At 70.6% G+C, this 46,645-nt stretch carries 52 protein-coding genes and 1 riboswitch; of the genes, 25 read left to right on the forward strand and 27 right to left on the reverse strand.

Translation table 11 applies throughout. The annotated features are described in order from the left end of the window. Positions 1–223 precede the first annotated feature (223 nt). Entirely contained in the window at positions 224–706 is a 483-nt protein-coding gene (locus tag ACZ6TI_RS28680; RefSeq protein WP_465348269.1) for a hypothetical protein, read from the forward strand. Here ACZ6TI_RS28680 and ACZ6TI_RS28685 read toward each other — a convergent pair. Genes ACZ6TI_RS28685 through ACZ6TI_RS28700 form a run of 4 tightly spaced genes read right to left on the reverse strand, consistent with a single transcriptional unit; the run spans position 703 to position 3,850 of the window. Beyond that, positions 703–1,122 carry a nitroreductase family deazaflavin-dependent oxidoreductase gene (locus ACZ6TI_RS28685; protein ID WP_465348270.1) on the reverse strand — a complete coding sequence of 140 codons (420 nt, stop codon included), beginning with the start codon at positions 1,120–1,122 and terminating at the stop codon, positions 703–705. The genes ACZ6TI_RS28680 and ACZ6TI_RS28685 overlap by 4 nt on opposite strands. Further along, complete coding sequence (locus tag ACZ6TI_RS28690; RefSeq protein ID WP_465348271.1) at positions 1,119–2,120, reverse strand: helix-turn-helix transcriptional regulator; 1,002 nt, start codon at positions 2,118–2,120, stop codon at positions 1,119–1,121. Before ACZ6TI_RS28690 ends, ACZ6TI_RS28685 begins: the two co-directional genes overlap by 4 nt. 60 nt (positions 2,121–2,180) lie before the next feature. Next, the gene (locus ACZ6TI_RS28695; RefSeq protein ID WP_465348272.1) at positions 2,181–3,179 is read right to left on the reverse strand and encodes a hypothetical protein; all 999 of its coding nucleotides are present in this window, start codon (positions 3,177–3,179) and stop codon (positions 2,181–2,183) included. Between the two features lie 11 nt (positions 3,180–3,190). Then, positions 3,191–3,850, reverse strand: coding sequence for a hypothetical protein (locus tag ACZ6TI_RS28700; RefSeq protein WP_465348273.1), 660 nt, complete (start codon positions 3,848–3,850; stop codon positions 3,191–3,193). A 319-nt stretch (positions 3,851–4,169) separates the two neighbouring features. Between ACZ6TI_RS28700 and ACZ6TI_RS28705 the strand changes: the two genes are divergently transcribed. From ACZ6TI_RS28705 to ACZ6TI_RS28730, 6 genes are all read left to right on the forward strand, one after another. After that, positions 4,170–6,599 carry a sensor histidine kinase gene (locus tag ACZ6TI_RS28705; protein ID WP_465348274.1) on the forward strand — a complete coding sequence of 810 codons (2,430 nt, stop codon included), beginning with the start codon at positions 4,170–4,172 and terminating at the stop codon, positions 6,597–6,599. Beyond that, complete coding sequence (locus ACZ6TI_RS28710) at positions 6,599–7,018, forward strand: roadblock/LC7 domain-containing protein (RefSeq protein ID WP_465348275.1); 420 nt, start codon at positions 6,599–6,601, stop codon at positions 7,016–7,018. Before ACZ6TI_RS28705 ends, ACZ6TI_RS28710 begins: the two co-directional genes overlap by 1 nt. Further along, positions 7,008–7,394 (forward strand): DUF742 domain-containing protein, encoded by a 387-nt coding sequence (locus tag ACZ6TI_RS28715; RefSeq protein ID WP_465348276.1) that lies wholly within the window; start codon positions 7,008–7,010, stop codon positions 7,392–7,394. The genes ACZ6TI_RS28710 and ACZ6TI_RS28715 overlap by 11 nt, the downstream gene beginning before the upstream one ends. Then, on the forward strand, positions 7,375–7,968 hold the full coding sequence (locus ACZ6TI_RS28720; protein ID WP_465348277.1) for a GTP-binding protein: 594 nt from the start codon (positions 7,375–7,377) through the stop codon (positions 7,966–7,968). Before ACZ6TI_RS28715 ends, ACZ6TI_RS28720 begins: the two co-directional genes overlap by 20 nt. 24 nt (positions 7,969–7,992) lie before the next feature. Beyond that, positions 7,993–9,033, forward strand: coding sequence for a lactonase family protein (locus ACZ6TI_RS28725; protein WP_465348278.1), 1,041 nt, complete (start codon positions 7,993–7,995; stop codon positions 9,031–9,033). A gap of 204 nt (positions 9,034–9,237) precedes the next feature. After that, entirely contained in the window at positions 9,238–10,944 is a 1,707-nt protein-coding gene (locus ACZ6TI_RS28730; RefSeq protein WP_465348279.1) for a VWA domain-containing protein, read from the forward strand. Between the two features lie 13 nt (positions 10,945–10,957). Here the strand turns inward: ACZ6TI_RS28730 and ACZ6TI_RS28735 are convergent, their stop codons facing one another. Further along, positions 10,958–12,085, reverse strand: a complete 1,128-nt coding sequence (locus tag ACZ6TI_RS28735; RefSeq protein WP_465348280.1) for a PP2C family protein-serine/threonine phosphatase — start codon at positions 12,083–12,085, stop codon at positions 10,958–10,960. A gap of 87 nt (positions 12,086–12,172) precedes the next feature. On the opposite strand from ACZ6TI_RS28735, the gene ACZ6TI_RS28740 reads away from it, so the two are divergent. Next, on the forward strand, positions 12,173–12,610 hold the full coding sequence (locus tag ACZ6TI_RS28740; RefSeq protein WP_465348281.1) for a MarR family winged helix-turn-helix transcriptional regulator: 438 nt from the start codon (positions 12,173–12,175) through the stop codon (positions 12,608–12,610). Positions 12,611–12,813: 203 nt separating this feature from the next. Here the strand turns inward: ACZ6TI_RS28740 and ACZ6TI_RS28745 are convergent, their stop codons facing one another. Further along, positions 12,814–13,965 (reverse strand): ROK family protein, encoded by a 1,152-nt coding sequence (locus tag ACZ6TI_RS28745; protein ID WP_465348282.1) that lies wholly within the window; start codon positions 13,963–13,965, stop codon positions 12,814–12,816. 74 nt (positions 13,966–14,039) lie between these two features. On the opposite strand from ACZ6TI_RS28745, the gene xylA reads away from it, so the two are divergent. The 3 genes from xylA to ACZ6TI_RS28760 are packed head-to-tail and all read left to right on the forward strand — an operon-like array spanning position 14,040 to position 18,117. Beyond that, positions 14,040–15,227 carry a xylose isomerase gene (gene xylA / locus ACZ6TI_RS28750; protein ID WP_465348283.1) on the forward strand — a complete coding sequence of 396 codons (1,188 nt, stop codon included), beginning with the start codon at positions 14,040–14,042 and terminating at the stop codon, positions 15,225–15,227. 4 nt (positions 15,228–15,231) lie between these two features. Beyond that, positions 15,232–16,635, forward strand: coding sequence for a xylulokinase (gene xylB / locus ACZ6TI_RS28755; protein WP_465348284.1), 1,404 nt, complete (start codon positions 15,232–15,234; stop codon positions 16,633–16,635). 9 nt (positions 16,636–16,644) lie between these two features. Next, positions 16,645–18,117: an MFS transporter gene (locus tag ACZ6TI_RS28760; RefSeq protein WP_465348285.1), complete on the forward strand. Its 1,473-nt coding sequence runs from the start codon at positions 16,645–16,647 to the stop codon at positions 18,115–18,117. Here the strand turns inward: ACZ6TI_RS28760 and ACZ6TI_RS28765 are convergent. The 7 genes from ACZ6TI_RS28765 to ACZ6TI_RS28795 form a co-directional block, all read right to left on the reverse strand. Then, positions 18,025–19,665: a glycoside hydrolase family 13 protein gene (locus ACZ6TI_RS28765; protein ID WP_465348286.1), complete on the reverse strand. Its 1,641-nt coding sequence runs from the start codon at positions 19,663–19,665 to the stop codon at positions 18,025–18,027. The two genes, ACZ6TI_RS28760 and ACZ6TI_RS28765, sit on opposite strands and share 93 nt — an antisense overlap. 10 nt (positions 19,666–19,675) lie before the next feature. Continuing rightward, entirely contained in the window at positions 19,676–20,395 is a 720-nt protein-coding gene (locus ACZ6TI_RS28770; RefSeq protein WP_465348405.1) for an HD domain-containing protein, read from the reverse strand. A gap of 36 nt (positions 20,396–20,431) precedes the next feature. Next, positions 20,432–21,313: an MHYT domain-containing protein gene (locus tag ACZ6TI_RS28775; RefSeq protein WP_465348287.1), complete on the reverse strand. Its 882-nt coding sequence runs from the start codon at positions 21,311–21,313 to the stop codon at positions 20,432–20,434. Between the two features lie 204 nt (positions 21,314–21,517). Further along, a complete protein-coding gene (locus ACZ6TI_RS28780) occupies positions 21,518–21,661 on the reverse strand; it encodes a GPGG-motif small membrane protein (protein WP_465348288.1) in 144 nt (47 codons plus the stop codon). Positions 21,662–21,698: 37 nt separating this feature from the next. Next, on the reverse strand, positions 21,699–22,442 hold the full coding sequence (locus tag ACZ6TI_RS28785; protein ID WP_465348289.1) for a metallophosphoesterase family protein: 744 nt from the start codon (positions 22,440–22,442) through the stop codon (positions 21,699–21,701). Further along, positions 22,439–22,696: a hypothetical protein gene (locus ACZ6TI_RS28790; RefSeq protein WP_465348290.1), complete on the reverse strand. Its 258-nt coding sequence runs from the start codon at positions 22,694–22,696 to the stop codon at positions 22,439–22,441. Before ACZ6TI_RS28790 ends, ACZ6TI_RS28785 begins: the two co-directional genes overlap by 4 nt. A 1-nt stretch (position 22,697) precedes the next feature. After that, positions 22,698–23,261, reverse strand: a complete 564-nt coding sequence (locus ACZ6TI_RS28795) for a nucleotidyltransferase (protein ID WP_465348291.1) — start codon at positions 23,259–23,261, stop codon at positions 22,698–22,700. Between the two features lie 120 nt (positions 23,262–23,381). On the opposite strand from ACZ6TI_RS28795, the gene ACZ6TI_RS28800 reads away from it, so the two are divergent. Continuing rightward, complete coding sequence (locus tag ACZ6TI_RS28800; RefSeq protein WP_465348292.1) at positions 23,382–24,098, forward strand: dTMP kinase; 717 nt, start codon at positions 23,382–23,384, stop codon at positions 24,096–24,098. Here ACZ6TI_RS28800 and ACZ6TI_RS28805 read toward each other — a convergent pair. Further along, complete coding sequence (locus tag ACZ6TI_RS28805; RefSeq protein ID WP_465348293.1) at positions 24,095–24,778, reverse strand: SDR family NAD(P)-dependent oxidoreductase; 684 nt, start codon at positions 24,776–24,778, stop codon at positions 24,095–24,097. The genes ACZ6TI_RS28800 and ACZ6TI_RS28805 overlap by 4 nt on opposite strands. 562 nt (positions 24,779–25,340) lie before the next feature. Between ACZ6TI_RS28805 and ACZ6TI_RS28810 the strand changes: the two genes are divergently transcribed. Beyond that, positions 25,341–26,342 (forward strand): sigma-70 family RNA polymerase sigma factor, encoded by a 1,002-nt coding sequence (locus ACZ6TI_RS28810; RefSeq protein ID WP_465348294.1) that lies wholly within the window; start codon positions 25,341–25,343, stop codon positions 26,340–26,342. 67 nt (positions 26,343–26,409) lie between these two features. Here the strand turns inward: ACZ6TI_RS28810 and ACZ6TI_RS28815 are convergent, their stop codons facing one another. The 3 genes from ACZ6TI_RS28815 to ACZ6TI_RS28825 all read right to left on the reverse strand — a co-directional run bounded on the left by ACZ6TI_RS28815 (position 26,410) and on the right by ACZ6TI_RS28825 (position 28,463). Beyond that, positions 26,410–27,354 carry a C40 family peptidase gene (locus ACZ6TI_RS28815; RefSeq protein ID WP_465348295.1) on the reverse strand — a complete coding sequence of 315 codons (945 nt, stop codon included), beginning with the start codon at positions 27,352–27,354 and terminating at the stop codon, positions 26,410–26,412. A 27-nt stretch (positions 27,355–27,381) separates the two neighbouring features. Continuing rightward, positions 27,382–27,515: riboswitch (cyclic di-AMP (ydaO/yuaA leader) on the reverse strand. Positions 27,516–27,692: 177 nt separating this feature from the next. Next, complete coding sequence (locus ACZ6TI_RS28820; protein WP_465348296.1) at positions 27,693–28,037, reverse strand: DUF3817 domain-containing protein; 345 nt, start codon at positions 28,035–28,037, stop codon at positions 27,693–27,695. 12 nt (positions 28,038–28,049) lie between these two features. Next, the gene (locus ACZ6TI_RS28825) at positions 28,050–28,463 is read right to left on the reverse strand and encodes a hypothetical protein (RefSeq protein WP_465348297.1); all 414 of its coding nucleotides are present in this window, start codon (positions 28,461–28,463) and stop codon (positions 28,050–28,052) included. A 76-nt stretch (positions 28,464–28,539) separates the two neighbouring features. On the opposite strand from ACZ6TI_RS28825, the gene ACZ6TI_RS28830 reads away from it, so the two are divergent. Then, the gene (locus ACZ6TI_RS28830) at positions 28,540–28,776 is read left to right on the forward strand and encodes a DUF6158 family protein (RefSeq protein WP_465348298.1); all 237 of its coding nucleotides are present in this window, start codon (positions 28,540–28,542) and stop codon (positions 28,774–28,776) included. On the opposite strand, the gene ACZ6TI_RS28835 is transcribed toward ACZ6TI_RS28830, so the two are convergent. Then, positions 28,773–28,943, reverse strand: coding sequence for a hypothetical protein (locus ACZ6TI_RS28835; protein ID WP_465348299.1), 171 nt, complete (start codon positions 28,941–28,943; stop codon positions 28,773–28,775). The two genes, ACZ6TI_RS28830 and ACZ6TI_RS28835, sit on opposite strands and share 4 nt — an antisense overlap. A gap of 553 nt (positions 28,944–29,496) precedes the next feature. Between ACZ6TI_RS28835 and ACZ6TI_RS28840 the strand changes: the two genes are divergently transcribed. Then, positions 29,497–29,688, forward strand: a complete 192-nt coding sequence (locus tag ACZ6TI_RS28840) for a hypothetical protein (protein ID WP_465348300.1) — start codon at positions 29,497–29,499, stop codon at positions 29,686–29,688. A gap of 152 nt (positions 29,689–29,840) precedes the next feature. Continuing rightward, positions 29,841–30,623 (forward strand): ANTAR domain-containing protein, encoded by a 783-nt coding sequence (locus ACZ6TI_RS28845; protein ID WP_465348301.1) that lies wholly within the window; start codon positions 29,841–29,843, stop codon positions 30,621–30,623. 27 nt (positions 30,624–30,650) lie between these two features. Here ACZ6TI_RS28845 and ACZ6TI_RS28850 read toward each other — a convergent pair whose 3' ends face one another. The 4 genes from ACZ6TI_RS28850 to ACZ6TI_RS28865 form a co-directional block, all read right to left on the reverse strand. Further along, entirely contained in the window at positions 30,651–30,950 is a 300-nt protein-coding gene (locus ACZ6TI_RS28850; RefSeq protein WP_465348302.1) for an antibiotic biosynthesis monooxygenase family protein, read from the reverse strand. Positions 30,951–31,114: 164 nt separating this feature from the next. Next, positions 31,115–32,875 carry an MDR family MFS transporter gene (locus ACZ6TI_RS28855; protein ID WP_465348303.1) on the reverse strand — a complete coding sequence of 587 codons (1,761 nt, stop codon included), beginning with the start codon at positions 32,873–32,875 and terminating at the stop codon, positions 31,115–31,117. Further along, a complete protein-coding gene (locus ACZ6TI_RS28860; protein ID WP_465348304.1) occupies positions 32,872–33,306 on the reverse strand; it encodes a MarR family winged helix-turn-helix transcriptional regulator in 435 nt (144 codons plus the stop codon). Before ACZ6TI_RS28860 ends, ACZ6TI_RS28855 begins: the two co-directional genes overlap by 4 nt. Positions 33,307–33,379: 73 nt before the next feature. Then, on the reverse strand, positions 33,380–34,006 hold the full coding sequence (locus tag ACZ6TI_RS28865; protein WP_465348305.1) for a class I SAM-dependent methyltransferase: 627 nt from the start codon (positions 34,004–34,006) through the stop codon (positions 33,380–33,382). A gap of 233 nt (positions 34,007–34,239) precedes the next feature. Here ACZ6TI_RS28865 and ACZ6TI_RS28870 point away from each other — a divergent pair, with 233 nt between their 5' ends. Both ACZ6TI_RS28870 and ACZ6TI_RS28875 read left to right on the forward strand, forming a co-directional pair. Then, on the forward strand, positions 34,240–34,881 hold the full coding sequence (locus ACZ6TI_RS28870) for a response regulator (protein WP_465348306.1): 642 nt from the start codon (positions 34,240–34,242) through the stop codon (positions 34,879–34,881). Between the two features lie 130 nt (positions 34,882–35,011). Then, the gene (locus tag ACZ6TI_RS28875; RefSeq protein WP_465348307.1) at positions 35,012–36,385 is read left to right on the forward strand and encodes a hypothetical protein; all 1,374 of its coding nucleotides are present in this window, start codon (positions 35,012–35,014) and stop codon (positions 36,383–36,385) included. On the opposite strand, the gene ACZ6TI_RS28880 is transcribed toward ACZ6TI_RS28875, so the two are convergent. Genes ACZ6TI_RS28880 through ACZ6TI_RS28890 form a run of 3 tightly spaced genes read right to left on the reverse strand, consistent with a single transcriptional unit; the run spans position 36,382 to position 39,882 of the window. After that, positions 36,382–37,731 (reverse strand): FAD-binding oxidoreductase, encoded by a 1,350-nt coding sequence (locus tag ACZ6TI_RS28880; protein WP_465348308.1) that lies wholly within the window; start codon positions 37,729–37,731, stop codon positions 36,382–36,384. The two genes, ACZ6TI_RS28875 and ACZ6TI_RS28880, sit on opposite strands and share 4 nt — an antisense overlap. Continuing rightward, positions 37,728–38,930: a phosphoglycerate dehydrogenase gene (serA, locus tag ACZ6TI_RS28885; RefSeq protein ID WP_465348309.1), complete on the reverse strand. Its 1,203-nt coding sequence runs from the start codon at positions 38,928–38,930 to the stop codon at positions 37,728–37,730. The genes ACZ6TI_RS28880 and serA overlap by 4 nt, the downstream gene beginning before the upstream one ends. A 46-nt stretch (positions 38,931–38,976) precedes the next feature. Beyond that, positions 38,977–39,882: a phosphotransferase gene (locus ACZ6TI_RS28890; protein WP_465348310.1), complete on the reverse strand. Its 906-nt coding sequence runs from the start codon at positions 39,880–39,882 to the stop codon at positions 38,977–38,979. Between the two features lie 98 nt (positions 39,883–39,980). Here ACZ6TI_RS28890 and ACZ6TI_RS28895 point away from each other — a divergent pair, with 98 nt between their 5' ends. From ACZ6TI_RS28895 to ACZ6TI_RS28920, 6 genes are read left to right on the forward strand one after another with little or no spacing between them, the layout of a single operon-like run. Further along, the gene (locus tag ACZ6TI_RS28895) at positions 39,981–40,958 is read left to right on the forward strand and encodes an ATP-binding cassette domain-containing protein (RefSeq protein WP_465348311.1); all 978 of its coding nucleotides are present in this window, start codon (positions 39,981–39,983) and stop codon (positions 40,956–40,958) included. Next, entirely contained in the window at positions 40,955–41,806 is an 852-nt protein-coding gene (locus tag ACZ6TI_RS28900) for an ABC transporter permease (RefSeq protein WP_465348312.1), read from the forward strand. Before ACZ6TI_RS28895 ends, ACZ6TI_RS28900 begins: the two co-directional genes overlap by 4 nt. After that, entirely contained in the window at positions 41,803–42,024 is a 222-nt protein-coding gene (locus ACZ6TI_RS28905; RefSeq protein ID WP_465348313.1) for a hypothetical protein, read from the forward strand. The genes ACZ6TI_RS28900 and ACZ6TI_RS28905 overlap by 4 nt, the downstream gene beginning before the upstream one ends. A 54-nt stretch (positions 42,025–42,078) precedes the next feature. After that, entirely contained in the window at positions 42,079–43,098 is a 1,020-nt protein-coding gene (locus ACZ6TI_RS28910) for a hypothetical protein (RefSeq protein ID WP_465348314.1), read from the forward strand. Beyond that, on the forward strand, positions 43,076–43,309 hold the full coding sequence (locus ACZ6TI_RS28915) for a hypothetical protein (RefSeq protein ID WP_465348315.1): 234 nt from the start codon (positions 43,076–43,078) through the stop codon (positions 43,307–43,309). Before ACZ6TI_RS28910 ends, ACZ6TI_RS28915 begins: the two co-directional genes overlap by 23 nt. Beyond that, complete coding sequence (locus ACZ6TI_RS28920; protein ID WP_465348316.1) at positions 43,306–43,575, forward strand: recombinase family protein; 270 nt, start codon at positions 43,306–43,308, stop codon at positions 43,573–43,575. Before ACZ6TI_RS28915 ends, ACZ6TI_RS28920 begins: the two co-directional genes overlap by 4 nt. A gap of 99 nt (positions 43,576–43,674) precedes the next feature. Here ACZ6TI_RS28920 and ACZ6TI_RS28925 read toward each other — a convergent pair whose 3' ends face one another. Further along, the gene (locus ACZ6TI_RS28925) at positions 43,675–44,634 is read right to left on the reverse strand and encodes a glycerophosphodiester phosphodiesterase family protein (protein ID WP_465348317.1); all 960 of its coding nucleotides are present in this window, start codon (positions 44,632–44,634) and stop codon (positions 43,675–43,677) included. 65 nt (positions 44,635–44,699) lie between these two features. Further along, complete coding sequence (locus tag ACZ6TI_RS28930) at positions 44,700–45,338, reverse strand: response regulator (protein WP_465348318.1); 639 nt, start codon at positions 45,336–45,338, stop codon at positions 44,700–44,702. A gap of 6 nt (positions 45,339–45,344) precedes the next feature. Between ACZ6TI_RS28930 and ACZ6TI_RS28935 the strand changes: the two genes are divergently transcribed. Then, a complete protein-coding gene (locus tag ACZ6TI_RS28935; protein ID WP_465348319.1) occupies positions 45,345–46,418 on the forward strand; it encodes a sensor histidine kinase in 1,074 nt (357 codons plus the stop codon). Positions 46,419–46,645: the final 227 nt, after the last annotated feature.

A 46,645-nucleotide genomic window follows, 5' to 3' on the forward strand; every position in this document is an offset into this window, starting at 1 on the left:
GACCGCTGAGCCGGACCCGCTGAGCCGAACCCGGCTTTGAACTTCTCGGCCGCTCGGTCCGTGCTCTTGGATAGACGGTCACATCTCCGACGATCGTGTAACCCAAGCTTTACTTTCCGTCACAATGACATCGTGTGTCCGCCGCTTTACCTTCCCCATAAATGGGTAGAAGGAGGCCACGCGCAACGGCGATCATCGCTACGACAAGGGGGGAGGAGCGCTGATGGAGCGGGGACCTATGGCGCTCTTCGGGGCCATCGTCGCGATCGGCCTCGGCCCGGCTCTCTGGCTGGGCGTGCAGATCGGCGACGTCAACGTCACGCCGGCGCGGCAGCCGGTCGTGCAGAGCGAGCAGCAGGTGGATCCGGCCAAGATTCCGGGTGGTGAGGGCGCCGGCGAGGAGCCCGAGCAGCCGGCCGAGGTGATCCCCCAGCCGAAGCGCAAGGCCAGATATACGCCGATGACCACGGCGCCGACCGCCGACCCGTCGGAAAGCGCGACGTCGGACCCGGACGACGACCAGCCGGGCAAGCCGTCGGACTCGGTCGATCCCACACCGACCGACGACGAGACCACGCCGCCGACCGAGGGCACCACCGAGCCGACCGATCCGTCGGAGGGCGAGGACGACGGCGCGGCCCCGCCGGCCCCGGACGACCCGGGTGACGGCGGCGCCGGCGCCGGCGCCGAGCAGCCGCAGACCTAATCAGCCTTGGTGAGGGCGACGACCGGGATCGTCCGGTCGCCCGCCCTCTCCTGGTGTTCGGTGAAGAACGGGTAACGGCGCTGGATCTCCGCCCAGGACCGGTCATAGTCACCGCCGGTGAGCGGCCGTGCCTCGGCGGGAAACTCGCGGCCCGGCAGTTCGACCTGCACGCGCGGGTCGGCGAGCAGGTTGAGGTACCACTGCGGGTCGTCCGGCGCGCCGTTGTTCGAGGCGATCACCAGGTAACGGTCCTCGTCCGGCAGGTACATCATCGGGCTGGTGCGGTGCTCGCCGGTGCGGCGGCCGACCGTGGTCAGCAACAGCAGCGGCCGGTCGCCGATCGACTTGCCGCCGTCGGCGCGGAACTCCTCGATCAGCTTGGCGTTGTGGGCCAGCATGTCGTCCGGCATCGTCATGACGCGTTCCCCTCCGGCTGTTCCGACAGATAGTGATCCAGTAACCCGGCAGCGGTCTCCGCGAACATCGCGCGCAGCTCCGGCGGCTCCAGGACTTCCGCGTCCGCGCCGAGTTTCAGCAGCTCGGTGTGCCCGTGCTTGATCGACTCGATGGGCACCTCGGTGATCAGCCGGCCGGTCTCGTCGGGCGGGCCGGCCCGGGCGCGGGCCACCCGGGACATCTCCGGCGGGAACACGAACACCATGAAGTCGAGCGCGCGGGTGGTCATCCGGACCGTCGCCGTCGCGGTGTAGACGCTGCTCTCGTACCGCTCGGTCCACTCGCGCCAGAACTCGGCCAGGTCGAAGCCCGGTGGCCTCTCGGCGGGCTCGTCGAGCAGCACGGCGTCCAGCACGCTCGACACCCGGTAGGCCGTGGCCCGCCCCGACGATCCGGCCGCCACCAGGTACCAGCGCCCGGCCTTGAGCACCACGCCGAGCGGGGACAGCGTGCGGCTCACGTCACGCGGCGCCTTCCAGCGGCGGTAGCGCACCGACAGCCGCTTGGCCTCCCACACCCCTTCGGCCAGGACGGCCAGGTGGGGCACCGGCTCGTCGGCCCGGAACCAGCCCGGTGCGTCGAGATGAAACCTTTCGCGTACGCGATCAGCCCGATCCGCCAACTCACCCGGCAGTGCCGCACGCAGCTTGAGCTGCGCCGCGGCCAGCACCGATCCGAGCCCGAGCTCGGCCGCCGCCCCGGGCATCCCGGCCAGGAACAGCGTCCCGGCCTCCGCGCCGGTGAGCCCGGTCAGCCGGGTGCGGTAGCCGTCCAGCAGCTGGTATCCACCGGCCGGCCCGCGATCGGCGAAGATCGGGACCCCGGAGGCGCCGAGCGACTCCACGTCGCGATAGACCGTGCGCACGGACACCTCGAGCTCCTCGGCCAGCGCGTGCGCGGTCATCCGCCCCCGGGTCTGCAGGAGCAGCAGGAGGGAGATCAGCCGACCGGCGCGCATCCGAGCACGATAACGCCGATGACTGACATCAGATGTCAGTCATCGGCGGGGAAACGAAACTCAGAGGGCGATGATCCGGTTCAGGATGTCGCGGTATCCGCGCAGCTCGACACGCAGCTTCTCGGTGTCCTCGCCGCCGTCGCCGGCGAACTGCTCCTTCTGCGCCTTCAGGCCGGCGGTCAGCTTGTCCACCGCCTCGTCGACCAGGGTGGCCGCCTCCGCGGTGGCCTCCTTGGGGCTGTCCACGAAGCGCAGCTGCACGTCGCGCCACCGGTCCTGGAACGACTGGGCGTCGTCACCGAACAGCGAGGTGACCGCGGCGGTCGCCGTCTCGCTGGGCTTGGTCTGCGCGGGGGTCTCGTCGGCGACCGCGACGGGCGTGACGGTCTCCGCCGGCGTGGTCACGTCGTTCTCGTGCTCGTCCTCGTGCCGGTCCGAGTCGTCCAGCGTCTCGTCGGTGACCGGGTCGACCGCCTTGGGGTCGTCGAAGTCCCCGTCGTCCTTCAGCGCCTCGTCCGAGTCCGAGTCCGAGTCGGAGCCGGTGTCGGAGTCGGAGTGCGTGACCACACCGTCCGGCCCGTAGGTCGTGGTGGTCGCCTCCGGCGTGGTGTCCGCCACGGCGTGGTCCGGCGGGGTGGGGTCCTCGTGCCCGTCGACCACGTCGGTGTCGTCCGTCCGGTCGCGGTCACGGTCGTCCAGGGCCTCGTCGACCCGGTTGCTCTCGCCGGTCTCGGTCACGGAGCTGTCGGTCGTGTCGGTGGTGTCGGTGGTGTCGGTGGTGTCGTGCCCGTGCACCGGCTCGTCGTCGGTGCGGTCCGTGTCGTCGGTGCGGTCCGTGTCGTCCGGCGTCGAGGACCACGGCGAGCTGGAGCGCTGCTGCGGCACCGGCACCGGGTCGGACTGCACCGTGTCGGACGGGGTGACGTCGGGTCGGTCCGGGTCGGCCTGCGCGTCCGGTTGATAGCCGCCGTCCGGCTGATAACCCTTTTCGCGGTCCTGCACGTCGACGTTCTTGGGGTCGTCCTGGTCGTCCTTGCTCTCGTTCGTGAAGAAACGCATCCTCGGGCTCCTCAGCGGCTGACGTCGTTGTTGTTCAGGGTTTTGGCATCGGTCTGGGCCGGGATGGCCGACGGCGCCGCCGCGGGGCGGTCCTCGGTGTCCGTCCGGGTGTCGGTCGCGGTGCGGCCATCGCCGGCAACCGGTGACTCGCCCAGCAGGTCGCCGAAGAGCGCGCGGTAGTGCACGAGCGCCTGGCGCAGGTCCTCGGTGCTCGCCTCGCCGTTCTGGCTGCGCGTGCTGATGTCGTGCGCGTCGCGGTAGTGGCCGAGGGTCCGCGCGTGGTCCACGGACAGGTTGGCCAGTTGGTCGTCGTAGTCGCCGGTCGGATAGCCGCGCTCGGCGATCAGACGGGTGACCAGGTCGTCGGCCGTGGTGACGGCCTGTTCCGGGCTGTCCACGAACTGGATCTGAACCTCTTCCCAGGCCGTGGCATAGCTCGCCTTCGACTCCGGGGACAGCTCCTTGAGCTCCAGCTCGGCGTGGCGCTTCTCGCGCTCGCGCAGTTCCTTCTCGCCGTCGGCGCGGCTGCCGGTATCGGCCACCACCCGGTCGTATTCCGGTCCGAAGGTGCTCTGCAGCTTGCGTCGCCGGGTCGCGCGCACCGCGAACACCGCGACGGCGGCGATGACGAGCAGCACGATGATGAGGACGATGACTTGTCCAGCGGACATGGGTTCCTCCTTCTCCGAAGGGGGTTATTCCCAGAAAGCGGGGGTCATCAATCCGGTTGCCGACACTCGACTTAACTTGAGCCAGTCCAGAAAGTACGATCAAGGCGCTGACCTCGGTAAACCGTGCCATTCGCGCGGAGTATCCGGACGATAACGGAAAATTCGGGGCAGCTAACGGTTCCTCGACCCGCATCGATTTCGTATCCTGCCGGAGATGCACGCTCCTCCAGAGGACGGAGTATCGGTCCCTGCCGTACACCTCGGGCGGAGCTAGATGAGAACCGGCTACTGGTCCATCCGTTCGAAGATCGTCGCGTTGGTGGCTGTGCCCCTCGCGGCGCTGCTCGCGTTATGGGTCTTCGCGACGGCGCTCACCGTGGGCCCGGCCTTCAACCTGCTGTCCGCGCAGACCCTGCTGGACACCGTCGGCCGGCCCGGCGAGGTGCTGGTCGGCGAGCTGCAGAAGGAGCGACGGGCGTCCGTGGTGCACCTCTCCGGCGACGCCGAGCAGCCGTCGGCCGCGCTCACCGCCCAGCGCGCGGCCACCGACCGCGCGGCCGCCGACTTCCGCCGGTCGGCATCGGGGGAGCAGGCGCAGGACGCGGCCAGCGACACGCTCCGCCAGCGGATCCGGCAGGTGCTCAGCGACCTCGGCGGGCTGGCCGCCAACCGCGTCCACATCGACCGCCGGGAGGTGGACGTGACCGGCGCGCAGGGCCTCTACAACGAGATGGTGGACAGCGGCTTCCTGATGTTCTCGGCGACCGCGTCGTTCGGCGACGAGACGGTGGACCGCCAGATCCGCGCGCTGACCACGGTCGGGCGAGGTCAGGAGCACCTGAGCCGGGCCGACTCGCTGCTGGCCGGAGCCGGCGTCGCCGGGCGGTTCGACGCGGCGGTCCGGGACGAGCTGATCCGGGCGATCGTCACCTCGCGCTTCCTGCTCGCCGAGGGGATCGCCGACCTGCCGGCCGCCGAGCGCACCACGTTCCAGCGGCTCAGCACGTCCGAGGCGTTCAGCCGGCTGCGCACCTATCAGGACACCCTGCTCAGCAGCGGCCAGGCCGGCTCCGCGCCGCCGGTCGGGCAGGAGAGCTGGAAGCCGGCGTACGACGCCTCGGCCCAGCAGCTGCGCGCGTTCGAGATCAACGCCACCGACGCCCTCGCCAAGCGCGCCAACCCGGTGGCCGTCCGGGTGCTGATCCGGCTCGGCGTCGCCGGGCTGCTCGGCCTGGTCGCCCTGATCATCTCGGTGGTCGTATCGGTGCGGGTGGGCCGCTCGATCGTCGGCCGGCTGCGGCGGCTCCGCGGCGAGGCGCTCGAGCTGGCCGACGAGCGGCTGCCCTCGGTGGTGCATCGGCTGCAGCGCGGCGAGGCGGTGGACGTGGCCGTCGAAACGCCGCCGCTGGAATACGGCAAGGACGAGATCGGCCAGCTCGGCCGGGCGTTCAACGAGGTGCAGACGACCGCCGTGCAGTCCGCGGTGGAGGAGGCCGCGGTCCGCCGCGGGCTCAACGAGGTGTTCCTCAACATCGCCCGTCGCAGCCAGACGCTGCTGCACCGCCAGCTCGCCCTGCTCGACCGGATGGAGCGCCGCGAGACCGAGCCGGACGAGCTGGAGGATCTCTACCGGGTCGACCACCTCGCCACCCGGATGCGCCGGCACGCGGAGGACCTGGTCATCCTCACCGGCGCGGTGCCCGGCCGCGGCTGGCGCCAGCCGGTCGCGGTGATCGACGTGGTGCGCGGCGCGATCAGCGAGGTCGAGGACTACAAGCGGATCGACATCACCGGCATCCACGAGTCGGCGGTGATCGGCCGGGCCGTCGGCGACGTCATCCACCTGCTCGCCGAGCTGATGGAGAACGCCACCGCGTTCTCGCCGCCGCAGACCCGGGTCGTGGTCAACGGCCAAATCCTCCCCAACGGGTACGCGCTGGAGATCGAGGACCGCGGCCTGGGCATGTCGCAGGAGACCCTGGACGAGGCCAACCGCAAGATGATCGAGCCGCCCGAGTTCGACCCGTCGGACAGCGCGCGACTCGGCCTGTTCGTGGTCGCCCGGCTGGCGCACCGGCACGGCATCAAGGTCTCGCTGCGTCCGTCGTCCCATGCCGGCATCACCGCCGTGGTGCTGATCCCGGCCGAGCTGATGACCGTCGCGCCGCCACCGCCCGGCCACGTGGACCACCGGCCGGCCGCCCGATCCGGCCCGCCGTCGGTCAACGGCGACCAGGCCGGTTGGGAACACCCGGCCGCGCTGGACTGGCAGGACCCGGACGCTACCCAGGTGGTGCCGCTGCAGGGCAGCATTCCGCGGCCGCGCCCGGCCTCGGAGCCGATCGCGGCCGTCGAACCGGCCGCGGGCAGCGGGCCCGCGGCGAGCTCCGTCGCCGAGGGGCTGTCGCCGGAGGGGCTGGTCCGCCGCCGCCGGGCGCCTAAGGAGACCATGCCGAAATCCGACAGTTTCCCGACCACCGAGACGACCAGGGAGGGATTGCCCAAGCGGGTCCGGCAGGCGAATCTGGTGCCACAGCTGAGGGAGCGGGCGCCCGAGGAGTCCGAGTCCGAGCCGGTCCGCACGCCTGACCAGATCCGCAGCATCATGAGCGCCCTGCAGAGAGGAACCACCCGCGGCCGGCTCGCCGCGGTCGGCATCGATCCGGATGCCACCCCCGCAACCGATCAGGCTTTGGATGAAGCGGCTACCGTCAATCTCCCGGTGGTCCGCGACGAGAAGGACGCATAGTGGCACAAGCTAAGCAGAGCGCGAACCTCACCTGGCTCCTCGACGAGTTGCTCGAGCGGGTGCCACCGGCGATGCAGGCGGTGGTCCTGTCCGCGGACGGGCTGATGATGGGCGCCTCGACGGGCGTGGCACGCGATGCGGCCGAGCACCTGTCCGCGATGGCGGCGGGGTTCCAGAGCCTGGCAAAGGGCGCGAGCCGGCACTTCCGGGCCGGCCCGGTGCGCCAGACGGTGGTCGAGATGGACAGCGCGTTCCTGGTCGTCACGGCGGCCGGGCAGGGGGCGTGCCTGGCGGTGCTGGCGAGCAGCGACGCGGACCTCGGGCTGCTGGCCTATGAGATGGCGATGCTCGTCACCCGGGTGGGCGAGTTCATGGAGGCGCCACAGCGCTCCCCGCTGCTGGGTCCCGATGGCCGCTGACCCGCTCCGCCGCCCGCACGAGTGGCTGGACCTCGACGCCGGCCCGGTGGTCCGGCCCTACGCGCTGACCCAGGGCCGGGTGGCCCCCTCCGACGGCGAGTTCGATCTGGTCGCGTTCGTGGTGGCGACCAGGTCCCCGATCCCGGCGGACGAGCTGCTGCAGCCCGAGCACCACGCGATTCTGGCCGCCACCCAGGACTCGGTGGTTGTCGTCGAGCTCGCGTCCAAGCTGGACCTGTCGATCGGGGTATTGCGAGTTCTGCTCGGTGATCTACGCTCGGCGGGTCTGATCTCCCTCTCCGAGCCGGCAGCGGCCGAGCAGCCGCACGACGTCGACGTACTCAAGGCGGTTGTTCATGGTCTCCGAGCGCTCTGACCGCGCCGGCGCCCGCATTCCGGTCGCACTCAAGATTCTGATCGCCGGCGGCTTCGGTGTGGGCAAGACCACCATGGTCGGCTCGGTCAGCGAGATCCGCCCGCTGCAGACCGAGGAGGTGCTCTCCGGCACCACCGGCGCCGACGACACCTTCGGCGTGGAGGGCAAGACCACCACCACGGTGACGATGGACTTCGGCCGGATCACCATCACCGACGACCTGCTGCTCTATCTGTTCGGCACCCCCGGGCAGGACCGCTTCTGGTTCCTCTGGGACGAGCTGGCGCAGGGCGCGCTCGGCGCGGTGGTGCTGGCCGACACCCGCCGGCTGGCCGACTGCTTCCCGTCGATCGACTACTTCGAGCAGCGCGGCACCCCGTTCGTGGTCGCGGTCAACCTCTTCGACCAGGAGCGCACGTTCGCGCCCGAGGCGGTGGCCACCGCCCTCGACCTGGACCCGGGCGTGCCCGTGGTGCTCTTCGATGCCCGCGAGCCGATGGGCGCGCGCAACGTCCTGATCGAGTTGGTCGAATACGTCGCCCGTCGCCAGCTGACGGCCGCGGGCCGGCGTTAGAGGCTTCTGGTTATATATCCAGACGTGACCGCATCAGGGGAGATCGTCTATGTCGGCAGTTACACCGGCGAGAGCGGCGGCGCGGGCGACGGCATCGCTCTGCTGCGGCGTGACCCGGCCACCGGTGACCTGACTCGCGCCGGACTGGCCGCGCGCACCCCGTCGCCCTCCTTCCTGGCCCAGCACCCCACCCGGCCGGTGCTGTACGCGGTGAACGAGATCGACGTCGGCGCGGTGACCGCCTTCGCGGTGGCGCCGGACGCCTCGCTGTCCGCCCTGGTGACCGTGCCGACCGGCGGCGCCCACCCCTGCCACCTCGCGGTCACCCCGGACGGCCGGCACCTGCTGGTGGCGAACTACTCCAGCGGCAGCGTCTCGGTGCACCCGCTGGACGGCGACGGCCGGCCGGCCGAGCGCTCGGACCTGCTCGACCTCGAGGGCCAGGGACCCGACCCGGACCGGCAGAAGGGCCCGCACGCGCACCTGGTGGCGCCGGACGCGACCGGCCACGTGCTGATCAGCGACCTGGGCGCGGACCGGGTGTGGCGGGCCCGGCTCGACCCGGTGTCCGGCCGCCTGGTCGACCTGACCGCGGCGATCGCCGCCACCCCCGGCACCGGCCCCCGCCACCTGCGGTTCACCCCGGACGGCGCGCTGCTGCTGGTCGGCGAGCTGTCCGCGGAGCTGAGCTGGCACCGGCCCGGCGCCGGCGGGCTGGACCGGCGCGGTGTGGTCGCGGCCACTACGGCCTCCGGCGTCGCCTACCCGTCCGAGCTGGCGGTCGGGCGGGACGGCCGGTTCGTCTACGTGGCCAATCGCGGGCCGGACACGGTGGCGGTCTTCGCCTGGGACGGCGACGCCGCGACGCCGATCGGCGAGGTGCCCACCGGCGGCGTGTGGCCGCGGCACCTGACCCTGCTCGGCGATCACCTGTATGTAGCGAACGAACGATCACACTCGGTCACGGTGTTGCGGATCGCCCCGGGGACCGGACTTCCTGTGCTTCAGGGCACACCGATCAGCGAACCGAGTCCGACTTGTTGTCTCCGTTGGGAACCGGCCTGATCTGCGCTTTTCCTCGGCATTCACCTACGCGCCGGAACCGCTCCGTCACGGTGCGTCTAGATAGCAATAGATATTTTCAATCCGAGTAAGTTTCGCCCCCAACGCGTATGGCATTCGGGGTCTCCGATGCGCAGTATGGAGCGCGTGTCTGGCCGCCATCGTCGAAACTTCAATCTCAGGGGCGCCGGTGTCATCGGAGCCGCGATGGCGATCGTCGTCGTCCTCGCCGGCTCCTGGCTCGGCTACCAACAGCTGTCCGACAAGGGCTGCACGGGACAGATCCCCCTGACCGTGGCCGCCGCGCCGGAGATCGCCCCGGTGATCGAGCAGACGGCCCAGCAGTGGATCACCGATGGCGCCAACGTCAGCGGCACCTGTGTCGTGGTCAACGTCTCCGGGGTCAACCCGGCCACGATGGCCGCCGCGGTGGCCCGCGAGCACCGGGTCTCGCTGACCGGTGTCGGCACCGCGTCGCAGGCCGTGGTCGTGCCGGACGTCTGGGTTCCGGACTCCCGCACCTGGCTGCTGCGCCTCAAGTCCGAGGCGTCCGGCTTCACGCCCAAGGACGGCGCGCCGATCGCGCAGAGCCCGGTCGTGGTGGCCATGCCCACGCCGGTGGCCGAGCAATTCGGCTGGCCCAACCGCAAGCTGGGCTGGAAAGACCTGCTCACCCAGATGACCAAGAGCACCAACGTGCGCACCGGCATCGTCGACCCGACCCGCGACGCGGCCGGCCTGGCCGGTCTGCTCGCGCTGGCCGGCTCGGCCGGTGACGACGCGAACGGGCTGGCGGCCAAGGTCGGCGCCCTGCGCGCACTGGCCGCGGGCAGCTCCGCGCTGCGCGACGACCTGCTGCAGAAGTTCCCGCGCTCGGCGGACGCGGCCGGCATCGCCAGTGGCCTGAGCGCCGCGCCGCTGTCCGAGGAGGACGTGGTCGCGTTCAACGCCGAGCAGCCGCCGGTGCAGCTCGCCGCGCTCTATCTCGAGCCGACCCCGCCGGGGCTGGACTACCCCTACGCGATCATGCCGCAGGTCGACCTGCAGCGCTCCGCCGCGGCCACCGGGCTGCGCCAGGTGCTGAGCACGCCGGCCTTCAAGAACGCACTGGCCGCGGCCGGTCTGCGTGGCCCCGACGGCAGCGTCGGCGAGGGCTTCGCGATGCCGGTCGGCGCGCCCGCCGCGACCCCGGCCGCGTCCAGCTCGGCCGCGCCGTCCAAGGGTGGCGCCGCCGCCTCGGGGCAGGACGCCGGCGCGATCAGCCAGGCGCTCGGCAGCTGGGCCGCGATCACGCTGCCCGGCCGGGTGCTCTCGGTCTTCGACATCTCCGGCTCGATGAAGAAGCCGGTGCCCAGCGCCGGTGGCCTGAGCCGCGCCGCGGTGACCCAGCGGGCCGCGCAACAGGGCCTCGCCCTGTTCGACGACAAGTGGTCGGTGGGGGTGTGGCTCTTCTCCACCGAGCTGGTCGGCAGACAGGCCTGGAAGGAAGTGGTGCCGATCAGTCCGCTGACCTCGGCACGCCAGGAGCTGCAGGCCGCGACGGCGCAGATCAAGCCCAAGGACGGCGGCGACACCGGTCTCTATGACACCGCGCTGGCGGCGTACAAAGAGGTGCAGAACGACTGGGTGGACGGCCGGATCAACTCGGTCATCCTCTTCACCGACGGGCGGAACGACAACCCCGACGGCCTGAAGAAGGAGCAGCTGGTCGCCGAGCTGAAGAAGGCGAACGACCCGAAGCGCCCGGTCCGCATGGTGATCATCGGCATCGGCAACGAGGTCAGCCAGTCCGAGCTGGAGACGATCACCAACGCGACCAGCGCCGGCAGCGTCTTCTTCGCACCCGACCCCGCCAAGATCAGCGACATCTTCCTGGAGGCGATCTCGTCCCGGGCCGGCGCCGCCGGCCGCTGAGCCGGGAAAGACGTCAGGCCGGGACGCCGGTCCAGTCCAGCACCACGGCGACGGCGTCGTCCTCCAGGAGGGCGCCGCCCAGATAGGTCCGCAGGTCACCGAGCAGCGACCGCACCGCCTCCAGTGGCGCCATCGCGCTCGATCTGCGCACGAAGCGGCGCAGCTGGGCCTCGCCATATCTCCCGGCCGTCTGCGCCGCGTCGGTCACGCCGTCGCTGACGATCACCAGGCGGTCGTCCCGGCTCAGGTCCATCCGCTGCGACCGGTAGTCGGTGGCCTCGAACATGCCGAGCGGGAACTGCGCGTCGAGGTCGGGGTTCGCGACCTCGCCCGCGCGCAGCAGCATCAGCGTCGGTGAGCCGGCGTCCACCACCTCCAGCACCCCGGTGGCCAGGTCGAGCTGCAGCAGCAGCGCGGCCACGTGTTCCGCACCCCGATGCTGGGCGAAGACCGCCTGGTCGGCCAGCGCCGCCTGATCCGCCAGCGGCAGGTTGGCGCGGCGGGCGTTGCGCAGCGCATAGGTCGCCAGCGAGGTCAGCATCGCGGCGGTCATGCCTTCGCCCATGCCGTTGAGCACCGCGAGCGACAGCACGCCTTCGCGCTCGGCCCAGTCGAAGCTGTCGCCACGCACCGCATAGGACGGCTCCAGCTGCCCCGCCAGGCTGAAGGACGGCCGGATCCGGCACCGCCCCGGCAACAGCTCCCACTGCATCTCAGCGGCCAGCGTGAGGCGTTGCGTGCGGGCCGCCATGGTGTAGCGATCGGTGCCCACGGTGGCCGACTGCAGCTCGTGCGCGAGCAGCGTGGCGATCTCGGCCAGCTCGCCGCGGCCCTCCTCCGGCACGCCCCGGCAGCGCAACACGCCCATCCGCTCGCCGCGCGCGGTCACCGGCAGATAGGTCATCGACCCGGCGAGCACCTCGGACTGGTGGTCGAAGCTGCGCCAGGCGGGGTCGCCCGGTTTGGTCACCGGCGAGCCGCGCAGCAGTGGCAGCAGCGCCGCCAGCCGATAGTCGATCAGCAGCAGATCGGTGTCGTCGATGCCGTATTCCGCGGCCAGCGCCGCACCCAGCGCCTCGACGACCTGGTCGGCCGGCGCGCCGGTGAGCGCACGCTGAACCGTTTGCCATGGGTCGCTCAACTGTTCACCCCCTTCGACAGTGTGGAGTCTGCGGGTAGTCTCTGCGGCACCATGGGCGAACACCATGGGCCGGATGGGCCTGACCCGATGAGCGCCGCAGCGCTTGACGACGCTGCGCAATCATTGCTGGCCACCTGGGACGCGGCCCGCGAGCAGAGCACCCCGAGACTGTCGTCTCCGCAGCTCAGCGCTCTGATGGTGGTGGAAAAGGAAGAGGGCATCAACCTGCGCGGGCTGGCCGGTCGGCTGCGCATGATCCTGTCCTCGGCGAGCCGGCTGTGCGATCGCCTGGTGGCCGCGGGCCTGGTCGAGCGGGTCCCCGGCCGGGTGGATCGGCGGGAGATCGCGCTCTATCTGACGCCGTCGTCGCGACAGCTGCTCGAGGAACTGCGGGCCGCCCGGCTGTCCATGCTGGTCACCGTGCTCGACCGGATGTCTCCGGCGGGCCGCGCCGCCCTGATCCGCGGCCTGAGCGAGTTCGCCTCCACGTCCGTGGAGCCCGATCGCAAGGCGCGCACCGCTTAAAAAGATCAAACTCTGGTCGCAGCCCGCTGGTGGGTGACGGACCGTCGCTCCCGCCGGGGCAGGCTCGCTGCGCTTCACCTGCGACCTGCGTGAGTGGTTGCGCTTCTTTCTCGGAACTACGTGGCGCCGGCCGCCACCGCGATGCCGAGTCCGACCAGCGTCACGCGGTCGTCGCGGCAACTTCGTGGCGGTGGCCGCCGAAGTCAGCGGGTGGCCAGGAACGTGGCCGGATCCTCGATGACCGCGCGCACCACCGACTCGGCCGCGCCCCGCATGGCGGCGTCCGGGCCCAGCGCGGCGGCGCGCAGGGTGATCGGCGCCAGGTCCGCGGTCAGCACGCGTTGCCGCAGCTCGGCCTCGATGCCGCCGCGCAGGCCGGGCAGCAGTGGGCCATAGATCCCGCCCAGCACGATGGTGTCCAGGTCGAGCAGGTTCACCACCGTGGACAGCGCGATGCCGAGCGCGGCGCCGGCCTCGGTCAGGTCCGAGAGCGGCGAGAGCTGGGCCGGCGACGTGACACCGGCGGCGCGCAGGATCGCCTCCTGTCCGGCGTACTGCTCCAGGCAGCCGCGGGCGCCGCAGCGGCACAGCCGGCCGGACGGATCGACCGGCAGGTGACCGATCTCGCCGCTCCAGCCGCGCACGCCCCGATAGAGGGCGCCGTCCAGGACGATGCCCGCGCCGATGCCGATCTCGCCGGACACGTACCCGAAAGAAGGCCTGCCCCCGGCGGCGCGCAACTCGCTCAGCGCGGCCAGATTGGCCTCGTTGTCGACCGTGACCGGCAGGCCGAGGGCCGCGGAGAGCACCGAGGCCGCGTCGACGTCGTGCCAGCCGAGGTTGGGCGCGACCCGGACCACTCCGTCCGCGGCGACCAGCCCGGGCACGGCCAGTGCGGCGGCGGCCGGGCGCGGACCGGCCGGCAACGCGGCGGAGGCCAGCCGGGCGAGCGCGGCCAGTGTCGCGGGCGGGTCGCTCAGGCGCTGGTCGGTGTGCGTCACGACGCGCCCGCGGACGACGCCGCCGAGGTCGATCACGCAGGCTGCCAGGTAGTCGACGTTGATCTCCAGACCGAGCCCGAGCGCGCCGTCGGGGGAGACCACCAGCCCGGTGGCCGGCCGGCCCGCACCGGCCCGCGGCGCCGGCGCCCGCTCGACCAGCAGTCCGCCGGCGATGAGGTCGTCGACCAGGGCCGACACGGTGGCGCGGGTGAGGCCGGTGATCGTCGCGGTGGCCGCCCGGGAGATCGGGTTTTCGCTGGTGGCGACCGTTTGCAACGCAAGCGCGAGATTGTGGGCTCGAACGCTCGACTGCCGCACCGGGACCGACGAAGAAGCCTGGATGCGTGCGGTCACGGCCTTGACAATGCCACATGGCCGCCAAATAATTCAACCAATAAACAAATCAACCCTGTTACGTGGAGGTAACCGTGACGGTCCAGCCCACCCGCGAGGACAAGTTCTCCTTCGGCCTGTGGACGATCGGGTGGACGGCCCGTGACCCCTTCGGCGACGCGACCCGAGAGGCACTCGACCCGATCGAGGCCGTGCACAAGCTCTCCGAGCTGGGCGCCTATGGCATCACCTTCCACGACGACGACCTGGTGCCGTTCGGCTCGGACTCGGCGACCCGCGACGGCATGATCGCCGGCTTCAAGAAGGCGCTCGACGAGACCGGCATGGTCGTCCCGATGGTGACCACCAACCTCTTCGCCCACCCGGTGTTCAAGGACGGCGGCTTCACCAGCAACGACCGCTCGGTGCGGCGCTACGCGCTGCGCAAGGTGCTGCGCAACATGGACCTGGCCGCCGAACTGGGCGCCAAGACCTTTGTGCTCTGGGGTGGCCGTGAGGGCTCGGAATACGACGTCGCCAAGGACGTGCAGGCCGCCCTGGACCGCTACCGCGAGGGTCTGAACCTGATCGCGCAATATTCCGAGGACCGTGGCTACGGCCTGCGCTTCGCCATCGAGCCGAAGCCGAACGAGCCCCGCGGCGACATCCTGCTGCCGACCGCCGGCCACGCCATCGCCTTCGTGCACGACCTCGAGCGGCCGGAGCTCTTCGGCATCAACCCCGAGGTCGGCCACGAGCAGATGTCGAACCTGAACTTCGCGCACGGCATCGCGCAGGCGCTGTGGCACGGCAAGCTATTCCACATCGACCTGAACGGGCAGCACGGCCCCAAGTTCGACCAGGACCTGGTGTTCGGCCACGGTGACCTGCTCAACGCGTTCGCGCTGGTGGACCTGCTGGAGCACGGCGGCCTGGCCGGCGGCGCGAAGTACGACGGACCGCGGCACTTCGACTACAAGCCGTCCCGCACCGAGAACTACGACGGCGTCTGGGAGTCGGCGAAGGCCAACATGCGGATGTACCTGCTGCTCAAGGAGCGGGCGCAAGCGTTCCGTGCGGACCCCGAGGTGCAGGCGGCGCTGGAGGCCAGCAAGGTCAAGGAGCTCGCCGTCCCGACGCTCAACCCGGGCGAGACGTACGACGACCTGATCAAGGACAAGGGCGCCTTCGAGGAGTTCGACGTCGACACGGCCGGCGCACAGGGATATGGATTCGTGAAGTTGCATCAGCTCGCCATCGACCACGTCATGCGGGCACGATGAACCCATGACCCTCGTTGCCGGGATCGACTCCTCCACCCAGTCCTGCAAGGTCGTGATTCGTGACGCCGAGACCGGCAAGCTGGTCCGGCAGGGGCGCGCGAGTCATCCGGACGGCACCGAGGTGCATCCGGACGCGTGGTGGAGCGCCCTGCGACAGGCGATCGACGAGGCCGGCGGCCTGGACGACGTGGCCGCCGCCTCGGTCGCCGGTCAGCAGCACGGCATGGTCGTGCTGGACGAGAACGGCGAGGTGGTGCGCCCGGCGCTGCTGTGGAACGACACCCGCAGCGCCGGCGCGGCCGCCGATCTCATCCAGGAGCTGGACGGACCCCAGGCGTGGGTCGACGCGGTCGGCATCGTGCCGGTCGCCAGCTTCACCCTCACCAAGCTGCGCTGGCTGGCCCGCACCGAGCCGGAGAACGCCGCCCGGGTCGCCGCGGTCTGCCTGCCGCACGACTGGCTGACCTGGAAGCTCAGCGGGTCGACCTCGATCGATGAGATCAAGACCGACCGCAGCGACGCCAGCGGCACGCTCTACTGGTCGGCGGCGCGCAACGAGTACCGCCCCGACCTGCTCGAGCTGGGCTTCGGTCGCCAAATCAGAACCCCCGAGGTGCTCGGCCCGACCGGGGTCGCCGGCCACCTGCCGAACGGCGCCCCGCTGGGCCCGGGCGCCGGTGACAACGCGGCGGCCGGCCTCGGCGCGGGCGCGCAGCCCGGCGACGTGGTGATCTCCATCGGCACCTCCGGCACGGTCTTCGTGTCCAGCGACGTGGCCCCCAACGACCCGAGCGGCACGGTGGCCGGCTTCGCCGACTGCACCGGCCGCTTCCTGCCGATCGTGGTCACGCTCAACGCGGCCCGGGTGCTCGACGCGGCCGCCAAGCTGCTCGGCGTCGGCCACGAGGAACTGTCCCGGCTGGCCCTGTCCGCCCCGGCGGGCGCCGACGGCCTGGTGCTGATCCCCTATCTGGAGGGCGAGCGCACGCCGAACCGGCCACTGGCCACCGGCGCGATCCACGGCCTCACGCTGAAGACCTCCGACCCGGCGCACCTGGCGCGCGCGGCGGTCGAGGGCATGCTCTGCGCGCTCGCCGGCGGCCTGGACGCGCTGGTGGAGCACGGCGCCACGGCCAACCGGATCGTGCTGGTCGGCGGCGGCGCGCGCAGCGAGGCGGTGCGCCGCATCGCGCCCGCCCTGTTCGGCCTGCCGGTGCTGGTGCCGCCGCCGGGGGAATATGTGGCCGATGGCGCGGCACGCCAGGCCGCGTGGGTCACCGCGGGCGGCGCGACCCCGCCCACGTGGTCCGCCGAGACCCCCGAGGTGTACGAGGACACGAGCGTCCCGCTGATCCGCGAGCAGTACGCGGCGGCCCGCGACGCGGTGATCGACCGCCCGGGCGGCTAACCTCTTCCCGTGACGTTGCGGGGCAGTTCGGCGCATCGCGCGTACAGCGTGGTCGTCTTCGTCGTCCTCGCCTCGCTGGACAACGTGGCGATCGGACTCGTGCCGCCGCTCTACGGCTTCATCGGTGCCGACCTCGGCGTCGGTGAGGGCCACATCGCGCTCGCCACCACGGTGATGTTCCTGATCAGCGCGGTGGCTGCGATCGGCTTCGCCTATGCGGGCGACCGCACCGACCGCAAGCCGGTGCTGCTGATCGGCACCGCGATCTGGGTGGCCGGCACGGTCTGGTCCGGGCTGGCCGGCAGCTATCCGAGCTTCCTGATGTCGCAGGTGCTCGCCGCCTTCGGCCTCGGCGCGGTCGCCTCGGTCAGCTTCGCGGTGGTCAGCGACCTGATCTCGCCGCGCCGCCGGGGCCTGGTGATGAGCTTCTGGGGCCTGTCACAGGGCGTCGGCACGATCGCCGGCACCCTGCTCGGCGGCCTCCTCGGACACGACGACTGGCGGCGGCCGTTCCTGGTCACCGCGGCGGCCGGGGTGATCGCCGGGGTGGCCTACCTGTTCACCTTCAACGTGCCGCGCGGCGACAGCCAGCCGGAACTGGCCGGCATCGAGTACGACGAGCGCATCCACCACGACCACCTGCCGGTGATCCTGGCCCGCCGCACCAACATCTGGCTGATCCTGCAGGGCTTCTCCGCGCAGGTGGCGTTCGGGTCGCTGGTGTGGCTGCCGGTGCTGTTCCGGGCCCGGGCCGAGGACCAGGGCTACTCGGCGAGCACGGCGGTGCTGGTCGGCAGCATCTTCGCCACCCTGTTCCAGCTCGGTGGCGCGCTGTCCATCCTGGGCGGCCTGGTCGGCGACCGGTTGCAGCGGCGCACCCCGCGCGGGCGGGCCCTGGTGGCGGCGATCGGCGTGCTCGCCGCGGTGCCGTTCTACGTGGTGCTGTTCTTCGTGCCGATGCGCATCACCGTGCCCGACGGGGCCGGTTCAGGCGCCGTGATCAGCGCCGTGCTGGCCAACGTCTTCACCGAGCCCACGGTCGGCGCCTGTCTCGCCATTGCGGTCTTCGCCCTGGCCCTGACCTCGGCGAACTCCCCGAACTGGTTCGCCATGATCGCCGACGTGAACCCGCCCGAGCACCGCGGCACGGTCTACAGCCTCGGCAACCTGGTCAACGGGTTCGGCCGGGCCGGCGGCAACGCCCTGGTGGGGGTGGCCTTCCGCGGTCTCGCGTCGGCCTTCCCCCCACCGCTGAACTACGCCGTCGGTCTGGCCGCCTTCCAGTTCTTCTTCGTGCCGACCGGTGTCATGTACTGGCTGGCCAGCAGGACCGTGGCGAAGGACATGTCGGACACCCACGAGGTGCTGCTGGCCGCCCGCGAGGCCCGCCTAAAGAGTGGCCCAGACCGTGACGTCGGTGGGGACCCGGCCGTCGGCGTCCAGCGGCTCGCTGCTCAGCAGGACGGTCGCCCCGACCGGTAGCTCGGCCGCGCCGGCGCCGAAGTTGGTCAGCACCAGGACGTCCCCGGACCGGAAGGCGAGCACGTCCGCCGGGCTGTCCTGCCAGGTCAGTGTGTTGGCCCCGAGACCGTGTTCGCGACGCAAGGCAAGAGCGGACCGATACATCTCGTACGTGGAGCCGGCCACGTCACGCTGCCGGTCCAGCGCGTACTCCGCCCACTCCGGCGGCTGTGGCAGCCAGCTCGCGTCGGACGGCCCGAACCCGTAGGAGGGGGCGTCCGCCTCCCACGGGATCGGCACCCGGCAGCCGTCCCGGCCGAACTCGGCGTGCTCGGTGCGGAACCACGCCGGGTCCTGCCGCGCCTCGTCCGGGATGCTGGTGTGCTCCGGCAGCCCGAGCTCCTCGCCCTGATAGAGATATGCCGACCCGGGCAGCGCCAGCATCTGCAGGGTGGCCGCACGGGCCCGCCGCAGACCCAGCGACGCGTCCGGCTGCGGGTCGTCCGCGCCGATGCCGTTCGTCCGCTTGTGCCCGGCCGGGTAACCGAGCCGGGAGCTGTGCCGCACCACGTCGTGGTTGGACAGCACCCAGGTGGTGGCGGCGCCGACCGATCCGTTCGCGGTCATCGTGCGGTCGATCACGGTGCGCAGTGGCTCGGCGGCCCAGGCGGCGTCCAGGTATTCGAAGTTGAAGGCCTGGTGCATCTCGTCCGGGCGCACGTACCGGGCCAGGCGCTCGGCGGGCCGCACCCACGCCTCGGCCACCAGGATCCGGTCGCCGCCGTAGGACTCGAGGACCGAGCGCCACTCCTTGTAGACCTCGTGCACGCCGTCCTGATCCCACATCGGCGGCGGCGGATCGTCCGGGCCGAGCCCGGCGACGGTCGCCCCGGCGTGCTCCCAGTCGCCCAGGTTGCGGTCCTTGACCAGGCCGTGCGCCACATCCACCCGGAAACCGTCGACGCCGCGGTCGAGCCAGAACCGGATCACCGCGACGAACTCGGCGCGGACCTCCGGGTTGTCCCAGTCGAGGTCGGGCTGGGTGACGTCGAACAGGTGCAGGTACCACTGCCCCGGGGTGCCGTCCGCCTCGGTGACCCGCTCCCAGGCGCTGCCGCCGAAGACGCTGCGCCAGGTGTTCGGCGGCTCGTCGCCGTTCGGGCCGCGGCCGTCCCGGAAGATGTAGCGCTCACGCTCGCGGCTGCCCGGCGCGGCGGCCAGGGCGGCCCGGAACCAGGTGTGGTCGCTGGACGTGTGGTTGGGCACCAGGTCGACGATCACCTTGAGGCCGAGCGAGCGCGCCTCGCCGATCATCTTGCCCGCGTCGGCCAGCGTGCCGAACCGCGGGTCCACATCGCGGTAGTCGGCGACGTCGTAGCCCGCGTCGTGCTGCGGGGACGGATAGAACGGCGACAGCCAGACCGCGTCCACGCCGAGATGCCGCAGGTCGCCGAGGTGCGACGTGATGCCGGGCAGGTCGCCCATGCCGTCGCCGTCCGCGTCCGCGAACGAGCGGGGATAGACCTGGTAGATGACGGCGTCGCGCCACCACTGAGGAGATGAGGGCATGCCTGAAAGGCTATCCGTCGAGGATGGCGGCGAAACGCTCCTCAGCGAGGTCGAGCTGGTCGAGGATGTGGTCCTTGGCCTCGATGGACAGGGGGGTGTCCGGCCGCCCGACGAGCTCGCGCAGTTTCGGCACCAGCGGGCGATATTTGCCGGCCGACTTGAGCGCCTTCTCATATGAGGTGTGGATGACCCCGACGCCGTTGTCGGTGAAGTCGGACACCTTGATCACCCGGGCCCACGGGTCTCGTTCCAGGCTCTCCGTGACGTGCATGCGGTATTGCTCGTTGCGGTCGCGCTCCGAGTCGTACTCCGGATTGGTCACCGACCGCACCAGCTCCGCCACCCGCCGGTTGAAGAGCCGGGCGAGCTCGGCCACCGCGGCATCGGTCAGCGCCGCGTGGCCCAGCCCGGCGGGCAGCCCGGACAGCTCGGCCGGATGGTCCTCGACCGCATCGTGCAGCAGCGCCGCGGTGACCACGTCGACGTCCCGGATCCCGTAGTAGCGGACGATCCGGATCGCCACCCGCAGCAGATGGTTCAGATAGGGCTCGCGGACCCGGCGGTCGTCGGCGTGCAGGCGGGCGGCCAGCGCGAGCGCCTGTTCCAGCCGGGCGCGCTCGTCCGCCGGGAAGCTCTCCAGCTCCAGCCCGAAGCGTTCCCGCAGGCCGGCCTCGCCGTACACCTCGGTGATCGCATGCAGCGGCATCGACAGCAGCATCCGGGTCGCCATGTCGATCAGGTATACCGGACGCTGGGCCGCCATGGGCTAACTACCGGTGGTTGCCTTGGCGGGCCGGGTCGGCACCGGGCGTGGGGACGGACGCGAGCGGTGCATCGCGGTCATCGAGGCCTGCTTGAGCGACCACGGGTTCTCGGCGTGCAGCCCGCGCTTCGGCGTGCCGGCACCGTTGGTGAACTCCTCATCGGTCATCGCCTGCAGCGCGCTGAGCGCCATGGCCAGGATCGTCGCCGCGGTGACCAGCGTGATCGGCACGATCATCAGCAGCGGCCGGATGCCGTGCACGGCCTTGCCGCCGATCGGGCTCAGCTCGACGCTCATCGCCGCCATGCCGGTGTAGTGCATGCCGCACACCGCGATCGCCATCACCGCCGCGGCGCCGGTGATCGGCGCCCAGCCCTTCACCGACTGGGCGAACCACAGCGCCACGGTCGCGGCCACCACGGCGATCAAGCCCGAGGCCACCACCAGCACCGGCTGGTAGTTCAGCTCGCCGGCGACGTGCATGCCGGCCATCCCGGTGTAGTGCATGGCCAGCACCCCGCTCCCGGTGACCACGCCGGCCGTCACGGTCTTGGCCAGGCTGCGCCGGCCGTGTCCGACGATCATCAGCCCGGCGCCCACGGTGAACACCGCCAGCGCCAGGCTGACCATGGTGAGCAGGGTGTCGAAGCGCACCGGGCTGGCCGGCACGTCGAAGCCGAGCATCGCGGTGAAGTGCATCAGCCAGATGGCCGCGCCGCCGATCGAGAACGCCGCGATGACCAGCCAGCGGTTGCGGCGGCCGCGGCTGCGTGCGCTCCGGGCGCGCCCGGTGCAGAGCAGGCCGAGGAAGGAGCCCAGGAACGCCAGCAGATAGGCGGCGATCGGGTTGAAAGCGCCGTAGGTGAAGTGATGGACCTCGGCCACGGTGGTGCACCTCGCGAAGAGAGTCGGGGGAATCATTCGCGGGGTATTCAGTCACTGATCGGCATCTCTCCATCGCACTGAGTGTGCGGGTGACGACGGATTGACAAACGAAGGAACCGGGACCACCGCACCGGCACCTCCGGGGGAGATGGCGGCACGGCGATCCCGGTTCTGGGTCAGAGGGACGCGGAGAGCGGGGGTGGATCAGGTGAAGATGCTGACGCCGCCGGGGCCCACGAGCAGGCCGAGAATGATCAGCACGACACCCCAGAGGATCTGCCGCCGGAACAACGCGAGGATGCCGGCGACCACGAGAATGACTGCGAGAATCCAGAGCAACAGGTCCATGACCGTGCAATACCCGGACCCCAAAATTCGAAAACCTTCACGCGGGCACCAGGGTGACGTCGATGTCGTCGGACAGCAGTTGATACACGTTGTACGCCTGCTTGATCACCGGATGTGCGACATTCCGGACGGGCACCCCGCCCGGCGTGCGTCCCCGCTCCGACCCGTGATGCGCGTGCCCGTGCAGGGCCAGCGCGGTCGGCGCCCCGTCGATCGCCCGCCCGAGCTGATAGGACCCCAGGAACGCATAGATCTCCACCGGCTCGCCGGCCAGCGTCTCCGGCACCGGGGCGTAATGGGTCAGCGCCACCAGCGCGTCACAGTCCACTCCGGTCAGCGCCGCCGCCAGCCGTTCCGCGGCCTCCTCACCGGTGCGGGTGAACGCCTTCATCTCCCGCTCGCCGAAGTTGCTGGCGCAGGTCCCGCCGAAACCGCCGCCGAAACCCTTCACCCCGGCCACCCCGAGCCGCCGGCCGTGCAGTTCGAGCACCGTCGACGTGCCTTCGAGCACGGTGATCCCGGCGTCGGTGAGCACCGCGGCCACCTCGTCCTGCTGATCGCTCTGGTGGTCGTGGTTGCCCAGCACTGTGATCACCGGCACCGCCAGCCCGCCGAACTCCTTGACGAAGCTGCGCGCCTCGGCCACCGTCCCGTGCCGGGTCAGGTCACCGGCGATCAGCAGCGCGTCGGCCACCTCGGGCAGCCGCTCCAGCGCCGGTCGGTAGCGGCCCACCACGTCGGAGTCCACGTGCACGTCACCGACCGCGGCGATCCGGATCATGAAATCTCCTCGGCCTCGACGGGCACCGACGTCCGGGTGATGCCGATGTCACAGGTGATCTCCACGTCGGGGAAATGCGTGGCGATCTGACGGCAGATCTCGTCGCGCCGGTCCACGCTCTCCACCTCGCCGCCCAGCACCACGCCGTGCTCGCGGCGCTGCACGGTGATGCCCTGCTCGGCGACGCGTCCGTGTTCGGTCAGCAGGCGCTGGATGCTCGCCTCCAGATAGTCGTCGTCCCCCTGGTGCGTCATCTCATCCCCCGTCAGCCGGGACCACGTCGAGGCGGTCCAGAAGAACCAAGAACGCTTCCGCGTACGGCGATTGGGCCGTCTCCTTACGCACCCGCTCCCAGTCGATCTGCTCGCGCAGCGAGCGCGCCACCGGCAGCCCGGTGGCGAAGTCACAGTAGTGCTGGCTGTAGCTCAGCAGCTTGTGCACCATCAGCTGGGTCGCCGAGATCACCGGCATGGCGATCGCCTCGACCGGGCGCACCACCGAGTCGGCCAGCGTGGCGTCGGTCACCGGCGACTCCACCGGGCGGTAGATCAGATCCACCATCCGGCCCTCGTCGAAGACCTTGACCAGCCAGTCCTCCGGCGGTTGCTGCACCTCGAAGCCGGCCCCGGCGAGCTCGGTGAGAACGCGCTCCCGGTCCTGCTCGCGGATCAGGAAGTCGACGTCGTGGTCGCTGGAGTGCCCGCCGTGCGCGTAGACCGCGAAACTGCCGCCCAGCGCGAACGGGATCTCCGCCTGTTTGAGAACGGAGGCGACCCGTTTCAACGTGGTGGCGAGTCCTTCGTCCACCCGGTGCGGCATGTCGTCTCCTGTCGTAGCTGTGGCGTATGCCCGGTAACGACTACCCCACATGGTTCCACGGCACACGCCGGCCCCCTGCGGAAACGGCCGGCGTGACATCTCCGAGTACCGTCGATGGGTATGGTCACCCCCCGAACCGTGGCTCTCGTCGGCATCGACGGGTCCGGCAAAACCACCCAGGCCCACCGGCTGGCGGACGATCTCGCCGCCGCGGGCCTGCGCGCGTCCTACCGGCGCAACGCCGGCGGCCGGCACTGGTTCGGGCGACTGGCCGCGGTCTTCGGTCGCGAGGACGGCGAGGCCCTGCTCGGGCGCCGGACGATGCTCTTCGTCGAGTCGGTCCTGCGCTGGCTGGCCATCCTCCGCACGCTGCTGCGCCGCTCGCTCACCCGCGAGACCGTGGTGATGGACCGCTACGCCTTCTGCCAGTACGCGAGCCTCCGCGCCCGCGGAGCCAAGCCGGCCGCCGAGCGCCGGGCCCGCCTGGCCTACCACCTGTTTCCGCGGCCGGACGTGACGTTCCTGCTGGCCGTCGACCCGCAGGTGGCGCACGACCGGATCGAGGCCCGGGGCTACGACCACGAGGAGATGGACTACCTGCGCCGGGCCGACGCGGCCTACCGGTCGTTGCCGGAGTTCCCGAGCTTCGTGGTGATCGACGCCAACGGCACCCCGGACAAGGTCGCCGCCGAGATCCGGGCGCACCTGCCGCAGCCGTCGCCCGACCCGCACGCGCTCGCCCTGCTGTCCGGCACACCGCGGGAGACGATCCTGGCCTTCGGCTCGTTGGCCACCGCCGTCGCCGCGCTCGGCTGGCAGTTCCTCGAGTCGTTCTAGGCGTTGCCGTAGACCGGCACGGTCGCGCCGCTGGTCGGCTTCGAGTCGTCCCCGGCAAGGAAGAGGATCACCTTGGCGATGTCCGCCGGGGTGACCCAGTTCTCCACCTTGCCGTTCGGCTGGTTCTGCCGGTTGGCCGGAGTGTCGATCACGCTCGGCAGCACGGTGTTGCACCGCACTCCCTGCCCCCGATATTCGACCGCCACCGCATTCGCGAACGCCAGCACCGCCGCCTTGGCCGTCACATAGCCCGCGGCGCCCGGGAACGGCGCCACCGCGGCCCGGGAGGAGACGCAGACGATCGAGCCGCCACCGGCTGCCAGCAGGGCCGGGAGCGCGGCCGAGGTGACCAGATAGAGCGGGCGCAGGTTGACCCTGAGCATCGCCTCGAAGTCGTCGATCGGCGTCTCGTGCACGCGGCCGCCGCCCGCGTACCCGCCGACGAGATTGACCACCGCGGTGAGCGGCGCGCCCTCCTCGCCGGTGGCGACCGAGATCGCGTGGCCGACGTCGGCTGGGACCGTGAGATCGGTCTCAACCGCGGTCGCGCCGGCCGGCAATCGGGCGGCCGAGCCGGCTCGGACCGGAGCGACCACCCGCCAGCCCGCTTCGACGAATGTGGAGACAACTGCCGAACCGAGGCCGCCGGCGCCTCCGGTGATCAATGCGGTGCGTTCCATGAGCCAATCCAAGCACGTCAGACGTATGTGTTTTCCGTCACGTCCTGGCTGCTAATGAGATCGACGGGGCACCAGTTTCCCGAAAGGATGTAACCCGGCATGTCAGTCACCCGGACGGGCGAGTGAACTGCGGCGCAACGTGGCGCATTGTGGCTCGTGGCCCGGGTTTCACCACGGTGACGAGCCGTTCGTGCCGGAGTTTGCTTCAAACCCCGTGGCAACCGGCCGATCCTGCGTGTGAACCCTCCTGGCAACCCAGCCGTACAGGGTAGTGACGAGGGTCGCAGGTGCGGTCGTGATGCCCGTCGCTGTGGCGGATGAGGGGTCGATGGTGTCATGAAGCGGGCGAAGGGTATGCGTGTGTCAACGCATCCAACGCCGGGTGCGGCTCCGAATGACTATGTGAGGGCGTTCCTCAGTAAGTATGCATCGGGCTCTCAGCCAGCGCTCAGACACTCGTGACACTTTCGATCCACCAGCCGGAATCACTGCGGGACGCCATCTGTTGTGGATGTAGCAGTTCGGCAATGGCTAGAACTGCGGACGTTACGGGGAGGGACTGATGGACGCAGGTATCGCCCGTAACAGGGTTAGTGAAGGCAATGAGGGGACCGTGGAGAGCGTGGAGAAGAACACCGTGATGCGGACCGATGAGGTTGCCGAGGAGCGCGACCTCGTTGGAGTGTACCTGCACGAAATCTCCCGGACGCCACTGTTGGACGCGGCCCGAGAGGTCGAACTCTCGAAGGCCATCGAAGCCGGCCTCTACGCCGAGCACCTGCTCGAAGAGGGCGAGGTCCGGCGGGGTGTCAGCCAGGAGGAGTTCGAGCGGCTGGTCACCGACGGGAAGCGCGCGAAGGACCTGTTCATCCGCGCCAACCTGCGGCTGGTCGTTTCGATCGCACGGCGTTACGTGCGATCCGGCATGCCGATGCTCGACTTGATTCAAGAGGGCAACACCGGCCTCGTCCGCGCCGTCGAGAAGTTCGACTACGAGCGCGGCTACAAGTTCTCGACGTACGCGACGTGGTGGATCCGTCAGGCGATCAGCCGGGCCATCGCGCAGCAGGAGCGCACCGTGCGCTTGCCCGTGCACCTGGTCGAGGACGTCAACCGGATGCGCAACGTCACCCGCCAGCTCGTTCGTGAGCTCGGCGCCGACCCGGAGCCGGCGCAGATCGCCAAGGCGCTGGGCGTGACGGTGGAGCGCGTCACCGAGCTCACCCGCTGGGCGCAGGACACGGTCTCGCTGGACACCCCGGTGGGCGACGACGGTGACACCAACCTCGGCGACCTGGTGGCCGACAGCGACGCCCCGTCGCCCGAGGAGATCGTGCTGACCGCACTGGAGCGGTCACGCATCGAGGGTCTGCTCAACCACCTGGACGACCGGTCGGCCGGCATCATGCGGGCGCGTTACGGGCTCGAGGACGGCCGGGAGCACTCGCTCACCGAGGTCGCCTCGCGGTTCTCGCTCTCCCGTGAGCGGATCCGCCAGCTGGAGATCCAGGCGCTGGGCCGGCTGCGTGAGCTGGCTCGGGCCGAGGGCCTGCAGGCCGCCTGATTCGGGTACGCGAAAAGGGCCGGTTCCCCGCGAGGGGAACCGGCCCTTTCGTTGTGCTCGTGGCCGGTTACTTGACCCGGCCGTACCCGGTCGGAGACATCACGGTGATCGAACGTTTCTTCACCGGCTCGCCGGCATGGGAGGCGTCGATCATCATGCCGCCGCCGACATAGAGCCCGACGTGCCCGCCGTTGCGGAAGAACACCAGGTCGCCCGGTTTCAGGTCGCCCTTGCTGATCGGAGTCGTCGCGCCGATCTGCGCGGAAGCCTTGTGCGGCAGCGACTTGCCCGCCGCACGCCAGGCCGCGGAGGTCAGGCCGGAGCAGTCGTAGCCGTTCGGGCCGTCGGCGCCGTACTTGTACATGACGCCGATCGCGTTGTAGGCGAACGAGACCGCCTTGCCCGCGGAACCGGCGATGTTCGGGATCGTGCCGGTGTACTTGCTGCCCGACGACGTCGCCTTGCCGTATGCCGCGGTGCGCATGGCGTACAGCTTCTTGAGGTCGTTCTCGATCTTCTTCTTGCGCTTGCTGAGCTCGTTCAGCTGAGCGGTCTGCTTGGTCTGCAGCGTCTTCAGGGCGGCCTGACGGGCGTCGTAGTCCTGCGTCGTCGCCGTGAAGTCGTTGATCTTGCGCTGCCGGTCACGGGTCATCTGCTCGATGACGCTCATCCGGTCGAGCAGGTTGCCGGGGCCGTTGAGCACGACGTTCACCGTGCCGATGTCGCCCTGCTTGTAGGCGGTCGCGGCGATCTCACCCATCTCGGCCGTGGCGACCTTGAGCGCCTCTTTGGCCGGACCGAGCGACTGCGTCAGCTTGAGCTGATCGCTCTTGGTCTTCGCGATGGTGATCTTCATGCCGTTGAACGACTCGACCACGTCCTCGAGATCGTCCGACGCCTTCTGGATCTGCTTGGTGAGCTCAGCCTTCGACGGCTCCGCGTGCGCGGCCGTCGCAGTGGTCCCGGTGATGGCCAGCGCCAGTGTGGCGACGGCGAGCGTCCGGAACCTCAAACGGGCGTGTGACAACGCTATGAGGCCTTTCTTCCGCCTGGCCGCCTACCGGGTTAGCTGACGGGTTCGGACGGAAGATGGTCCTACCGCTCGGGGGAGCGGATTCACCCCAGTTACCTGGTTCCCCGGCTCACCGGCTGTCCACTCCGCGGGCCCGATGGGGATGTGGGCCTCGGCGCGGTCGGCCGGATTGACTCGGCGGCGCTGGGCCGGCGCCACCGGAGGGTTGTGGCTGCAGACCGGACCAACCGCATCAACTTATCGGCGAATCTTAGAATTACAAGTTTTCTAAGAGTGACTTATGCCAATGGCAATGAGATGCGCACCAGTCCGTGTGTTTACGCTTTCAGAGCGTGACCTTCGGTGCCGGAATCGGACTTATCGGAATTGCCGCGAGCCCATTGATGTGACACTTTCCGCTCGGCCCAGAAGGACAGGAACGGGATCGTGCCGGCGAGCATGATCAGCAGCATCTGGGTGAGCGGCCACTGCAGGCGGCGGCCCAGGTCGAAGGTGGCCAGCACATAGAGGATGAAGAGGAAGCCGTGCGCCGGGCCGACGCCGGCGACCACGGCGTCGTTGTCGGCCAGGTATTTCAGCGGCATGCCCACCACGACCAGGAGGATCAGGACCACGCCGACGATCCAGGCGATGATCCGGTAGCGGGTGAGAGCTCCCTGCACTGTTCCTCGTCCTTATCTCTTGCTCTTGCCCGGGTAGTCGCCCGGCCTGGCGCCGGGATGGGTGGCCAGCCAGGCGAGGTAATCGTTGTAGGCGGTCAGCTCCGGATCGTCGGCATCGTCCCCGGCGGCGGGGCGGGCCGGCACCCGGATGGGGCGGCCGACCGTAACAGGCGAACCTGGCCGCCTTTCCACCTCTGGGGCGGGCGTGTCCTGCGGCTTCCCGTGGCGCTCGAGCTTGACCTCGCGCCACCACAGGAAGACGACGAAGCCCGCGAAGACCGGCCACTGGAACGCGTAACCCCAGCTGAGAGCGTTGCCCTCGGTGGCGCGCGTGTATTGCCACCAGCCGAGGCCGAGGAACGCCGGCACGAGGACGAGCGCGGCCACGTGGCGCGCTATCCAGGCCGGGGTCCACAGCCCTTTCATGCCTGTCAGCGTAGCCGTGGCGGTTTGGGCCCGGCCTGGGCGGGCATGGCTGTGCGGACCCGATCAGGAGGCCGAGATGACTGATCCCGAGTTCGTGGTGCAGGAGACCGGCATCGATCCGGCCGGTCTCGGCGACGACGACCTGCTGCGCGAGCTGCACAGCCTGCACCGGACGCGGCTGGACACCTTGCGCTTTGGCCCGGACGCGGCGCTGTCCAACCATCTGCGCCGGACAGCGGAGCTGGAGACGGAGTATCTGAGCCGGCACCCCGGGCGGGAGATCGATCCGTCCCGGTTGACGCAGGACTTCTAAGGGGGGCCGTCCTGGTCCAGACCGTCCCAGCCCTCGGGGCTCTCGGTCTCGGCCTGGTCGCGGTCGCCGCTGACGTCCGCGTCGACGGTGGTGTCCTCGTGCTCGTTGGCGAAGTCGACATCCGTGTCGTCCGAGTCGAAGGCCTCTAAGTGCTCCTGCTGGGTCATGCCGGAGCACCTACCCGGCGATCTTCGGCGCAAACGATGTGTGTGGTCTGCGTCACAACCGGTCATGGAATCATCGGGGCCGACCGACAGTTGAGAGCAGATGTCGGTGCGTCCACTGTCCCCGGGCCTCACCCTTTGCCTTCACGGAATACCAGTCCGGCTGGAGCCGTGTTGTGCCTTTCGCCGCGAGGCGACATGCGCACCGACATCCGCGCCGCCTTCGGGATTCCCGGGGGCGGCGCACTGCTTTGGGTCTTCGCTCCTGGGAGTCGCCACTCCGGGCTTCGGGTCTTCGCTCTTGGGAGTGGCCACTCCCGGTTTTTGGGTCTTCGCTCTTGGGAGTGGCCACTCCCGGTTTTTGGGTCTTCGCTCTTGGGAGCGGCCACTCCCGGTTTTGGGTCTTTGGCTCTTGGGAGTGGCCACTCACGCAGGTGGAGGCGAGCGCCAGCGAGCTGACCCTCGACGGGAGTGACGGTCTGGACCACCCACCCCGCTGCGACCCGGGTTTGATCTTGATGTTTTTCCGACAGATGTGCGGGTAACGGTGATCTTCATGGATGACTCACGGGCGGAGCAGCGGGCGGCGGAACTGTTGCCGGAGGAGTTGGCGGCGGGCAGTGCCGACCCGGAAGCGCAGGCCGAGGCCATTCTGGCGGAGTCGGACGAGCGCGAGGACGATCTCGGCCTGGCGCGCGAACACCGCACCTCGGACCAGACGGTCACACCCATCGAAGGCACCCGGTAGGGGCACAAAACTTTCGGGTACGGCGGCGGCGTGGCAGGATCCGTCGCGTGCCTGACCCACGACGGAGCGGCGGGCGAGTCGTCCCGCGGCGAGTTCCGCAGGGGAGCGGCGCGTCCGCACCCAACCAGACACGTCGCACGGTCCCGACGCGCGTGCCTGGACAGGGCAACACCGGTGCCACGAACGCGGCGCCGGCCCACTACACCGAGACGGAACACCCCATCACCGGCCAAGTAGCACTTCCCACCGAACCGCCGCACCAGCTCGAGGTGGCCGGACTCCTGCATGAGCTGTCCGCCCGCCTGCTCGCCACCGACGATGTGACGCAGGCGCTGGACCGGCTGGCGGTGTTCACGGCCGGCGCGGTGCCCGGCGCGGTCCGGTGCTCGGTCGTGCTGATCACCGAGGGCGAGCCGCTCACGCTGACCGCTTCCGGCGGCGACGGGCGTGCGGTGGACGACTGCCAGTACGAGACCGGGCAGGGCCCCGGCATGGAGGCCGCGCGCACCCGCACGATGGTGACGACGCAGGACCTGACCGCGGACCCACGCTGGCCGGCTCTGGCAGACTGTGCGCGGGCCGACGGGGTGTTCGCGGTGGCCTCGATTCCGCTGGACGTGCGGCGCGAGTCGGTCGGGGCGTTGAGCGTGTTCGTGCGGGAGCCGCACGGGATCGGGCCGGAGCTGCTGCTCAGCGCGATGGCGATCGTGAACCAGGCGGAGATCCTGCTGGGGGAGTTGTCCCGGCGGGCGGCGCTGAGCCAGGGGGCTACGGTCGACCGGGCCATCGGGGTGATCATCGCGCAGCGGGGGTGTGGGGTGCGCGAGGCGTATGACGTGCTGCAGGAGACGGCGCAGCGGCTTGGCATGGATCGGCAGTTGGTGGCGGAGAGGCTGATCGCGGCGGCGGCGCGGACGCGGCAGCCGGGCCACTAGCCGGTCTTTCCCGCCTCTTGGCTCGCGTCAGCCGACGTGCTGGACCACCTCGAACTCGAGGAGGCTGGCGCCGCTGGCTACCGGGCGGCCGCGGTTGCCGGCGTGGGCCTCGCGGCCGGTGGACTCCGACCAGGCCTGGTAGTGCTCTTCCGTCTCCCAGCGCGTGTAGACGAAGTAGCGGGTCTCGCCGCCTACGGGACGCAGGAGCTCGAAGGCCAGGAAGCCCGGCGCGTTCTCGACCGCGCCTTGTCGTGCGGCGAAACGGCGCTCCAGCTCGGGGCCGGCGCCTTCGGGCACATCGATCGCGTTGATCTTCACAACCGCCATGCAGCCAACGCTACGCGAAGCCGAACCGTCCACCGCGGCGCACACGACCTAACGCCTCTCGTCTCGCGGCCTCGCGGCTCGCGTGGCGTTGCGGGTCGCGCGACGTGAGCATGACGAAGGGGATGCCAGTCGGCCGGCATCCCCCTCTCGCGCTTTGGTGGTCGTCAGCGGGGTGGGCCGCCGTCCTTGCCGACGGTGACCGGGTCCGTTGCCGCGCCGTGGGTGCCCGCGTTGGGACCCGCACCGACCTCGCCGGGCACGCCGTCGGCGTTTTCGGCTGCCAGCAGGTCGTCGGCCCGCTGTTGCTGGGCCGAGCGCTGCGCCAGCGGGATCTCCGGCAGGAAGAAGACCACGATCAGGCCGATCACCATCACGGCGAGGGCCATCAGGAAGACGACCTGGATGCCGTCGGAGAAGCCGACCTTGAAGGGGTGCGCCACCACGTCGGACAGGCTGCTCAGGAACGACGTGTCGCTCAGCCCGTCGCCGCCCGTCGCGCGCTGCAGGACCTGGGCCTGGCTCGGGTCGGCGGCGAGCGCCTGCTGGAACTCGGGTGTGCCCTGCGCGGCCGTGAAGGATGAATTGATCCTGCCGGGCAGCACGTTGAAGAGCACCGACAGGAAGACCGCGGTGCCGAGCGTGCCGCCCATCGAGCGGAAGAACGCCACCGAGCTGGTCGCCACGCCGATCTCGCGCGGCGACACCGCGTTTTGCACCGCGGTGATCATCGGCTGCATGTTGCCGCCCAGGCCGAGGCCCATCACCACCATGATCAGCATGGTCCGCCACAGCGGGGTGTCCGCGCCGATCAGGGCGAACAGGCCGAGCGCGATGGTCATCAGGATGCTGCCGATGATCGGGAAGATGCGGTAACGGCCGGTGCGGGCGATCAGCTGACCGGCCAGGATCGAGCCGCCCATGATGCCGATGACGAACGGGATCATCTGCAGGCCCGCCATGGTGGCCGAGGAGCCCTTCACGATCTGCAGATAGAGCGGGACGGTCATCAGGCCGCCGAACATCGCCATGCCGAGGATCGTGCTGGAGATGGAGCTGACCGCGACCGTGCGGTTGCCGAACAGCCGCAGCGGCAGCAGCGCCTCCTCCTTGTATGCCCGCTCGGCCAGCACGAAGGCGACCAGGCCGATCGCGCCGATCACGAAGCAGGCGATCGAGCGGCCGGAACCCCAGCCCCACTCGCGGCCCTGCTCGGCCACGGTCAGCAGCGGCACCAGGCCGATGATCAGGGTGAGCGCGCCGGGCCAGTCGATGCGGTGGTTGACCCGGGTGTGCGGGAGGTGCAGCACGCGGGCGACCACGATCATCGCGGCGATGCCGATCGGCACGTTCAGGTAGAACACCCAGCGCCAGCCGTCGACCCACAGGATCTTGTCGGCGCCCGCGAAGAAGCCGCCCAGGATCGGGCCGATGACGCTGGCGGTGCCGAAGACGGCCAGGAAGAAGCCCTGGTATTTGGCGCGCTGGCGGGGCGGGACGATGTCACCGATGATCGCCAGCGCCAGCGACATCAGTCCGCCGGCGCCGATGCCCTGGATGGCGCGGAAGGCGGCCAGCTCGTACATGTTCTGGGAGAGGCCGCAGAGGATCGAGCCGACGATGAAGATCGCGATCGCGAACAGGAAGAACGGCCGCCGGCCGTAGATGTCGGAGAGCTTGCCGTAGAGCGGCGTGGAGATCGTCGAGGTGATCAGGAACGCCGTCGTGGCCCAGGCCTGCAGGTTGAAGCCGTTGAGGTCGTCGGCGATGGTGCGCGTCGCGGTCGCCATGATGGTCTGGTCGAGCGCGGCCAGGAACATGCCCATCATCAGGCCGATCAGCACGGTGATGATCTGGCGATGGGTGAAGTCCGACGACGGCTGGGCGGCCGGGCCGCCTCGTGCCGGTGCGGTGGTGGGGTTGCTCACGCGTTCTCCCGTGGTGTGGCGGCCCAGTCACTGCGCAGGAGCGCCTCGACTGAGTTGTTGAATTCGGCGAAGAGGCCGGCGAACTGGTCGACCCGGTCCTCGGGCCAATCCCGCAGCGCCTGGCTCAGCACCGCGTGCCGTGCCTCGGCCAGCCGGTCGCAAGCGGCCAGACCCGCCTCGGTGACCGCGAGCCGTGAGGCCCGGCCGTCATCGGGGTCGGCCTCGCGGCGCGCCAGCCCCGCCTTGACGAGCTGTGCGGCCTGACGGCTGACCGTGGACGCGTCGGCCTGCTTGACCTCGGCGAGGTCGGTGACCCGCATCGCGCCCAGATGGCGCAGCGGGAACAGCAACATCAGGGCGGAGAACTCCGCGCCGAGGTCTCCGACGTTGAGCATGCCCTTGGCGCGTCCGCCGAGTCGGGCGAATCGCACAAGTTCTCCGGCCAGCAGACCGGCGGCACCCTGCTCTGTCACTGGTTTCCCAAGTGGTTGCGCTTGATCAAGCTCAGATCGTTGCATCGTACAAGTTGTTGGTTGGTGAATGCATTGTGTTTCGCATCTCCCACACGAACGTGACCAGGCTCTCGGCTGATTCCAACGCGGGCGAGACGGGCACTACGTATTTCGCGCTGCGGGAGAAGAGCCTCTCCGGCAGGTACCCCCGGCCCGGATCGCCAACCAGGATGCGGGCGCCGGACCGGCGGGCGGCGAGCAGCGCCGCGGTCATCTGCTCGGCCACCCGCACGGTGTAGAACGCGTCGCCGGCCAGCACGACCTCGGGCTCCTCGACGGCGGCGGCGAGAGTGACGTCGTTTGCCGCCGCGTTGCGCATCGCCGCCGCGACCGCCTCGGGATCGGTGTCGATCGCGGCCACCTCGGACGCGCCGGCCCGGGCCGCCGCGATGGCCACCAGCCCCGACCCGGTGCCCAGGTCGATCACCCGGCGGCCACGCACCACATCGGGATGATCCAGCACGTAGCGGGCCAGGGCCTGGCCGCCGGGCCACACGAACGACCAGAACGGCGGCGGCCGGTCACTGTGGAACTCGCCGCCGGTCGCGTCGAAGAGCCCGCGGCCCGGCTCGGCCAGCTGCAGGGATATCTCCGGCGTCAGGGGTACGGGGGTCAGCACGGGAGAATTGTGCGCACGGGGTACGACAGAACCGTTCCAACGGGCGCGGTGAGGGGGTCCGATCGGCCGAAAGACCTGTTATCGCAGCCGGTCGGCCTCATCCGGACGGCGGAGGGGCAGTCGGGTCGAATCCGAGGCGCGTATGCGATACGGCTGTTCATACGGCGGGCAATCTTGATGCGTGAACATAGACTGCGACGACTGTGTTCGATGGACTTGAAGGAGGGTGGCGTATGAGTGACGCGGCGATCACGGTACTTGTCGTGGACGGCCACCAGACCTTCGCCGAGTTGCTCGGGGTGGCCCTGCGTGGCCAGCCTGACCTGCGATATGTCGGGCATGCCCGGACCGGGCAGGAAGCGCTCAGCCTGGTCGGTGAATTGCGTCCCGACGTGGTGCTGCTCGACCCCGAGCTCTCCGACTCCGACGGCATCGCCATCGCGGAGTTGATGCGACACCGCTTTCCGGACACCAGAGTGGTGATCCTCACAGCGAGCAATGAGGCCGCTCTGGTCGGGCGGGCCACCGCGGCCGGCGCCGCGGGGTTCCTCACCAAGAACGGGCCGCTCGGCGATGTGCTCAACGCCGTGCACACCGCGCACGGCGGCGGCATGACCGTTTCCACCGACATCCTCGCCCGCCTGCTGCGCAGCACCTCGCCGGTGGCCGGTCCGCGACCCGGTGGTCTCACTGCCCGTGAGCACGAGGTGCTCGAGCTGATGGCCGCCGGGCTCGACCCGCGGGCCATCGCGCGGCGTCTCGGGATCAGCGTGCACACCTGCCGCGGACACGTGAAGGCGTTGCTGGGCAAGCTCGGCGCGCACAGCCAGCTCGAGGCGGTCGCGGTCGCTCGCCAGCGTGGCCTGATCCAATAGGTCCGACCTGCGGTGAATAACTGAGAGTAATTCACCGCAACACTCATCCGCGGGGCCACGGAATCCGTACTTCCCGGTGGAGCGCCCCGGAGCAGATCGTCGGCGCCCGGCGCGATCGGGAGGACATCGCGTGGAACGCTTTGCAGCCGATGAGGTCATGGCCCCCGAGGCCGCCGTGACCGACCTACCGTCCACGTCGGGCGCGCACTGGGCCAACCGCGACGTCCGCCGCACCGGCGGAGAGCAGACACCCTTCCGGCGGCCGCCGGCACTCAGATCTTTTGAAGCACCGGAAGAGAGCAGCAGCCCTGTGGACAGTCGGAGCGACATGCCCTGGGACGCCTTCGGGTCCGGGGGCAGCGCGGTCGAGCAAGCGCGGCCGGAAGACACCGGCTCGATGAGCCGCGCGTCGTTCGGCGTGACCGACGGTCCGATCAGCGGGAACTGGTTCGGCCGCGACCCGTCTCCGGTGAGCCCGGCCGGGGCGGGATACTCGCAGCCGCAGGTCACGCCGCTCGCCGTCGAGCTGCCGGTCCGGGGCGCCGACGGGCTGCCCACGCCGCCGGTTCACGACTGGCCGGTGGCGAGTTTCCAGGACTCCCCGGAGAGCGATTACCGGGAGTTCGCGCCGGAGACGCACAGCTTCTTCGACCAGCAGCAGCACCGCGAGATCCGGCCACATCGGGCGGACCACCAGAACCGGTCCGACGGCGGGCACCACCAGGCCGAGCCGCGCCACCGCTCGCGCCTGCTGGTCGCGGCCACCGTGACGCTCAGCACGCTGGTGCTGGTCGGCGCCACGCTGGCCGGGGTCGCGTACTTCTCCGGGGAGAACAAGGACATCACTTCGGTGCTCGAGCTGGGCTCGGGCGACTCGAAGAGCGGCGTCGCCACGGCGCCGCTGGACGGGCGCACCACCGCGACGTTCGAACTGGTCGCGGCGACTCGGCGGGCCACGGTGAAGACGCAGGACCTGGGCGCGGACCTCTTCAAGATCACTGCGGACGGTGAGACCGGCATGGCGCCGCGCCCGTCGCTCTCCGGTGACAAGGTGCAGCTGCTGCTCTCCACCGACAGTGATTCGGGGAAGGGCGACGGGGCCCGCGGCAACGTCGAGGTGCTGCTCTCCAGCAAGGTGACGTGGGCGTTGCGGTTCACCGGCGGCGCGGACGAGCAGGTGGTCGACCTCACCGGCGGCAAGGTGAGCTCGGTGGATCTGACCGGCGCCAGCCGCCGGGTCGATCTGACCTTGCCCACGCCGAGCGGCACGGTGCCGCTGCGGGTCACCGGCGCCATCGAGGACCTGTCGCTGACCTCGCCGAAGGGCAGCCCGGTGCGGGTGCAGGTGGACAGTGGGGCCAAGACGGTGGCGGCGGGGACCAGGACGCTGCGCGACGTGAAGCCCGGCTCCACCCTGACGCCGAAGGACTGGAAGGTCGCCAATCGCTACGACGTCGAGGCGGAGTCACGGCTCACGCTTCTCACCGTACGAAATGTGGGTTAAGCCAGCAGAACACCTGGATTGAGCGTGCCGGCCGGATCGAGTGCCTGCTTGATCCGCCGCATCGCGGCGATCTCCGCGTCCGACCGGGACAGGCCGAGCCAGGCCGTCTTGGCCCGGCCCACGCCGTGCTCCGAGCTGATGCTGCCGTGGCGGCGCGCGACCAGCCGCAGCACCGCCTCGGTGACCGCCTCGTCGTGCTCGCCGGCGTCCAGGACGTTGACGTGCAGGTTGCCCTCGCCCAGGTGGCCGAAGATCAGCACGCGAGCGCCGGGAGCGGCCTCGGCCACCGTGCCGGGCAGGTCGTCCACCAGGCCGGCCAGCTCGCGCAGCGGGACGCTGACGTCCAATTTGACCGGTACGCCCGCAGCGCTGATCGCCTCGGTGTGCGTCTCCCGGTAGGCCCACAGCTTGGCCACCCCGGCCGCGTCGGACGCCACCGTCGCGTCGAGCACCTCCTCGGACTCGCTGAGCAGTTCGAGCAACTCGTCGGTCGGATCGGTGCGCGCGGAGCACTCCAGCGTCACGTATGCCGGGTGCTTCTCGGCGAACGGCGCGGCCAGGTTTCCGTGCGCGCGCACCAGATCGAGACCCGACGCGAGGAACAGCTCGGCGGCCGACAGCGAGGTCGAGCGGGCGGCCGCGAGCAACGCCAGAGCGGCCGGCACGCCGGAGACCGCGACCAGCGCCACCGCCCTGGCCGGCAGCAGCGGGACCAGCCGGAGTCGCACCTTGGTGATCACCGCCAGCGTGCCCTCGCTGCCCGCCACCAGCTGGGTGAGGTCGTAGCCGGTGTTGTCCTTGGCCAGACCGGCCAGCCGGGACACCACGCTGCCGTCGGCCAGCACCGCTTCGACGCCGGTGACCTGCTCGCGCATGCTGCCGTAGCGAACCACGCGCAGACCGCCGGCGTTCGTCGCGACCAGCCCGCCGACGGTCGCGGCGGACCGCGCGGCGAGGTCGACGCCGACGTCCAGACCGTGCGGGCGGGCGTGCTGCTGCAGCTTTTCCAGCGTCACCCCGGCGCCCGCGGTGACCTGCCCTTCGAGCGTGTCGACGCCGTCGATCGCGGTGAGCCGGCCCAGGCTGAGCAGCACCTCGCCGCCGGCCGGGATCGCGCCGCCGACCAGCCCGGTGTTGCCGCCCTGCACGGTGATCGCCACGCCCGCCTCGGCGCAGGCCCGGACCACGGCGGACACCTGATCGGTGTCGGCCGGGCGCACCACGGCCAGCGACGAGCCGGTGAAGCGGCGGGTCCAGTCCGTCTCGTATGGCGAGCGGAGATCGCTGTCGACCAGCACGTGCCGCGCCCCGACGATCTCCTCGAGGCGGTCGAGAAGGTCGCTCACGACAGCACGCGCAGCCGGACGGTCTGCTCCATCGAGCGCAGCCGGTCGAGCACCTCGTCGGAGAAGCCGCTGCGGATGTCGGTGATCAGGTAGCCGTATTCGCCGCGGGTGCTCAGCAGCTGACCCTCGACGTTCACCTGGTGCTCGGCCAGGATGCTGTTGACCTGCGCCAGCACGCCCGGTGTGTTGATGTGCACGTGGACGATGCGGCTCATGCCCTCCTGCTGCGGCAGCGCGACGCCGGGCAGGTTGACGCTCAGCGTGGTGTTGCCCTCCTGCACGAAGTGCACCAGCTTGTTCGCCACGAAGTCGCCGATGTCGGACTGCGCCTCCTCGGTCGACCCGCCGATGTGCGGGGTGAGGATCACGTTGGGCAGGCCGCGCAGCTCGGAGACGAACTCGTCGCCGCGACCCTTGGGCTCGGTCGGGAAGACGTCGACCGCCGCGCCGGACAGGTGGCCGCTCTCCAGCGCCTCGCGCAGCGCCACGTGGTCGACCACGATGCCGCGCGACAGGTTGAGGAAGATCGCGCCCGGGCGCATCCGCTTGAACTGCTCGGCGCCGAAGAAGCCGGCGTTGCCCGGCCGGCCGTCCACGTGCAGGGTCACCACGTCGGAGGTCTCCAGCAGCTCCTCCAGGCTCGCGCACCGGTGGGCGTTGCTGAGCGCCAGCTTGTCGGCGGTGTCGAAGAACGACACGTGCATGCCCAGGTTTTCGGCCAGCACGGAGAGCTGGGTGCCGATGTTGCCGTAACCCACGATGCCGAGCCGGCGGCCGCGGATCTCATGGCTGCCGTCGGCCGCCTTGTCCCACACCCCGGCGTGCATGCCGGTGTTCTTCTCGGTCAGCCGCCGGGTCAGCGCGATGATCTCGGCGACCGCGAGCTCGACCACCGAGCGGGTGTTGGAGAACGGCGCGTTGAACACCGCGATGCCGCGGGACGCCGCGTTGGGCAGATCGATCTGGTCGGTGCCGATGCAGAACGCGCCGATCGCCACCAGCTTGTCCGCGGCCTCCAGCACGCCGGCGGTGACCTTGGTCTTGGAGCGGATGCCGAGCAGGCTCACCCCGCGGATGCGGTCGATCAGCTCGGACTCGTCCAGGGCGTTGCGAACGGACTCGACCTCATATCCCTCCGCCTCGAGCCGCGCCACCGCGTCGGCATGGATGCTTTCCAGCAGCAGGACCTTTGTCATCACTTTCCGTTCAGTCGTCTCACACCGGCGATTTTCCAGCGTAGTCCGCTCACCATTCGAGACGCCGACGCATCCAGGGCAACAGCGCGTCACCCTGCCAGCGCTGGAACGCGCGCACCGTCGGAAGCCCCGGCGGAGGCGGCTGCCTGGACTGATCCAGGAAGTAACCGGTCAGGCCGAGCACCACGTCGACGCCCTCTTTCGGCAACAGCGCGTCACCGTCGCCGCCGTGCACCAGCACGTTGACCGCGAGCAGCGTGGTGTCCAGCCAGTCGGGTCCGTTGCTGGCCCACGGCCAGTCCACGAAGACCGCGTCACCGTCCGTGGTGAGCAGCATGTTGTCGGCCCGGATGTCGCAGTGCACCAGGGTGTCGCCGGTCATCGAGGCGAGCCCGCGCGCGGCGATCTCGACGACCTCCGTGAGGTGCGGCAGCAGCCAGCGCGCGAGGTCGGCCGGCGGGTCCGCCGCGATGCGGCGCCATCCGCCGAAGTCGTGGGCGAGCAGCTCGGCCGCGGACGGCCGCTGCGGCAGCGGGGAGGGCGTGAGCGTGTGGGCCAGCTTGCGCAGCCCACGCACGGCCGCGTCGAGCTCGTCCTCGATCCATGGGGTACGCGGGTGCCGGCCGTCGACGTCCTCGAAGATCAGCACGATCCAGTGCCCGTCGTCGAACGTCCCGAGCAGCGGCGGCGCCGGGGCATCCGCCGGCAACGCCGCGTTGATCTCGGCCTCGACCCGGGCGATCTCCGCCGACTTGGGGTTCTGGTCCGGGCTGACCGCCTTCACGAAGGCCCGCCGGCCGGTCGCCGTCACCACCCGGTCGGCCGATCCGGGGGAGAACCCGCCCGGCTGGGACCGCGCGGACACCACCGGTGCGCCGAGGATCCGCTCGACCTCGGCACGCACCCCGGCGGGCAGGTCGGACCATTGGATGCGGACGCCGATCGCGGGAACCATGAAAGGATCCTGGCAATCCCGTCTCGATTCCGAAACGCCTTTTCCCTGTTCAGCCGCTCACGTCGAAAGTGTCACACCGTGATGGCAGGGTGTCCCGCATGAGCGCTCCAGCCGTCGAGACCAGCGGTCTCGTCAAAGTCTTCGGCGACAACCGCGCGGTCGACGGGGTCGATCTGACCGTCCCGGCGGGCACCGTCTATGGCCTGCTCGGGCCCAACGGGGCCGGCAAGACCACGGTCGTCCGCATGCTGGCCACGTTGCTGCGGCCCGACGCCGGCCGGGCGACCGTGTTCGGCAACGACGTGGTCAAGGAGGCCGATCAGGTCCGCAGCCGGGTCAGCCTGACCGGGCAATACGCCTCGGTCGACGAGGACCTGACCGGGCGGGAAAACCTGATCCTGCTCGCCCGCCTGCTGGGTCACCGCAAGCCCGCGGCGCGCGAGCGCGCCGACCTGATGCTCGACGCGTTCGGGCTGACCGACGCGGCTGAGCGGCAGGTGAAGAAATACAGCGGCGGCATGCGCCGGCGGCTCGACATCAGCGCCAGCATCCTCAACACACCCGACCTGCTCTTCCTCGACGAGCCCACGACCGGGCTCGATCCGCGCAGCCGCAACCAGGTGTGGGACATCATCCGGGTGGTGGTGGCAAACGGCACGACGGTGCTGCTCACCACGCAATACCTCGACGAGGCCGACCAGCTGGCCGGCCGCATCGCGGTGATCGACCACGGCAAGGTGATCGCCGAGGGCACGCCCGGGCAGCTCAAGTCGTCGATCGGCGCGGGCACCGTCCACGTGCGACTGCGCGACACCGAGCAGCGACCGGCGGCCGAGCGGGTGCTCGCCGACGCGCTGCGGACCACCATCTCGATGGACGCCGATCCGGTCGCCTTGACCGCGAGGGTGGACGGCGCAGGCTCTGAGCAGGGCGCCGCCGAGCAGGCTTCGCGGGCGCTGGCGGCGCTGGCCGCGGCCGGCATCGTGGTGGACGATTTCTCGCTCGGGCAGCCCAGCCTGGACGAGGTGTTCCTGGCCCTGACCGACCAGCCGATGCCCAAGGAGCCGGCCGCATGAGCACCTCGACCCAGACCCCCGAGACCGCCACGACCTACACACCGTCCGCCGAGACGCTTGCCGCCGTGCTCACCCGCGGCGACCGCCCGCCGCGCCCGAGCGCCTGGTCGTCGTCGCTGACGTTCGGCTGGCGGGCGGTGCTGAAGATCAAGCACGTGCCCGAGCAACTGTTCGACGTGACCGCGTTCCCGATCATCATGACGTTGATGTTCACCTATCTGTTCGGCGGCGCGCTGGCCGGCTCGACGGGCGACTATCTGCAGTTCTTCCTGCCCGGCATCATGGTGACCAGCGTCGTGATGATCACTATGTACACGGGCGTCGGCCTCAACACCGACATCGAGAAGGGCGTCTTCGACCGCTTCCGCACGTTGCCGGTCTGGCGGCCGTCCGCACTGATCGGCATGATCTTCGGCGACGTGCTGCGTTACATCCTGGCGGCCACCGTGATCGTGACGGTCGGCCTGGTGCTCGGCTTCCGCCCGGCCGGCGGTCCGCTCGGCGTGATCGCCGGGATGGGCCTGCTGGTGGTGTTCTCGTTCGCCTTCTCCTGGGTGTGGACCATGTTCGGGCTGATCCTGCGCTCGGAGAAATCGGTGATGGGCGTCAGCATGATGGTGCTGTTCCCGATCACCTTCCTGAGCAACGTCTTCGTCGAGCCGACCACGATGCCGGGGTGGCTGCAGGCGTTCGTGAACGTCAATCCGATCACCCATCTGGTGGCCGGGGTGCGCTCGATGATGGCCGGCTCGTGGGACATGGGCGCGATCATGTGGACCCTGATCGAGAGCGGCCTGTTCGTCGCCGTCTTCGGCACCCTGACGATGCGCTTCTACAACCGCCGATGAAGGGCATCGACATCGATACCGCGACGTGGCGGGCCGCCCGGTTGCGGGCGGCTGCCGAGGAGGCGGCGCGACGCCGGGCGGGGCGCGCGGCGGCCCGGCGGGAGCGAGGGGCTCGGCGCGAGGCCGGGATGGCGTTGCGGCACGCGTGGCGACAGGCCCGCCTCGATGCACGAACCACCCACCGCGGCGACGGACCGCCGGCCGGCTCGACCGGGTGAAACCGGCGCGCGAAGTTTAGGGAACACCCTGCGCGCACGCATAGGTTCGACCACATGGACCGATGGTGGACGGGCTATTCGTCGGCGTCCCTCCTGGCCGGCGGATGGGCGGGCGCGGCGGGTGCGACCGTGGTCTTTGTTCCGATGGATGCGACGGTCGGGCGAGCCGCGGGGGACTGCATCCGGAGCCTTTCGGCGGCCGGCGCTGATCGGCGCGCGACGAGCCGGGTCGCCACGGCCGGCGGCGGCCGGCGTGCGGCGTGCGGCGTGACCACGGCCGGCCGCGAACGGCGTGCGGCGTGCGGGGGCGCCTCGGCCGGCAGCGACCGGCGCGCGGCGTGCGGGGGCGCCTCGGCCGGTGCCGGCAGGTCGGCGATCGGGGTGCTCGCGGCGTACTTCGCGAAGGGCGGAGCTACCGGGGTGCTCGCGGCTTACTTTGCGAACGACGGCGCCGGCGGGCCGGCGACCAGGGCGCTTGTGGCCTGTTGCGGGAGGGCCGCCGCACGCGGGTCCATCACGGAGGCGCTCGCCGCCTGTTGCGTGAAGGCCGCTGCCCGCGAGTCCACCGCCGCGGTGCTCCCGGCCGCCGTGGCCAAGCTGCGTTCCGACGCGGCCGACGTCGTGGCGTGGGCGTCCCTGCCTGATTCCGGGACGTGTTCGTCGAAGTCGACTCTCGGCCTGCTCGGGAAGGTCTGCCGACGCGGGCGGAACGCGGCCGGTTCCCGGGCACGGGCTCGGTTGCGGCGGCTGCGTGACGCCATGTTCGCGGCTCTCGCCGCGATCCGGACACGGCGCGAGCGGGACCGGCTCGGCGCGGAGCTCGCTTCGTCCTTCTCGGTGCCGGAACGTCTGGCGCAGGCCGCCGCGCTGGCGTCGCTGGTCATGCGACTCAACGTCGACCACTCGCCACCGCCCCGGGAGACCACCACCTGCACTCCGCGCAAGGTGCGCGGCCCGAATCCCGCGACGCGACCTCCAACTCGTCGTCGTCCGCGGGATGTTCGCCGTGCCCTGTGCGCGCCCGGCTCCCGCCGTCCCGTGGGAGCCTCTGTTGTCGTACCCGGAAGTCTTTGACCGTCTGACCGACCCTGAGCCGTATCTGCTGGTCGGCGGCCTGGCCATCGCCGTGGGCGGCGTGCTTGTCGCCGCCTTCACGCTCTATGTCCTGCTTCTCCTGCCGTTCGCCATCGCCAAGGGTGAGGTCGGCGCCAACGCGCGAGTGGTTCTGCGTGACCTGCTCAAGCTGTTCCACGCGCTGCTGCGGGCCTTTGGTCGTCGCCGATGAGCCGCCCGCGGGCCTGTCCGGACGGCACCCTGCTGCAGGTGGTGCAGATGTTTCGTGCCGGGTGGTCGTACCGGAAGATCTGCGCGACTCTCAACGCGACCGGTGTGCTGACGCCGTGTGGGCGGGCGACCTGGCATCCGTCCTATGTGGGCCGGTTGCTGATCACCCGGGATGCCCGGCGGTTGCTCGACGCGGATGACCCGGCTTTGTGCCTGGCGGCCGGCGATGCCGACCCGGGCCGGGCGCCAAGCGGCCGGCGATGCTGACCCGGCCAGGTGCCAAGCGCCCGGGCCGGGCGTCTAGCGGCCGGCGATGTTGACCCGGGCGGGCGTCGAGCGGCCGGCGATGTTGACCCGGGCGGGCGTCTAGCGGCCGGCGATGCGGTCGGTGCGGTTGGTCCACAGCCAGCCGGACCAGTGGTCGGGGACCTGGTCGAGGGAGGCCTGGTCGTCGAAGCCCGCTGACCACGGGCCGTCGCCGGCGACCAGGATGACTCGGGTGTCGGCGGCGCGCATGCGGTCGACGAAGAGGTTGGGCCAGCCCCAGAGCCAGCGGCCGTAGCGTTGTGGCAGGTGCAGCTCGGTGTGCCGGCAGGCGTCCGGGACATGGCTGGTCCAGCCGATCGCCGCATAGTTGAGCAGGCAGTTCTTCATGATCTTGCGGGAGGTGGCGCGGATCTGCGGCAGTCGATCCAGCACCCTGTCGATCGCCGCGTCGCCGCCGTAGACACCGATGGTGGCCAGCCGCTCGGCGGGCAGCGTGGCCAGGAAGGTGGCCAGGCGGTCGCCCTCGGCCGGGTCGTCGTTCTTGAGGTCGATCAGCAGCTCGCGGTCCGGGAACGCGGCGACCACCTCGTCGGCGGTGGGCAGCAAGCCGACGCCTTTGCCGCGCAACGGGAAGGTGCCGCCGCCGTCGGCCGTGTAGCCGTGGCCCAGGTCGAGTTTGCGCAGGTCGGCGAGGGTGTGGTCGCGAACCCGGCCGGTGCCGTCGGTGCGGCAGTCCAGGGTGGAGTCGTGGAAGACGGCCAGCCGGTCGTCCGCGGTCACCTGCACGTCGAACTCGAGCATGTCCGCGCCGGCGTCGAAGGCGGCACGCATGGAGTCGAGCGTGTTCTCCAGGTGGTCGTGGTCGGGCGGGTGGATGCGGGTGGCCGTACAGGTGTCGTTCTCGACGCCGGCCAGCGGGAAGGTCTGCGCGATGCCGCGGTGCGCGAGCAGCGACGGATGGCCGTCCTCGTCACCCCACAGCGTCGAACTGTTGGCTATCGCCACCGCGGCGACCAGCAGCAGGACGACGGCGAGGATCTTGGCGAGTTTGCGCAGCACGACCGCAGCTTGCCAGCCCCGGCGAGGACACCGGAAGCGGCGAAGGGCGTAGCCCGGATGGGTCTTCAGTACAGGTCGCGGGCCAGCAGGGCGGCCTGGGTGCGGCTGGTCAGGGACAGCTTCGCGAGCAGGTTGCTGACGTGGGCCTTGACCGTGCGTTCGGCCAGCAGCAGGTCGCGCGCGATGTCGTTGTTGGTCATGCCGCGTCCGAGCAGGGCGAGGACTTCGCGTTCGCGCTGGGTCAGGGAACCCAGTCGCGCGGCCTGGTCGGGCGCCGGGGGAGTGGCCGGCCACAGCAGGTTCGCGGCCGAGGCACTGAGCGCGGTCACCCCGGCGTGCGCGCTGCGGACCGCCGCGGCGAGCTCGCTGCCCCCGGCGTCCTTGAGCACGAACCCGTCGGCGCCCGCCGCCATCGCCCGCTGCACGTCGGCGGTGCGGCCGACCGTGGTCAGCAGCAGCACCCGCGGTGCGGCGTCGCGGTGGCGATCGCGCAGGTGGCCGAGCACCCGCACGCCGTCCGCGCCCGGCAGATAGAGGTCGAGCAGGATCACGTCGGCCACACCGGGGTCGGCGGCGACCAGGTCGAGCAACGCGGCGCCGTCCGGCAGCTCGGCGACCACCTCGAAGTCCGGCTGCGCGCCGAGGATCAGGCTCAGGCCCTCACGGACCAGCGCTTGGTCGTCGACGATGACAAGCCGGATCATCGGGACATGGTATTCACGGTCCGGCGTCATTGGCAGCCGCTGGTGGACGTCGCCCTGGCGGCCGCGGTCGCGCTGCTCTTCGTGTTGTCCGGGACGGCGGTGTCGGCCACGCTCGCGGTCGTGCAGCTGGCGCCGCTGGTCTGGCGACGGCGGTTCCCGGCGGCCGTGCTGATCGTGGTCGGTGCGGCGACCGCCGTGCACACGACGATGGGGATGGCGCGCGCGATCGGGTTCTTCCCGGCGACGATCGCGCTGTACACGGCCGCCACGCATCGGTCGCCGGTGATCCGGTGGGTGTTGTGCCCGGCGGTCGGGGTGGCGATGGCGGCGGCCAGCGCGGTGCGGCACGGGCCGGTCGAAGGCCTGCTGATGGCGGTGGTCACCGTGACGGTGGCCTGGTTGGCCGGGGTCGAGCGCAGCGAACACCTCCGCCAGCGCACCGCGGCGGCCCACCTGCGCGCGGAAGCCTCGGCGGCCGAGGACCGCGAGCGATTGGCGCGGCGGGTGCACGACTCGCTCGCGCATTCGGTGACCGTGATGCTGCTGCAGACGGAGGCCTTGCGGGCGACCTCGTCGCTCGATGCCGGCGGGGAGCGACGCGTCGACGTCGTGCTGCACACCGGGCGGGAGGCCCTGGCGGAGGTGCGGGCGGCGCTCGCCGGTGGGGTCGAGCCCGATTCGGCAGCGTTGCTGGCCGGTCGGTTGGAGTCGCTCTGTGCCGCGGGGCTGCGAGTGGCCGGGCCGCTGCCCGAGCTGCCGCTTGCCGCGCCGCTGCGGGCGGTCGCCGAACGGCTGATCGGTGAGGCCGCGACGAACGCGCTGCGGCACGACGGGCCGGGTGCGCTGCTGACGGTGACGGCCGAGCGGTCCGACGCCGCGGTGCTCCTGCGGATCACCAGCGAGCCATCGGCCTCCGGTGGTGGCGGCGCCGCGGGGGATGGCGCCGGCTTCGGGCTGCGCAGCCTCGCCCAAGACCTCGAGGGGTACGGCGGGCGCCTGGTCCACGGCCCCCTCGCCCCGAGCGGCTGGCTCGTCGAAGCAACGTTCCCGGTCCGGATGCGGACGATGACGGGTTCGTGACCCACGCGAGCCGGGGTGACGCGAATGCGTGCTCAGAGCGCGGCTTGAGCCGGCTGGCCAGGCTGCCTGGGGTGTTGCGTATATGTGTGCAAAGCAAAGGGCACCCGAGCGGGGGGGGGGGGGGGGGGGGGGGGTGGGGGGGGGTGGGGGGTCCTGGAGTTTGGGTTGGTGGGACGTGGCGGCGCACAACGGGACAAAAGAGACAAAAAAGAACGCCAGGGCGGCCC

The organism is Actinoplanes sp. NPDC051388, assembly GCF_055586225.1.

Coding starts and splice junctions, on each gene's coding strand:
- ACZ6TI_RS28890 (WP_465348310.1), bottom strand. CDS start 39,882: ATGGTTCCCGCGATCGGCGTCCGCATCCAATGGTCCGACCTGCCCGCC.
- ACZ6TI_RS28840 (WP_465348300.1), top strand. CDS start 29,497: ATGGATGACTCACGGGCGGAGCAGCGGGCGGCGGAACTGTTGCCGGAG.
- ACZ6TI_RS28810 (WP_465348294.1), top strand. CDS start 25,341: ATGGACGCAGGTATCGCCCGTAACAGGGTTAGTGAAGGCAATGAGGGG.
- ACZ6TI_RS28830 (WP_465348298.1), top strand. CDS start 28,540: ATGACTGATCCCGAGTTCGTGGTGCAGGAGACCGGCATCGATCCGGCC.
- ACZ6TI_RS28800 (WP_465348292.1), top strand. CDS start 23,382: ATGGTCACCCCCCGAACCGTGGCTCTCGTCGGCATCGACGGGTCCGGC.
- ACZ6TI_RS28765 (WP_465348286.1), bottom strand. CDS start 19,665: ATGCCCTCATCTCCTCAGTGGTGGCGCGACGCCGTCATCTACCAGGTC.
- ACZ6TI_RS28930 (WP_465348318.1), bottom strand. CDS start 45,338: ATGATCCGGCTTGTCATCGTCGACGACCAAGCGCTGGTCCGTGAGGGC.
- ACZ6TI_RS28905 (WP_465348313.1), top strand. CDS start 41,803: ATGAAGGGCATCGACATCGATACCGCGACGTGGCGGGCCGCCCGGTTG.
- ACZ6TI_RS28870 (WP_465348306.1), top strand. CDS start 34,240: ATGAGTGACGCGGCGATCACGGTACTTGTCGTGGACGGCCACCAGACC.
- ACZ6TI_RS28700 (WP_465348273.1), bottom strand. CDS start 3,850: ATGTCCGCTGGACAAGTCATCGTCCTCATCATCGTGCTGCTCGTCATC.
- ACZ6TI_RS28835 (WP_465348299.1), bottom strand. CDS start 28,943: ATGACCCAGCAGGAGCACTTAGAGGCCTTCGACTCGGACGACACGGAT.
- ACZ6TI_RS28730 (WP_465348279.1), top strand. CDS start 9,238: ATGGCGATCGTCGTCGTCCTCGCCGGCTCCTGGCTCGGCTACCAACAG.
- ACZ6TI_RS28825 (WP_465348297.1), bottom strand. CDS start 28,463: ATGAAAGGGCTGTGGACCCCGGCCTGGATAGCGCGCCACGTGGCCGCG.
- ACZ6TI_RS28685 (WP_465348270.1), bottom strand. CDS start 1,122: ATGACGATGCCGGACGACATGCTGGCCCACAACGCCAAGCTGATCGAG.
- xylB (WP_465348284.1), top strand. CDS start 15,232: ATGACCCTCGTTGCCGGGATCGACTCCTCCACCCAGTCCTGCAAGGTC.
- ACZ6TI_RS28790 (WP_465348290.1), bottom strand. CDS start 22,696: ATGACGCACCAGGGGGACGACGACTATCTGGAGGCGAGCATCCAGCGC.
- ACZ6TI_RS28900 (WP_465348312.1), top strand. CDS start 40,955: ATGAGCACCTCGACCCAGACCCCCGAGACCGCCACGACCTACACACCG.
- ACZ6TI_RS28780 (WP_465348288.1), bottom strand. CDS start 21,661: ATGGACCTGTTGCTCTGGATTCTCGCAGTCATTCTCGTGGTCGCCGGC.
- ACZ6TI_RS28690 (WP_465348271.1), bottom strand. CDS start 2,120: ATGCGCGCCGGTCGGCTGATCTCCCTCCTGCTGCTCCTGCAGACCCGG.
- ACZ6TI_RS28795 (WP_465348291.1), bottom strand. CDS start 23,261: ATGCCGCACCGGGTGGACGAAGGACTCGCCACCACGTTGAAACGGGTC.
- ACZ6TI_RS28920 (WP_465348316.1), top strand. CDS start 43,306: ATGAGCCGCCCGCGGGCCTGTCCGGACGGCACCCTGCTGCAGGTGGTG.
- ACZ6TI_RS28720 (WP_465348277.1), top strand. CDS start 7,375: ATGGTCTCCGAGCGCTCTGACCGCGCCGGCGCCCGCATTCCGGTCGCA.
- ACZ6TI_RS28895 (WP_465348311.1), top strand. CDS start 39,981: ATGAGCGCTCCAGCCGTCGAGACCAGCGGTCTCGTCAAAGTCTTCGGC.
- ACZ6TI_RS28680 (WP_465348269.1), top strand. CDS start 224: ATGGAGCGGGGACCTATGGCGCTCTTCGGGGCCATCGTCGCGATCGGC.
- ACZ6TI_RS28740 (WP_465348281.1), top strand. CDS start 12,173: ATGAGCGCCGCAGCGCTTGACGACGCTGCGCAATCATTGCTGGCCACC.
- ACZ6TI_RS28850 (WP_465348302.1), bottom strand. CDS start 30,950: ATGGCGGTTGTGAAGATCAACGCGATCGATGTGCCCGAAGGCGCCGGC.
- ACZ6TI_RS28785 (WP_465348289.1), bottom strand. CDS start 22,442: ATGATCCGGATCGCCGCGGTCGGTGACGTGCACGTGGACTCCGACGTG.
- ACZ6TI_RS28935 (WP_465348319.1), top strand. CDS start 45,345: ATGGTATTCACGGTCCGGCGTCATTGGCAGCCGCTGGTGGACGTCGCC.
- ACZ6TI_RS28715 (WP_465348276.1), top strand. CDS start 7,008: ATGGCCGCTGACCCGCTCCGCCGCCCGCACGAGTGGCTGGACCTCGAC.
- ACZ6TI_RS28910 (WP_465348314.1), top strand. CDS start 42,079: ATGGACCGATGGTGGACGGGCTATTCGTCGGCGTCCCTCCTGGCCGGC.
- ACZ6TI_RS28770 (WP_465348405.1), bottom strand. CDS start 20,395: ATGGCGACCCGGATGCTGCTGTCGATGCCGCTGCATGCGATCACCGAG.
- ACZ6TI_RS28695 (WP_465348272.1), bottom strand. CDS start 3,179: ATGCGTTTCTTCACGAACGAGAGCAAGGACGACCAGGACGACCCCAAG.
- ACZ6TI_RS28805 (WP_465348293.1), bottom strand. CDS start 24,778: ATGGAACGCACCGCATTGATCACCGGAGGCGCCGGCGGCCTCGGTTCG.